This is a genomic window from Leptolyngbya sp. AN02str (assembly GCF_050565595.1).
Lineage (GTDB): Bacteria > Cyanobacteriota > Cyanobacteriia > Elainellales > Elainellaceae > Kaiparowitsia.
In genome coordinates this window covers 1-57495 of sequence record NZ_JBNXVR010000023.1, presented here as the reverse complement: position 1 = coordinate 57495, position 57495 = coordinate 1, and the positions used below count along the sequence as shown (strand labels likewise).

At 53.0% G+C, this 57495-nt stretch carries 50 protein-coding genes; 23 read left to right on the top strand and 27 right to left on the bottom strand.

Annotated features, from left to right (window positions below; all coding sequences use genetic code 11):
• Positions 1-43: 43 nt before the first annotated feature.
• The 3 genes from ACQ4M4_RS17375 to ACQ4M4_RS17365 form a co-directional block, all read right to left on the bottom strand.
• Positions 44-727: a hypothetical protein gene (locus tag ACQ4M4_RS17375; RefSeq protein ID WP_430685708.1), complete on the bottom strand. Its 684-nt coding sequence runs from the start codon at positions 725-727 to the stop codon at positions 44-46.
• A 52-nt stretch (positions 728-779) separates the two neighbouring features.
• Positions 780-1235, bottom strand: a complete 456-nt coding sequence (locus ACQ4M4_RS17370) for a hypothetical protein (RefSeq protein WP_430685707.1) — start codon at positions 1233-1235, stop codon at positions 780-782.
• Between the two features lie 450 nt (positions 1236-1685).
• Positions 1686-5027: an AAA family ATPase gene (locus ACQ4M4_RS17365; RefSeq protein ID WP_430685706.1), complete on the bottom strand. Its 3342-nt coding sequence runs from the start codon at positions 5025-5027 to the stop codon at positions 1686-1688.
• Positions 5028-5281: 254 nt separating this feature from the next.
• Here ACQ4M4_RS17365 and ACQ4M4_RS17360 point away from each other — a divergent pair, with 254 nt between their 5' ends.
• From ACQ4M4_RS17360 to aac(6'), 3 genes are all read left to right on the top strand, one after another.
• Positions 5282-5563, top strand: a complete 282-nt coding sequence (locus tag ACQ4M4_RS17360; protein ID WP_430685705.1) for a hypothetical protein — start codon at positions 5282-5284, stop codon at positions 5561-5563.
• 228 nt (positions 5564-5791) lie between these two features.
• A complete protein-coding gene (locus tag ACQ4M4_RS17355) occupies positions 5792-6301 on the top strand; it encodes an N-acetyltransferase family protein (protein WP_430685704.1) in 510 nt (169 codons plus the stop codon).
• A 43-nt stretch (positions 6302-6344) separates the two neighbouring features.
• Entirely contained in the window at positions 6345-6800 is a 456-nt protein-coding gene (aac(6'), locus tag ACQ4M4_RS17350; protein WP_430685703.1) for an aminoglycoside 6'-N-acetyltransferase, read from the top strand.
• Between the two features lie 236 nt (positions 6801-7036).
• Here aac(6') and ACQ4M4_RS17345 read toward each other — a convergent pair whose 3' ends face one another.
• From ACQ4M4_RS17345 to ACQ4M4_RS17315, 7 genes are all read right to left on the bottom strand, one after another.
• Entirely contained in the window at positions 7037-7246 is a 210-nt protein-coding gene (locus tag ACQ4M4_RS17345) for a chlorophyll a/b-binding protein (RefSeq protein WP_430685702.1), read from the bottom strand.
• Between the two features lie 773 nt (positions 7247-8019).
• The gene (locus ACQ4M4_RS17340; RefSeq protein WP_430685701.1) at positions 8020-10218 is read right to left on the bottom strand and encodes a molybdopterin oxidoreductase family protein; all 2199 of its coding nucleotides are present in this window, start codon (positions 10216-10218) and stop codon (positions 8020-8022) included.
• A gap of 320 nt (positions 10219-10538) precedes the next feature.
• On the bottom strand, positions 10539-11381 hold the full coding sequence (locus tag ACQ4M4_RS17335; RefSeq protein WP_430685700.1) for an ABC transporter ATP-binding protein: 843 nt from the start codon (positions 11379-11381) through the stop codon (positions 10539-10541).
• A 72-nt stretch (positions 11382-11453) separates the two neighbouring features.
• Positions 11454-13460 carry a nitrate ABC transporter ATP-binding protein gene (locus ACQ4M4_RS17330; protein ID WP_430685699.1) on the bottom strand — a complete coding sequence of 669 codons (2007 nt, stop codon included), beginning with the start codon at positions 13458-13460 and terminating at the stop codon, positions 11454-11456.
• 13 nt (positions 13461-13473) lie between these two features.
• On the bottom strand, positions 13474-14295 hold the full coding sequence (ntrB, locus tag ACQ4M4_RS17325) for a nitrate ABC transporter permease (protein ID WP_430685698.1): 822 nt from the start codon (positions 14293-14295) through the stop codon (positions 13474-13476).
• 267 nt (positions 14296-14562) lie between these two features.
• On the bottom strand, positions 14563-15879 hold the full coding sequence (locus ACQ4M4_RS17320) for a CmpA/NrtA family ABC transporter substrate-binding protein (protein WP_430685697.1): 1317 nt from the start codon (positions 15877-15879) through the stop codon (positions 14563-14565).
• 139 nt (positions 15880-16018) lie between these two features.
• A complete protein-coding gene (locus ACQ4M4_RS17315) occupies positions 16019-17569 on the bottom strand; it encodes a ferredoxin--nitrite reductase (RefSeq protein ID WP_430685696.1) in 1551 nt (516 codons plus the stop codon).
• Between the two features lie 273 nt (positions 17570-17842).
• Between ACQ4M4_RS17315 and ACQ4M4_RS17310 the strand changes: the two genes are divergently transcribed.
• The gene (locus tag ACQ4M4_RS17310; protein WP_430685695.1) at positions 17843-19219 is read left to right on the top strand and encodes a HEAT repeat domain-containing protein; all 1377 of its coding nucleotides are present in this window, start codon (positions 17843-17845) and stop codon (positions 19217-19219) included.
• Positions 19220-19227: 8 nt separating this feature from the next.
• Here the strand turns inward: ACQ4M4_RS17310 and ACQ4M4_RS17305 are convergent, their stop codons facing one another.
• Positions 19228-20778 carry a SagB/ThcOx family dehydrogenase gene (locus ACQ4M4_RS17305; protein WP_430685694.1) on the bottom strand — a complete coding sequence of 517 codons (1551 nt, stop codon included), beginning with the start codon at positions 20776-20778 and terminating at the stop codon, positions 19228-19230.
• Between the two features lie 114 nt (positions 20779-20892).
• Positions 20893-21732 carry a pentapeptide repeat-containing protein gene (locus ACQ4M4_RS17300; RefSeq protein ID WP_430685693.1) on the bottom strand — a complete coding sequence of 280 codons (840 nt, stop codon included), beginning with the start codon at positions 21730-21732 and terminating at the stop codon, positions 20893-20895.
• A 440-nt stretch (positions 21733-22172) separates the two neighbouring features.
• Between ACQ4M4_RS17300 and ilvD the strand changes: the two genes are divergently transcribed.
• Positions 22173-23858, top strand: coding sequence for a dihydroxy-acid dehydratase (gene ilvD / locus ACQ4M4_RS17295; protein WP_430685692.1), 1686 nt, complete (start codon positions 22173-22175; stop codon positions 23856-23858).
• 206 nt (positions 23859-24064) lie between these two features.
• Here ilvD and ACQ4M4_RS17290 read toward each other — a convergent pair whose 3' ends face one another.
• On the bottom strand, positions 24065-24601 hold the full coding sequence (locus ACQ4M4_RS17290; protein WP_430685691.1) for a pentapeptide repeat-containing protein: 537 nt from the start codon (positions 24599-24601) through the stop codon (positions 24065-24067).
• A 201-nt stretch (positions 24602-24802) separates the two neighbouring features.
• A complete protein-coding gene (locus tag ACQ4M4_RS17285) occupies positions 24803-26389 on the bottom strand; it encodes an FAD-dependent oxidoreductase (RefSeq protein WP_430685690.1) in 1587 nt (528 codons plus the stop codon).
• 363 nt (positions 26390-26752) lie between these two features.
• Between ACQ4M4_RS17285 and ndhC the strand changes: the two genes are divergently transcribed.
• Genes ndhC through ACQ4M4_RS17270 form a run of 3 tightly spaced genes read left to right on the top strand, consistent with a single transcriptional unit; the run spans position 26753 to position 28366 of the window.
• Positions 26753-27115: a photosynthetic/respiratory NAD(P)H-quinone oxidoreductase subunit C gene (ndhC, locus tag ACQ4M4_RS17280; protein ID WP_430685689.1), complete on the top strand. Its 363-nt coding sequence runs from the start codon at positions 26753-26755 to the stop codon at positions 27113-27115.
• Positions 27106-27840 carry an NADH dehydrogenase subunit K gene (locus ACQ4M4_RS17275; protein WP_430685688.1) on the top strand — a complete coding sequence of 245 codons (735 nt, stop codon included), beginning with the start codon at positions 27106-27108 and terminating at the stop codon, positions 27838-27840. The genes ndhC and ACQ4M4_RS17275 overlap by 10 nt, the downstream gene beginning before the upstream one ends.
• Complete coding sequence (locus ACQ4M4_RS17270) at positions 27833-28366, top strand: NAD(P)H-quinone oxidoreductase subunit J (protein WP_430685687.1); 534 nt, start codon at positions 27833-27835, stop codon at positions 28364-28366. The genes ACQ4M4_RS17275 and ACQ4M4_RS17270 overlap by 8 nt, the downstream gene beginning before the upstream one ends.
• Before the next feature lie 185 nt (positions 28367-28551).
• Here the strand turns inward: ACQ4M4_RS17270 and ACQ4M4_RS17265 are convergent, their stop codons facing one another.
• Entirely contained in the window at positions 28552-29502 is a 951-nt protein-coding gene (locus tag ACQ4M4_RS17265) for a DUF4349 domain-containing protein (protein ID WP_430685686.1), read from the bottom strand.
• A gap of 110 nt (positions 29503-29612) precedes the next feature.
• On the opposite strand from ACQ4M4_RS17265, the gene ACQ4M4_RS17260 reads away from it, so the two are divergent.
• Both ACQ4M4_RS17260 and ACQ4M4_RS17255 read left to right on the top strand, forming a co-directional pair.
• A complete protein-coding gene (locus ACQ4M4_RS17260; protein WP_430685685.1) occupies positions 29613-30131 on the top strand; it encodes a DUF1643 domain-containing protein in 519 nt (172 codons plus the stop codon).
• A 404-nt stretch (positions 30132-30535) separates the two neighbouring features.
• Positions 30536-32089, top strand: coding sequence for a sodium/glutamate symporter (locus tag ACQ4M4_RS17255; RefSeq protein ID WP_430685684.1), 1554 nt, complete (start codon positions 30536-30538; stop codon positions 32087-32089).
• 54 nt (positions 32090-32143) lie between these two features.
• Here the strand turns inward: ACQ4M4_RS17255 and ACQ4M4_RS17250 are convergent, their stop codons facing one another.
• Together ACQ4M4_RS17250 and pheT are read right to left on the bottom strand one after the other, a co-directional pair.
• Complete coding sequence (locus ACQ4M4_RS17250) at positions 32144-33085, bottom strand: alpha/beta fold hydrolase (RefSeq protein WP_430685683.1); 942 nt, start codon at positions 33083-33085, stop codon at positions 32144-32146.
• 187 nt (positions 33086-33272) lie between these two features.
• Positions 33273-35720: a phenylalanine--tRNA ligase subunit beta gene (pheT, locus tag ACQ4M4_RS17245; protein WP_430685682.1), complete on the bottom strand. Its 2448-nt coding sequence runs from the start codon at positions 35718-35720 to the stop codon at positions 33273-33275.
• A 781-nt stretch (positions 35721-36501) separates the two neighbouring features.
• Between pheT and ACQ4M4_RS17240 the strand changes: the two genes are divergently transcribed.
• From ACQ4M4_RS17240 to ACQ4M4_RS17230, 3 genes are all read left to right on the top strand, one after another.
• Positions 36502-38121 carry a protein kinase domain-containing protein gene (locus ACQ4M4_RS17240; protein ID WP_430685681.1) on the top strand — a complete coding sequence of 540 codons (1620 nt, stop codon included), beginning with the start codon at positions 36502-36504 and terminating at the stop codon, positions 38119-38121.
• 36 nt (positions 38122-38157) lie between these two features.
• Complete coding sequence (locus ACQ4M4_RS17235; protein WP_430685680.1) at positions 38158-38454, top strand: DUF3493 domain-containing protein; 297 nt, start codon at positions 38158-38160, stop codon at positions 38452-38454.
• A gap of 371 nt (positions 38455-38825) precedes the next feature.
• Complete coding sequence (locus ACQ4M4_RS17230) at positions 38826-39365, top strand: alpha/beta hydrolase (RefSeq protein WP_430685679.1); 540 nt, start codon at positions 38826-38828, stop codon at positions 39363-39365.
• 367 nt (positions 39366-39732) lie between these two features.
• Here ACQ4M4_RS17230 and ACQ4M4_RS17225 read toward each other — a convergent pair whose 3' ends face one another.
• Both ACQ4M4_RS17225 and ACQ4M4_RS17220 read right to left on the bottom strand, forming a co-directional pair.
• Complete coding sequence (locus tag ACQ4M4_RS17225; protein ID WP_430685678.1) at positions 39733-39951, bottom strand: hypothetical protein; 219 nt, start codon at positions 39949-39951, stop codon at positions 39733-39735.
• A 280-nt stretch (positions 39952-40231) separates the two neighbouring features.
• Entirely contained in the window at positions 40232-41509 is a 1278-nt protein-coding gene (locus tag ACQ4M4_RS17220) for a low-complexity tail membrane protein (protein ID WP_430685677.1), read from the bottom strand.
• 498 nt (positions 41510-42007) lie between these two features.
• Between ACQ4M4_RS17220 and moaA the strand changes: the two genes are divergently transcribed.
• Complete coding sequence (gene moaA, locus ACQ4M4_RS17215) at positions 42008-42991, top strand: GTP 3',8-cyclase MoaA (RefSeq protein ID WP_430685676.1); 984 nt, start codon at positions 42008-42010, stop codon at positions 42989-42991.
• Between the two features lie 22 nt (positions 42992-43013).
• Here moaA and ACQ4M4_RS17210 read toward each other — a convergent pair whose 3' ends face one another.
• Positions 43014-44315, bottom strand: a complete 1302-nt coding sequence (locus ACQ4M4_RS17210) for a peptidoglycan-binding protein (protein ID WP_430685675.1) — start codon at positions 44313-44315, stop codon at positions 43014-43016.
• 267 nt (positions 44316-44582) lie between these two features.
• Positions 44583-45659: a DMT family transporter gene (locus ACQ4M4_RS17205; RefSeq protein ID WP_430685674.1), complete on the bottom strand. Its 1077-nt coding sequence runs from the start codon at positions 45657-45659 to the stop codon at positions 44583-44585.
• A 519-nt stretch (positions 45660-46178) separates the two neighbouring features.
• On the opposite strand from ACQ4M4_RS17205, the gene sppA reads away from it, so the two are divergent.
• Positions 46179-47000 (top strand): signal peptide peptidase SppA, encoded by an 822-nt coding sequence (gene sppA / locus ACQ4M4_RS17200; RefSeq protein WP_430685673.1) that lies wholly within the window; start codon positions 46179-46181, stop codon positions 46998-47000.
• Positions 47001-47407: 407 nt separating this feature from the next.
• Positions 47408-47797 carry a chorismate mutase gene (gene aroH, locus ACQ4M4_RS17195; RefSeq protein WP_430685672.1) on the top strand — a complete coding sequence of 130 codons (390 nt, stop codon included), beginning with the start codon at positions 47408-47410 and terminating at the stop codon, positions 47795-47797.
• A 77-nt stretch (positions 47798-47874) separates the two neighbouring features.
• On the opposite strand, the gene ACQ4M4_RS17190 is transcribed toward aroH, so the two are convergent.
• The gene (locus ACQ4M4_RS17190; protein ID WP_430685671.1) at positions 47875-48627 is read right to left on the bottom strand and encodes an amino acid ABC transporter ATP-binding protein; all 753 of its coding nucleotides are present in this window, start codon (positions 48625-48627) and stop codon (positions 47875-47877) included.
• Positions 48628-49051: 424 nt separating this feature from the next.
• Here ACQ4M4_RS17190 and ACQ4M4_RS17185 point away from each other — a divergent pair, with 424 nt between their 5' ends.
• Positions 49052-50005, top strand: a complete 954-nt coding sequence (locus ACQ4M4_RS17185; RefSeq protein ID WP_430685670.1) for a basic amino acid ABC transporter substrate-binding protein — start codon at positions 49052-49054, stop codon at positions 50003-50005.
• A gap of 109 nt (positions 50006-50114) precedes the next feature.
• Positions 50115-50945, top strand: coding sequence for an amino acid ABC transporter permease (locus tag ACQ4M4_RS17180; protein WP_430685669.1), 831 nt, complete (start codon positions 50115-50117; stop codon positions 50943-50945).
• Between the two features lie 232 nt (positions 50946-51177).
• On the opposite strand, the gene ACQ4M4_RS17175 is transcribed toward ACQ4M4_RS17180, so the two are convergent.
• Positions 51178-51303, bottom strand: coding sequence for a hypothetical protein (locus tag ACQ4M4_RS17175; RefSeq protein WP_430685668.1), 126 nt, complete (start codon positions 51301-51303; stop codon positions 51178-51180).
• A 22-nt stretch (positions 51304-51325) separates the two neighbouring features.
• Between ACQ4M4_RS17175 and ACQ4M4_RS17170 the strand changes: the two genes are divergently transcribed.
• The 3 genes from ACQ4M4_RS17170 to ACQ4M4_RS17160 all read left to right on the top strand — a co-directional run bounded on the left by ACQ4M4_RS17170 (position 51326) and on the right by ACQ4M4_RS17160 (position 53328).
• Positions 51326-52138, top strand: a complete 813-nt coding sequence (locus ACQ4M4_RS17170) for a basic amino acid ABC transporter substrate-binding protein (RefSeq protein WP_430685667.1) — start codon at positions 51326-51328, stop codon at positions 52136-52138.
• A gap of 96 nt (positions 52139-52234) precedes the next feature.
• On the top strand, positions 52235-52672 hold the full coding sequence (locus tag ACQ4M4_RS17165) for a DUF4079 domain-containing protein (protein WP_430685666.1): 438 nt from the start codon (positions 52235-52237) through the stop codon (positions 52670-52672).
• 62 nt (positions 52673-52734) lie between these two features.
• Positions 52735-53328 (top strand): hypothetical protein, encoded by a 594-nt coding sequence (locus ACQ4M4_RS17160; RefSeq protein WP_430685665.1) that lies wholly within the window; start codon positions 52735-52737, stop codon positions 53326-53328.
• 169 nt (positions 53329-53497) lie between these two features.
• Here the strand turns inward: ACQ4M4_RS17160 and ACQ4M4_RS17155 are convergent, their stop codons facing one another.
• The 3 genes from ACQ4M4_RS17155 to ACQ4M4_RS17145 form a co-directional block, all read right to left on the bottom strand.
• On the bottom strand, positions 53498-53794 hold the full coding sequence (locus ACQ4M4_RS17155) for a hypothetical protein (RefSeq protein ID WP_430685664.1): 297 nt from the start codon (positions 53792-53794) through the stop codon (positions 53498-53500).
• Positions 53770-54741, bottom strand: a complete 972-nt coding sequence (locus ACQ4M4_RS17150; RefSeq protein WP_430685663.1) for an AEC family transporter — start codon at positions 54739-54741, stop codon at positions 53770-53772. Before ACQ4M4_RS17150 ends, ACQ4M4_RS17155 begins: the two co-directional genes overlap by 25 nt.
• Positions 54742-54947: 206 nt before the next feature.
• On the bottom strand, positions 54948-55256 hold the full coding sequence (locus ACQ4M4_RS17145) for a TIGR02450 family Trp-rich protein (RefSeq protein WP_430685662.1): 309 nt from the start codon (positions 55254-55256) through the stop codon (positions 54948-54950).
• A gap of 120 nt (positions 55257-55376) precedes the next feature.
• Between ACQ4M4_RS17145 and upp the strand changes: the two genes are divergently transcribed.
• Both upp and ACQ4M4_RS17135 read left to right on the top strand, forming a co-directional pair.
• Positions 55377-56030: a uracil phosphoribosyltransferase gene (gene upp / locus ACQ4M4_RS17140; protein WP_430685661.1), complete on the top strand. Its 654-nt coding sequence runs from the start codon at positions 55377-55379 to the stop codon at positions 56028-56030.
• 193 nt (positions 56031-56223) lie between these two features.
• Positions 56224-56556 carry a hypothetical protein gene (locus ACQ4M4_RS17135; RefSeq protein ID WP_430685660.1) on the top strand — a complete coding sequence of 111 codons (333 nt, stop codon included), beginning with the start codon at positions 56224-56226 and terminating at the stop codon, positions 56554-56556.
• 168 nt (positions 56557-56724) lie between these two features.
• Here ACQ4M4_RS17135 and ACQ4M4_RS17130 read toward each other — a convergent pair whose 3' ends face one another.
• Complete coding sequence (locus ACQ4M4_RS17130; protein ID WP_430685659.1) at positions 56725-57267, bottom strand: DUF2062 domain-containing protein; 543 nt, start codon at positions 57265-57267, stop codon at positions 56725-56727.
• Between the last annotated feature and the right edge of the window lie 228 nt (positions 57268-57495).

Genomic DNA, 57495 nt, shown 5'->3' with positions numbered 1-57495 from the left:
GCGCGGGGAACTGCGCTTTTTTTTTGCCCAGATTTCCCTCGACTTATCTGGGATGTGAAGCCCACTCTCGCACAAGCGCGATCGCCTTTACCAAACCCATGGCCTCGCTATGTTGCAAAAAATCTTGAATGCGCTGCACCGTGAGGCTGGGGAGCAATTGGCTGACGCGGTGTTCCGTGTAGGTATCGTTTTGGCAATTAAAAATTTTTAGTTCGCCTTTGAGAGCATCGTCGCCCAAAAAGGTTTGGTAACACCACACTTCACTCACGCCCAGGCTGGCGTAGATTGGCAACGGCTTGAGCTGCCGCTTATTAATGGCAATATCAATGGCGAGCTGAGGTGGTGCCGCTTGGTTAACATCTAGGGTCACAACAGCCTCTCCATCCTCATCTTGGACTTGAGTGATGCCATCAAGGGTGGGGTTGTGGCCCATGTAGTAGATGGCACTGGGGGCAATGGCAATTCGCCAGTCTGAGTGCAGCAGCTGAACTGGGGCGATCGCCGTGATGGGTTGAGCTTGAGCCTCTGCTACGAGCTGAATCAAAGAATCTATCAGCTTGCGGCAGCGCGTTTGTTCTGGTAGTGGAGACATCATCTCTAGCTTGCGGCCACTATAGGTGAGGCGGGTCGTGCGGTTAGGGCCAAGCTCATGCAGCAACGCTTCAAACTGTTGCCAACTCACATCGGATAAAACAACGCGTTGTTCGGTTGGGTCGGGCTGTTTCATAACTGGGCAAAACGACGGGACGAAGCAAAGAAATAGAGCGATGGTCGCTCGGTTATGGCTGCTCGGTGGAAGTCGGAGCACCACAGTAGGTGTTGACCTGCTCCACCAGTTCGGCTTCTTTGCTGGTGGCTGTTTGAAAGGTCTCACGGGCGGGTCGTGCTGCTTCAAAATCTTGATTTTCTAGCGCACTAGCCAACTCGCGAGCCGAGCTGCTCACCTCAGCATACATGCTGGCAAACTGTTGTCGATAGGTGTTGAGCTGGGGGTCGTTAATCTGTAGAGTTTCGATGTCGGTTTTGCCCTGATCAAACCGTTCGGCAACTTGCAGCAGCGCTTCGGGATTCGGTGTGGCGTTGGCCTGCACAATGCCCTGCACCGCCTCAACGGTTTGGTTGGTTTGCTCGGTGAGTTGATTGCACTGGGTTACTTTGCTTTGGCTGCATCCTGCCAAACCCAAGACTACAACTAACCCTACCGCTCCATATTTTTGCCAATGACGAAGAACCATGAAGAACTCCCAGTGCTCGATCGATTGCAGGCTGAAAGGCAATTAAGTGAAAAACTTTGCGACCTGTATGGCCTTAGCTTAACGTCAGTTTCGGTTAAGGGCTTTTCTGAGGTTTTCGCGGCGCGAAAACCTCAGAAAAGCCCATTTTTGCGTGCGCGTTGCGCACGCAAAAATGGGCACTTCAGCTTATCCATAACTCACGTTAGCTTAGTTTTTTCTGGACAATTGCTGCACAGGGCGATCGCCCCAAAATTGCCGATTCAACAGCGCAAATGTCGTTGATGATCTTACTCTTTCTACCAAATTTGGTTGGACTGCAGTATCAACCATTTCTCAGATCTGTGGGCCTCGCCAGCCTGTTTTGCGGGTTGGCAACCTCTTGAAATCCCTGAAAAATGCTTGTTTTAGATTTGACAGAGCCGTCAAATCTATTCTGTTGGACAACTTGCTCTACACAACCAGCTGAACTTGAGACCCCTCCGCTGTTTTGGTGACTTCAATCCGGTGCTGAAAGGCTTCTTTGAGGCGGGGCATGTGAGTGACGGTCAGAATACAGGAAAAGTCGTTGGCGATCGCTTGAATTGCGGCAATGAGGCGATCGCATCCAGCCTCATCCTGGGTGCCAAAGCCTTCATCAACTACCAGCATTTGCAGGGCCGCCCCCGATCGCTGAGCCAACAAGCGTGCCAGGGCTAGCCGAATGGCAAAATTAATCCGAAAGGCCTCGCCTCCAGAATAGGTCTCATAAGGCCGTGTGCCCTGAGCATCGGCAATCAAAATATCTAACGTTTCAATCAATTTGCTATTGACTCCACCTTTGCGACGGCTACGCTGCGTGACGAATTGTATATGCAGTTGGTGGTTGCTCAAGCGGCTCAGAATGTGGTTGGTTTCTGCCTCTAAATGGGGCAGGACGTTTTCGATCATCAATGCCTGGATCCCATTTTTGCCAAAGGCTTGCGATAGCTCGGTGTAGACTCGTAGCTGCCGACGAAGGGAATTGAGCTGGGTGTTCAGCTCGCGCTGCTGCACGCTTAGGAGCTCTAGCTGCTGCTGCTGCTGCTGGGCGCGGCCAACATGGGCGAGCTGTTCGTCGAGGTGAGTTCGTCGAGCTTGAATGTGAGTCTCCAGGTTGGCGATCGCCGTTTCGGGATTGGGAGTTTGCTCAATTTGCTCAACCATGCGCTCCATTTGTTCAGTCAGCGATTTCAGTGCTTGGGTGCGGGTCTCCAGCAGCTTGGTTAGGTCTTGTTGCCGCTGTTGCAATTGGGGATAGGTTTGTTGAGCTTGCTGTAGTTCTTGCTGCCGGAGCTGCCATGCTTGAGCTTTACGTAGCTTGTTGCGCAGGGTGGTGTGCTCCTCCAGGTTGTAGGCGATCGCCTCGATATGCTGCTCCAGTTGGCGAATGTGTTGCTGGGCTTCCGATTGGTGCAACCCATCAAGCTGAGTTTCAACGATAGCCAGCCGTTGTTCGAGGGTAGGTACTTGCTCTTGCACCCGCGCCAACCGCCGTTGAGCCTGTTTCATTTCGGCTTGCTTAATTTCGGCCCAGCGCCAGCGATCTACCTCGCCTCTTGCCAGGGCGTGGTTCTTGTCGTCGTAGTTGAGCGTTTGCAGGGTTTGGTCGAGCAGTCTCAGTTCTTCGTGAACTTCGAGGGCGTAACTACCCGTTTGCAGCGATCGCTCAATATCTTCTTGCTCTTGGCGAATTTGTGCGAGTTGGTGTTGGCCGTGGGTTGCGCCGTGCAATTGCTCTTGCAGCTTACCGTGCCGCTCCAAAATGGAGTTGTAGTGACCCAACTCTTCTTCGAGGTCGCGATACTCTTGCCGCAAGAGTTGAATTTCGCGATCGGAGGTGGCCAATTGTTCGCGAATCACCCAAATCTGATCCTGAAGTTCCTGCTTTTGAGCCAGGTGCCGCTCCATCACAATTTGAAGATGGTGCTCATCCAGGGGGCGATCGCACACCGGGCACGGTGGAAACGGCATTGCATCCAGTGCGATCGCTACTGTTTCCGTCATGGACGAGTCGAGGGTTGGCTGGGACGAGTCGGGTTCAACGCTGCGCTGGGCTTTGCCAGATTTGCGTTTAGCCTTGCCCTGCCCGTTGGGCACGTCTTCTGCTCCGTAGCTGGCTGCTGCTTCTGCGAGATGGTGACCGTTGTTCGTGCTGCTGTTCTTACCGTTGTTGTTCTTACCGTTGTTGCCATGACTAGGCTCGGCATGACCAGGATTGGCATGACTGCGGTGCCCGGTTTGGTCGTGGGCCTTATCCTGCTTGAATTCGGGATGGCTGTGAGAAAACTGGGCTCCCTGTTTGAGTTGCACGATCTTGTGGTCAAGTTCCACAATTTGCGCCTCAATGTGCCGCTGCCTATCCTGCAAGCGCTCCAAAAAGCTGCGTCGCTCCAACCCCTTGTCTAAGACTTGTTGTTGATAGAGCCGTCGTTTTTCCAGATATTGAATCGCGGTCGCCACCTCAATGACCGCTTGCTGCAGTTGAGGCTGACGTTGATTGTGTTGCTGAAGCTGCTGGGCTGTGGTTTGCAGCGCTTCGCTACGAGCAATCAGCCGAGCTTGGTGGTGCTCTAGTTGAGAAAGGAGCTGTTGCCGTCGTTGTAGCAAAGGAGCTGCCTGCACTTGCAGCTGATCGAGCTTGGCCAGGCGATCGCGTGCTTCGTGCAGTTTGGTCAACGCTCCCTCAATCTCGGTAGCTTTGCTCAAGGTTTGCTGCAATTCTTCGGCTTGCTGATGCAGGGCTTCGAGCTGGGTGTACAGTCGATTTTGTTCTTGACTGAGGGCTGTGTGCTGAGTTTGGTATTGCTGCTGTAGAGTTTGCAGTTGAGCCTGGGCTGCCTGATGAGCATGAAATTTTGTACTCAGTAGGTCTTCTTCGGTTTGTAGGCTGTGGTATTCCGCACATCCAGCGGCGATCGCCTCGGCCTGATGCAACACCCCTTCTAGCGATACCTTCTGCTTAATGAGTTGGTGTTGTTCCTGCTTGAGTCGCTGGCAGTCTTGCAACAGGTGTTGCTGCTGCTGCTGTTGCAAGTTCAATTGCTGTACCCACGATTGGCGTAGCTGCTTGGCTGCCCGCAACTGTCGCAGAGTTTCGGTATCGGCATCGTGCTGTTGCTGCAGGTTGGCTAGGTTGGCCATCAAGTTTTCCAGCTCAAGCGTAAGGGTTTCTCGCTGCTGCAACTGGTGATCAGTTTGCTCTAGGTTGCGTTCTAATACTGTGAGTTCGGCCTTGAGCTGGCGCGATCGCTCTTTTGCTTTGTCTCCCAAATCGTCGTATTGCTGAAGCTGGAGCAAATCAGCCAAGACCTGTTTGCGATCGCTAGGCCGCTTCAGCATAAATTCGTCGGCATGGCCCTGGCGCAAATAGGCCGAGTGCACGAACGTTTCATAATCCAGCCGAATGTGCTGCACAATCAGCTGTTGGGTGGCGCGGAGTCCCTTGGCGGTTAAGCTGCGAAATCCATCGGATGTTTGCACCTGAAACTCTAAACTGCTGCTTTGGCCACGATAGCGAGCGCGAATCACGCGATACACCCGCTCAAAACATTGAAACGTAAACGAAACCTGAGCTTCGGTTTCGCCCATGTGAATGGCATCATCTTCGATGGCGGCGCGGCTTTCGCCCCACAACGCCCAGGCGATCGCTTCTAACAGAGACGACTTGCCCGCCCCGTTGACACCACAAATACAGGCCACATGTAACCCTCGAAAATCGATGGTGGCGTCGCGATAGCTTAAAAAATTCTTCAGCGTAAGTTGTAGCGGAATCATGCCCTAACCCAGCAAGCAGCCTATGGGACACAGCTAAAAGATCGACGAACGCTTACATGCAGCGTCGAGGGTGAAGTTGGCTCAGGTTGGCAATACACTTGCACTTTAATACAAGTGTACAAGGGAAAGCAATGCCTTGTAATGGCCTTGTGTTGTATCGAAGCTGTTCATAAAACGATGCAGGCTAGTTTTTGTAGCTTTTGCTACTGTTTTCTATTCTGGAGATGTAGCAAAAACCAAAGGAGTAATCACCTATGAACCGCTGGCAGCTGACATCCAAACTGGAAGGATATGTGCAGCCCTCGCTGCGCCCATCTCGCAAACCTGTGTTAAGCCAGGGATTGGCCGATTTGTGGTACGGCTTGATGGATCGGTTGGCTGTATCGAATGAGCCTCACATTTGGTCAACTCGCGACAGCGCGGGCAATCTGCGATGGAAGGCTCACGATCCACTCACAAACGAAACAACTGATGCCATGACCGATGCTGAGATGCGGCAATGGCTGGAAGAGCGTCATTATCGGTTGGCGGTATAGGTTGATTTAGGTCTAGAGGCGTCAGTCTGGACTGCTCAGTTCAGCAGATACGTCGCAGGATTGTTTGGAATTGGCATTGGCTCGAAACGGCTGGTTTTAAGCGCTTTGCATAAGGGATAGATGAATCATGGTAACGACGTGTTGTGGTAAATGAGCGGGCGATCGCAACAAATGCGAAATTCTCCTGGTAGGCTCACACCATGACACGCTTTGCCCTATCCACCCAACATGAATCCGTTCATCGCAAATGGCCACCTGCGCGACGCAGCGCTTGCCGATTTACCGCACATTGTCGAAATTTACAATGCTTCCATTCCAGGACGCATGGCAACGGCCGATACCGACCCAGTCTCGGTTGAAAGTCGGTTAATTTGGTTTCAGGAGCATCATCCCCAGACTCGCCCGATTTGGGTACTAGAGCGCCAAGGCCGCATCATTGCTTGGATTAGCCTCAGCACGTTTTATGGTCGTCCGGCTTATCAGGGTACTGCCGAGTTTAGCCTATACATTGCGCCCGAGTGCCAGGGCCAAGGCATTGGCACTCAGTTACTGCAATGTCTGATTGAGCGCTGTCCTGAGTTTGGCGTGACAACGGTGCTGGGTTTTATTTTTGGCCACAATACACCTAGCCTGCGACTGAGCGAAAAGGCTGGATTTGAACGCTGGGGCTTTTTGCCGGGGGTGGCGGTGCTGGATGGCAAATTGTGTGATTTGGTGATTATGGGCCGCCGAGTTTGAGAACCGTACGAGGACAGGACGAGGACAGGACGAGGACAGGATAATGCACATTCGCTTGGTTGCGGTGGGCGATCGCCCTGAATGGTTGAGGATGCGATCGCAACTGTGGCCCTCTTCAGGAGTGGATGAGTTGGCTACCGAAATTGACAAATTTTTGGCACAGCCGTTGCATCCAGCGACAACTCTCATGGCTGCCTTTGTGGTTGATCGGGGCGATGGTCGCTTGGGTGGATTTGTGGAGGTGAGTGTGCGCAACTATGCGGAAGGCTGCACGAGCGATCGCGTTGGCTACATTGAGGGGTGGTATGTGGATGCCGATCTGCGGCGACAGGGGTGGGGCGCTGCGTTAATTCAGGCCGCAGAAACCTGGGCAAAACAACTTGGCCTAACCGAAATGGCCAGCGACTGCGAGCTAGATAATACTGTCAGTTTAGAAGCCCATCAAGCCTTGGGTTATTGCGAAGTGGAGCGCGTGATTTGCTTTCGGAAGGCGCTATAGCAAAACCTGGATTGCCGTATGAGTTTATATCAGATATTCGCACTCGATAAATAACACAAATACACTTAATTTGACAACCTTGTGTGAGTGTTGAAATAACAAATTTCTTTTAGTTCGCAGGCATTCAAGCGTCTGCAAAACTGCAAAAAAATGCTGCACCTTTTTCATCAAGAAATAGGTGCAACAACTACATCTTCGTTCAACTGTGGAGAAGAGTCGGGAGTACTGTTCGAGAGTTACAGAAGACCCCAAAAATGTAAGAAACCTTGATCAGTAGAAACCTCGATCAAAACAGCAACCAAAAATCCAATCATCGCCAATCGGCCATTCCAAATTTCGGCGCTAGGAACAAAACCCCATCGCCAGGTGGTCCCAGCAAAGGCGTAAGGTTGACGAATTTCTTGTTCCTGCTGAACATTTTTTTGAATATCTTGAACTTCAGCCATGGTGTTGAATCTCCTAATGCGGCATGTCCTTAAGTTACTGAATCCAAGCCTTGTAGCCTTCTGTCAATGGGTACAGATATGATTCTTAACAAATGGGTAATTGGATAGAGCCAAAGCTTTGTTTTGCTTAAGGTTGAGCCTGCTTGATTCTCCCCGCTAGAAGCCCAATAGAAGACTGGTATCGGCTTCTCAATGTTTAGAGATGGGGGTTTCGTCCCTCACCTGTTTTCTCTAGTCAAAAGCTTGTTGAACGTGATTGATAAATACGGCTGAGCAATCCGGTTGAGTGTGAGCAGTATAAGATACCAATCAGATATCAAGCTGTTGCGATTATGTGCCCATATTGGATTTAGGCTACTTTCGCTTTTGCCTGATATTCTGGAGTTGAAAAGATCAGAATTTGGCCTTGATTTGAATCAGGCCAAGGGTAATAAGCAATCAGCCATCATTAACTATAAAACCCTAAAATTCTGTACCGTCCGCACAGAGTTTTAGGGTTTGGTTTTTTCATGGTGTCGATGTCGTTCAACATGTGGATGGTTGTTGTAGGCTGTCTTCTTTAAAACGTCAGTTTTGGTTAAGAGCTTTTCTGAGGGTTGCGCGTCGCGCAACCCTCAGAAAAGCCCAATTTTGCGTACGCGACGCGCACGCAAAATTGGGCTTTTCAGCTTATCCAAAACTCAGGTTCTTTCAACAACCACCCACAGCACCAATGCGTAAGTCCAGTGTGAAAGACAACCCCGGAGCTGACGGTCAGTTACGACTTAGCGGAATTAACTGTTGGAAGCTGTCATGGCTTTGGGCGATTCAATGCATTCTAACGATGGCAACTGGGCAACCGGAATGAGCTGAACGGCGCAGGCTTTTAGCTCGGGTTGGCGCGAGTCGGGGCAACTGGTGGGGTGGGTGAGCACATTAATTTCAGCGTGGTCTGCCCACAGGAAGCCCCAATGCATTGGGGCGAATACGGTGCCGGGGGCAATGCCACGGGTAATCTTTGCTGGGAACTGGGCCGAGCCTCGGCGCGATCGCACCTCCACGATATCTCCCTGCTCCACCCCCAAAGTTGCAGCATCTCGCGGGTGAATTTCTAGAAAAGGCTGTGGGTGCATTTGCCGAATTTTTTCAATATGGCCGGTGCGCGTTTGAGTGTGCCAGTGACCATACAGGCGACCGTTAGTAAAGACAAAGGGATAGTCGGGATTGGGTGGCTCGGCCAAGCCACGAGAGTGAAATGCCCCAAAGTTGGCGCGACCATCGGCTGTGGCAAAATGATGATTGGTATAGAGCCGAGCTGAGCCAGATGCTGGTGTGGCGCCAGAGGGGGATGAAGCTTGAATTTCTGGCTTGCCCCATTGCTGTGGCCCTACGGCCTGAAGCCGCGCGTGGTTGATGTGGGCCATATCGCAGGGGCGATCGCGCGTGAGCTGGACAAATTCGGCAAACACGTCTGCGCTAGTTTCAAAGGCAAACTGGTGCCCAAATCCGAGGCGGCGACCCACCTCCGCAAAAATGCTCCAATCGGATCTGGCCTCACCCATCGGTTCTTGAAAAGCTTGGCTGAGCGTCACCACGCGCTCGCTATTGGTCATGCATCCAGTTTTTTCGCTCCATTGGGCGGCGGGCAGCAGCAAATGGGCAAATTGGCTGGTTTCGGTTGGGTAGTAGGCATCTTGGTAGACCGTAAAGGGCGATCGCTCTAGCGCTGCTTTGACTCGGTCTAAGTCGGGCAGACTGACAACGGGATTGGTCGCCGCAATCCACAAAAAACGAATGTCGCCAGTTTCCAAGCCTTCAATGGTATCGCAAATGGTGCGACCGACCTGGGCTGACAAATGACCCGCAGGCAAATTCCAAAATTGCTCAAGCTCCCGGCGATGGTTGGCGTTTTTGACAGAGCGATAGCCCGGTAGCAGATGAGCCAAGCCCCCTGCTTCACGGCCACCCATAGCGTTGGGCTGGCCGGTCAGGGAGAATGGCCCCGCGCCGGGTTTGCCAATCATGCCTGTGAGGAGATGCAGATCAATCAGCGATCGCACCTTGGCTGTTCCTTCACTGGACTGATTCATGCCCATCGACCAAAGCGACAGCACCGCATGCGATGCGGCCCAATATTGAGCCGCTAGCCTGAGATCTGCCTCGTCAATGCCGCAACGCTGAGCCACTGCGGTGGGCGTATAGTGGCGCAAGACCTCGATGTAGTTTTCAAATCCATTCGTGTGCTGTTGAACAAATGAGATATCGACAGCCTCTTGCTGCAACAGCAGACAGCCAATGCCATTGAGCAGGTCAATATCGGTACCGGGGCGAATGGCAAGGTGCAGATCGGCGGCTTCGGCGGTGGGTGTCCGCCGAGGATCAACCACAATCAATTTGACGTGGGGATTGGCTTTGTGGTGCTTGCGCAGCCGATTAAAGATGATGGGATGACACTCGGCGGTGTTGGTGCCAATTAAGAAGGCGCAGTCTGTTTGTTCTAAGTCGTCATAGCAACACGGTGGCCCATCGGAGCCAAAGCTCTGAATGTAACCAGATACCGCAGATGACATGCACAGCCGCGAGTTGGCATCAAAATTATTGGTGCCCAAGCAGCCTTTGATTAACTTTTGCGCAACGTAGTAGTCCTCGGTTTGAAATTGGCCTGAGCCATACATGGCGATCGCATCGCGGTCATAGTTCTGTTGGGTGGTGTGAATGCGCTCGGCAATTAGGTTTAGGGCTGCATCCCAGCTAATCGGCTGCAACGGCTGATCGAGCGTTGCGCGGTAGAGGGGCTGGAGCAACCGATTGGTATGGATGGCATCCATGACGGTTGCCCCTTTGACGCACACCATCCCCTGGCTAGAGGGATGGGCGCGATCGCCCCGAATTTTCCAGCCGGAGGTGCCGTCTTTTTGGGTGGTAGGTACGGCTTCAAGCCCGCAACCAACTCCGCAGTAGGGGCAAACAGTTTTAACGCAATCCAAGGTCATACGGGTTTGAGGTTAGATAGAGCCATCCCCCGTTGGGGCATAGGTTCTAGCCAGGTTATGGGGTAAAGATGGATGCAGGGTTATGGCGTATGTTGAATAACCCCGCACCCCTGCTCTTGCTTTCATTCATTGGTCTCGTCCATTAGTGCAAGGCCTGCTGGCATCTGCGCTGCTGGCGGGATGACGGCTTGAGTGAAGCGAAATGCTGTCAGGTTGGAGGTCGCTTAAGCCAGCGACCCCCTAACCCGAGATCGCGCGAATTTCAGTCATTTCACCAAACCGAGCTACCAAAACAGAGCACCAAAATGGACGAGTTGGCCTTAGTCTTCGTCGTGGGCAAAGCGATGGAAGAGGAAATCAAGCACGTAGTTGCGCAGCTCGTAGAATTTGGGATCTTCCATAATGCGGGTGCGATCGCGCGGCCGCTCAAAGGGAATCTCCAACACTTCGCCAATCGTGGCAGAAGGGCCGTTGGTCATCATCACCAGGCGATCGGCCAGAAATAGGGCTTCGTCAATATCGTGGGTGATCATAAGAACGGTCACTTTGTGATCTGTCCAAATTTTGAGCAGCTCTTCCTGCAACTCTTCCTTGGTGATGGCATCGAGCGCCCCAAACGGTTCATCCAAAATCAGCACCTTGGGGCAAATGGCCAACGCACGAGCGATCGCCACCCGCTGCTTCATCCCGCCCGAAAGCTGTTTGGGCAACTTGTGAGCGGCTTCGGTCAGCCCCACCATGGCCAGACTCTCGTTCACGATCTCCATCTTTTCGGCTTTGGTTTTGCCGGTGTAGACCGAGTTCACCGCCAAGTAAACGTTGTCAAACGCACTCTTCCAGGGCAGCAGCGAATAGTTTTGAAACACCATCATGCGATCGGGGCCGGGTTCGGCGATCCGCTGCGACTGCAACAGCACCTCCCCTTCGGTCGGGGTCAAAAAGCCAGCCACCATATTTAGCAGCGTCGATTTGCCACAGCCCGAGTGGCCAATAACGCACATGAAGTCACCTTCTTTGACCGAGAGGTTGACCCCGTCCAATACGGGAAATTCACCTTTTGGGGTGACAAACGTTTTGGAAACATCCCGAATTTCCAGAAAATTCGGTTGGGTAATGGGTTGGGTCTCACTGGTAGCAAGTTGGGTGGAGTTGAGCGTTTGCATGGGTTTTAAGAATGAGGACAACGGATAAGGACGCGGGCTCAAGGTCAGTATTACCTTGAGCGACAACGGTTCCTACGCAGCAACGGATGGCCGATCGAGCACAATTTCTTGAATGCGAATATCGCGCTTGATTGCCAAATTGTTGAGATATTGGATGGGATCGTCGGGATTGAACACGGTGCCATCGGCTAGGGTGACGGGGGTGCGATCGCGCAATAGGTGAGGCACACCCAAGTCTCGAGCTGCTGTGCTAAACACATCCACCCGACGAACCCGAGTCAAAATTTCTTGCCAGTTTTTGGGAAAGGGCACCACACCCCAGCGAGCGAGCTGGGTGAGCATCCACAACCCCTCAACCGGATCGGGACAGTTGGCCTTGTTGACAAAGAATTGGTTGAAATGGAGCAATTGCTGCGGTTCAATCTCGGTGCCCATATCGTAGGCATCGATAAAGCCGGGGCGAATGTAATCGGCGCTCATGCCCAAATACTGTGGCTGGCACAGCAGGTCAAGAATTTCTTCTCGATGGCGGCGATCGTCGCAATATTCGCAGGCTTCGAGTAAAGCTTTGACCATGGCTAGATGGGTTTCGGGATGTTGGTTGGCCCACTCATCTTGAACGCCCAGCACCTTCTCACAATGGCCATCCCAAATATCCAGATCGGTAGCGATGACAAAGCCCAGACCCTCTTGGATGGCGCGACTGTTCCATGGTTCGCCTGCACAGTAGCCGTCGATGCTCTCGGCTTTGAGGTTGGCGACCATTTGTGCTGGTGGAATGGTGGTCAGCAGAACATCGCGGTCGGGGTCGATACCGCCCGAAGCCAGCCAGTGCCGCAGCATGAGGTTGTGCATGGATGAGGGATGCACGACGCCCAGGTTGTGAACGGTGTCGGGCGTTTGATCTAGGTAGGCTTTGAAATCTTCGAGCGATCGCACGCCTTGGTCGTAGAACTTGCGATGTAGAGTAATGGCATTGCCATTGCGGGATAGGGTGAGAGCGGTGGTAATGGCGGTGGGGGAGCGATCGCCCATTCCCAACGTGAGGGCCAGAGGCATGCCTGCCACCATGGCGGCACCATCCAGCCGACCGGAGCAAACACCATCGGCGATCGCCTTCCAGCTTGGTTCGCGGCTCAGGGTCACCTGCTCCAGACCATACTTTTCGAAAAAGCCCTTTTCTTTGGCCACAATCAGCGGCGCACAGTCGGTGAGGGGCACAAAGCCCAACTCCAGGTTAACCTTCTCCAATCCGTTGCGGGCGATCGCCACACTAGGCGCTGCTTTTTTACGGCGAGACAGGCGTTTCTGCTGGTTGAGGAAGTAAATGATTTCGTTACGCAAGCCGTAATAGCTGGGATGGTTCACCACCTCCATTCGGTTACGCGGACGCGGAATCGGTACTTCCAGAATCTGGCCGATTTGGGCGGCGGGACCGTTGGTGAGCATGACGATGCGATCGCTCAGCAGCAGAGCCTCGTCCACATCATGGGTCACCATCAAACAGGTAACGCCGCTTTCCTGACAAATTTGCATCAGGCGCTCTTGCAGGTTGCCGCGGGTCAACGCATCCAACGCACCAAAGGGTTCATCTAGCAGCAGCAGCTTGGGGCGCAGGGCCAGAGCCCGGGCGATCGCCACGCGTTGCTTCATACCACCCGATAGTTCTGCAGGCCGTTTATCGGCCGCATGAGTCAGACCCACTAACTTAATGTGCTCTTCCACCACAGCTGCCCGCTCTGTCTTGGAGAGCTTTTTCATCGCCGCATCCACGGCTAGGGCAATGTTTTGGCGAACGGTTTTCCAGGGGAGCAGCGAATAGTTTTGAAAGACCACCATGCGATCGGGGCCGGGTTCCTTAACCTCGCGACCCTCCAGCACAATGCCGCCAGAACTGGCGTGGTCTAGCCCCGCCACAATGTTGAGCAGGGTGGACTTACCACACCCCGAATGCCCAATCAGCGAGATAAATTCGCCAGGCTGAATGTCGAGGTTGATGTTGCTTAAGGCGACGTAGCGATCGCCCCCCGGCAGCGAGAATTCCTTGTCAACGTGGTCAATTTCCACAAAAGCTCTCATGTCGTTCTCCCAATTATTCAGCCGAAGGGTCTACGAGCGATCCCAGCCACAGCATTACCTTGTCTAGCAGCAAGCCCACAATTCCGACATACACCAGAGCCAGGATGATTTCGCTAATTAGAGAACTGTTCCACGCATCCCAAATAAAGAAGCCAATGCCAACACCGCCAATCAGCATTTCTGCTGCAACAATCGCGAGCCAAGACAAACCAATGCCAATGCGCAATCCGGTAAAGACATAGGGCACGGTAGAAGGCAACAGCACATTCAGACAGTAGTCAATTTTGCTAAGCCGCAGCACCTTTGACACGTTCTTGTAGTCTTGAGGGACTTGCTGCACGCCTACCGCAGTATTGATGAGAATGGGCCAAATTGCCGTAATGAAAATGACGAAAATTGCAGAGGGTTCACTATCCCGAAAGGCTGCTAGCGAAATGGGTAGCCAAGCCAGGGGTGGCACGGTGCGCAATACCTGAAAAATGGGATCTAGCGCATCGTAAATGACCCGATTGCTGCCAATGATAATTCCAATTGCAATGCCAGCGATCGCCGACAGGCAAAAGCCGATCGCCACCCGCTTAAGACTGGCTAAAATTTGCCAGAACAGGCCAACATCTGTTCCTCCGTTGTCAAAGAATGGGTCAATGATCAAATCCCAGGTATCGGTGAGAACTCGATAAGGAGAAGGCAGCGGTTCGTTGTTCCAACACAGCAGTTGCCAGATCAACAACACAACGGCGATCGCGACGGCAGAGGTCAATATCTTGCGAAGATTAATTCGCGACAGCAAGTAAAGAACGGGATTTGGCCTGGAACGAGAAGAGCTAATCGTCATATTCAGCAACCAGAAAAACAACAAGGGGGACAGCGGAACATTCGCAACTGGTGGGTGATACGAAGATGGAAATCGGAACACAAGCGTGAATCACCTGCGTTAACCAATCCCCATTCTGTGCAGACGTATTTACACAACAAGAGATAGGAAAGGGATCAGGCGATCGTAAAGGAAACGGTACGAATTACAACATGTATTGGCGATCGCATATGTGATTCCACGATGTTGCTTCGTTACCAATTACGAAAGCCTGATTTGCCTCATGTGTTACACCCGCTTAATGGCCAAACTGTCGAGATAAGCTTGGGGATTTTCTGGATCAAAGGTGGTGCCATCAAAGAAAGTTTCTACTCCACGCGACGTGCTGGTGGGAATTTCGGATTCGGGGACTCCTAGAGCCTGAGCGGCCTCACGCCACAAGTCTTCGCGGTTGACCTGATCAATCAGAGCTGTCGTATCGAGATCGGGCTCGAAGTAGCCCCAGCGAATATCCTCCGTCAGGAACCACAAATCATGGCTCTTGTAGGGATAGGATGCATTATCACGCCAGTATTTCTGCATCAATTCCTTACTTTCAAACTGACGAACACCCATGTCGTAGATTCCCTGCGAGCGATCAATGATGTCTTCGTAAGGCACTTTGAACCATTCCCGCTTCGATACGATCTGGCACATTTCCTCTTTGTTTTCGTCCTTGTCGCACCATTGCTGAGCTTCCAGCACGGCCATCAATAGAGCCTTTGCCGCTTTGGGATGCTGATCAACCCAGTCTGAGCGCATGGCAAACGCCTTCTCGGGGTGGTTCATCCACAGTTCGCCTGTGGTTAGGGCGTTGTAGCCAACATCCTGGTTCACGGTTTGCAGTGGCCACGGTTCGCCCACGCAAAATGCTTCCATCGTGTTGGTTTTTACGTTGGCAACCATTTGCGGTGGCGGAACCACAATCGTAGACACATCCTTGTCAGGATCGATGCCGCCAGCAGCCAACCAGTAACGAATCCAAAGGTCGTGGGTGCCGCCAGGGAATGTCATTGCAACCTTGACCTCTTTGCCGTCAGCCTTTGTTTTGGCAAATGCCGCTTTGAGCGGTGAGCTGTCTGCTTCTACCGCTAAGTCAGCATAGGTGTTGGCTAGCTGAATCCCCTGTCCGTTCACGTTCAAACGCGCCAGGATGTACATTGGCACTTTGTTGCCGTTCGTGACTTTGCCCGTTGAAATGAGGTAGGGCATGGGAGTCAGGATGTGGGCTCCATCAATACCACCACCACCTGAGCCCAGCACAATGTTGTCGCGAGTTGCACCCCAAGATGCCTGCTTCTGCACTTCGACATCGGGCATACCGTATTTCGCAAAAATGCCTTTCTCTTTGGCAATGATGAGCGGTGCTGCATCCGTTAGGGCAATAAAGCCAAGCTTGGCGGTGGTGACTTCGGGAGGATCGGTAGCGGCAACAGGGCTGGGCGAAGCGGTATCGCTGGATGCGGTGGTGTTGCTGGATTGAGAGCTACATCCGTGCATGAGCAGGGTTGCAGCGGTTGTTGCACCAGCGGTGACCAAAAACTTGCGTCGGGAAAGGTTGGACATGGTGGTAATCCTTGCGTTTGTGTCTGGTATGAGTGGGCTTTGACCCAAAGGGGAATTAAGGGCAATCGAAGCAGGACAACTCTGACAATAGGTGTGAATAGGCGCGTCCTTGGCAACCTGTTGGCTTGGTGGTGCGCATTTAGGAAATCGGAGATGGCTGACGAGGAGTGGCGTGAAAGTGCTCAATCAGGAGCGATCGCAACACATCCTTCAACTCATCGCACGCAACAGCCTTCATGACACAGGAACCAAGTTCGGCCTCCTTGCCCACTTTGCCGCCCATGTAAATATCAACCGCATCAATGGTTTTGCCATCGCGTCGGCTTTTGGTTCCCATCAGGCCAATGTCGGCGACCTGGGGTTGGCCACACGAGTTGGGGCAGCCTGTCCAGTGAATGCGAACCGCTTGGGAAGTTTCCAATTCGGCTTCCAGTTCTCGAATCATCTCCTTAGCCCGATTTTTGGTTTCAATCAGGGCAAAGTTGCAGAACTGGGCACCCGTGCAGGACACCAACCCCCGTGTCAAATTGCCCGGAGTCACCGAGAAATCTGCCAACAACGGTTCTTTTAACAATGCGCCAAGGCGAGAGTCGGGCACATTAGGCAGGATGATGTTTTGCTCGACGGTGAGCCGTAGTTCGCCGCTGCCGTAGACTTCGGCAATGCGAGCCAAGTCAAACATACCAGGTGCATACAGCCGACCCACAGGCACATGCAACCCTACATAGTTCAGCCCAGGTTGCTTTTGAGCATGAATACCAATGTGATCTCGCTTATCCCACAGAATTTCATCTTTGGGGGCGGCGGGTTGCAGCGCGTGGCCCAACTGCTGTTCCACTTCAGCACGGAATTTATCCATGCCCCATTCATCAATCAGCCACATGAGCCGTGCCTTTTGCCGATTGGCCCGCAACCCATGATTGCGATACACGATCAAAATGGCTTCGCACAGCGCAACGACATCACGGGGATCAACCCAGGCGTTGAGTGGTACGGCCGCAGCACAGCGCTTGGCAGAGAAGAAGCCACCCACGAGTACGTTAAACCCAAGGCGATCGCCCTTGTAGGCTGGCACAAAGGCAATATCGTTAATTTCGGCGTGAACCGAGTTATCGCGACAACCCGCGATCGCAATATTGAACTTTCGAGGCAGGTTGGTAAATGATGGGTTGCCCTCGCCATTGTTGGTAATCATATCCTGCACTTTGCGCACAATGCCGCGCGTGTCGATCAGCTCATCTGCGTCAATGCCCGCCACAGGCGACCCTGTAATGTTGCGAACATTGTCCATGCCCGATTGCACACTGGTCATGCCCGCTTCTTTCAACCGCTGAAAGATATCGGGAATGTCCTCAAGGCGAATACCGCGCAATTGCAAATTTTGTCGCGTGGTGATGTCGGCGCTGCCGTCTTCACCGTATCGCTGCACAATTTCTGCCAACACGCGCATTTGCCCACTGGTGAGAATGCCGCTGGGCATCCGCAACCGCAGCATGAATTTGCCTGGGGTGACTGGACGAAAAAACACCCCCATCCACTTCAGCCGATGGTCGCGATCGGTGGTATCCATCGCTTCCCAGCCGAGGCGGGCAAATTGCTCTAGCTCATCTTTGACCGCGAGCCCATCCTTTTCCGCTTTTAACTTTTCAAATTTATTGAGGGTGACCTCAGAGGGGACGGTGCTAGTCATATACTTGACGTAATTGCATGTCGAAGCAAGGGTTCAGAGCCAACAAACCGCAGTGCAGGCCGCTTGCCTGCTGGGTTTGTTGTTCTGCAACCCTTATTTCTTGGATTGAGAACTACGGTAGGCGGATGCAACAGGGGAATTCGTATCTGCGATTACAAATTATTGCAATGTGTGAATTTATCGCATGAGGTTGATGCAAAAATTGCATATATCTGCTTTGGAACATCCCGAAAGGTGTGACACAATCCAGGAGCACGCAACAGATGGGCAGATATGAATCAGCATTCAGACGTGACGGTATCAGCAACGCAGCTTGCTGAGCTTATTAGTCAGGCGATCGCATCTGCTCGAATGGAGGACTGGTATTCCGTGGTGCAGAGCCTCCATCAAATCGTGGGTTCGTTCAATGTGACGGATGCCAAGGCGGAATCTTCAAACGTCTTGGCTGATCAAGATTGGGTGATTTTAGACTTGGCGCTGCGTGTTTTAGACGACGGCGATTTTCAAGAACGGTGGGAGGTAAGCCGCATCTTTGCCGCGCTCGGCGAAGCGTTCGCAGAGCAAATGCCGTGCCTCACCGAACCGTTGATTGCACGCTTGCAAAATGCCGATGCCGATCCAGAACTACGATGGTTTGCGGCTCGCATTCTGGGTGAACTTCGGCATCCCACCGTGCTGGCAGCCCTGCTACAGGTGATTCGAGAATCTCCTCGCGATGAGCTGATTGAAGCAGCTGTGACGGCCCTGTCAAACTACGGGGCGATCGCCATTGCTGAACTGGCTCAGCTGTTGCATCACCCGTCCACCCGCCTGCTCGCCACCAAAACGTTGGCGCAAATCCGCAGTGGAGATGTAGTTGATCCCCTGCTCTCCGTCGTGTCTGATGCCGATCCCTCGGTGCGGGCTGCCGCATTATCTGCCCTCAGCAATTTTGAAGATCCGCGGGTGGTGCCGTTGCTAATGGATGCACTGCATGATCCCTCCAGTCGGGTGCGGTGTACGGCTGTGACCGATCTCAGCTTTTGGCCAGATGCGGTATCCCATGCCGATCTGGCGGGCCTGATTCAGCCTTTGTTGAATGATCCCGATACAACGGTGTGTCAGCAGGCGGCGATCGCCCTAGGCCGAGTCGGCACCACCCATGCGGTCAAGGCGTTGCAGCGGGCTCTGTCTTTGCCTTATCTTGCATTGTCGGTGCATGTGACCGTGATTCGAGCATTGGGGTGGATCGATACTGCCGCAGCGCTTCAAGCCTTGAGTGAGTATGCGGCCCAACCCGACACGTTACCTGTTGAAGTGTTGCTAGAGCTGATTGCAGCGCTGGGACGAGTGCGCAAACCCTCGCTGACTCCGGATGCAGCTCACTGCCTGATCAATTTGCTGCCCAAAGCGGCAACGCTGCCGCAACCGATCCTCATTCAGCAAACCATTGCCCAAGAACTTGGCCAATTAGGAGAGCCTGTGGCCCTAGAGGCTCTATTAACGCTGGCGGCCCATCCCAGCATGACCCTAAAACTGCATGCCTTGGCGGCGCTCAAAAAGTTGGATGCTGCGAGTGCTTACGAACGCCTACAGTCGCTAGTGTCCGATCCAGCTCAGCCGATTACGGTGCAGCAAGAGTTGGCGATCGCAATTCAGGAGTGGGGTTAGTAGAAACGCTATTCGGGCTTGGGCTGACCCAGCGTGGTAATGTACAGCACGGCCTCATCCGGTGGAATTCCCAACACTTCATTCACCTGATCATCAAAGAAACCGCCAATGCCGCTAACCCCCAAGCCCAGGTATATAGCTGCTAAGTTAAGCCGCTGCGCCAAATGTCCTGCATCCAAATGGAGATAGCGATAAGCGCGATCGCCATGTTTGGCTACTGCCTGCGTTAAGTCTGCTGTGTGAAACAACACTGCGGCTGCATCGCGCCCCAAATCCTGCCCCAGACACAAGCCATGCAGCTCCTTCCGAAAATTTTTGAAGCGAATCTGCCGTAGCTCTTGCGCCCGGGGAGCGTAATAGTAACAGCCTTCCTCCATGCCATCCACACCAGAAATGGCCACAAACGTCTCAATCAAACTCAAATCGAAATAGTCTGGTGCGCGATCGAGCCCCTGTTCCAAATAATGCTGCGGTTGATAGGTGAAATCTAAGAGCTGTTTGAGCTGATCTAGGGTTAAATTCTTGCCGCTGTAAGCCCGAGTCGATCGTCGTTTTAGGATGGTGCGCTCTAAGCCACCTAGGTTGTCTTGCCAGTCGATCGGCGGACTCAACGTTGCGACCTTCAGACAAAACGGAAAGTTATATTTATCGTCACGCTCTGGTGAGTCGGCCTCTCGCGGTTTGGCTGCCAAACTCTGGGTTTTGTAATCGACAGCTTGATCTTTGGTAATGGCAGTCGCGTCGTGCAGGTAGGCCCACAAATCTCCATCCGCCAATGTTGGGTAACTAGTCTGCACCTGCGACGGTAGCGTGGTGGGGGAGGCCGGCAAGTTTTGGCTGACCTCTAGTAAATCGGCCAATGCCACAACGGCGATCGCCCCTTCTTGCTCAGGATCGAGATACAGCAACCGATTGAGTAGCTCATCAATAAATCCGCCAATCAAATGGGGCCGCATATCATTAATGGCGCAAGCAAGCTCAATATTGCCCAGCAAATGCCCCGTATCCAGCAAAATGCGACGGTAGGCCCGGTCGAGATAGCGCCATGCCGATCGGTAAAAAACGGTCGTGGTTACCAGAGCCAGTTGAGTGTGCTCCAAAATGGGATGCCATAGGCACGCATCTTGCAGCATCGTCCAGATATTGTCTTCCCAAAAGTGCACCAGGGAATGGGATTGAGGCTGGTAGTGATAGAGCCCCGCTGGCAACATGGGAGTCCCCCGCGAGAGTAGGTATACCTCAGCGGGATACAGGCCGCCCGCCGATGGTGCCGCTCGTAAATACACCGGGTCGCCATTGAGCATCACCATTTTGAGCGTGAGACCATAGCTACAAAACAGGAGCCGCGACAGCCTCCGCCACTGCCAATCGGGATCATTGGCATCGTCTTGGTGGGAGAGATACGGCTTTAGGTCGTAGCTTGCCCCAATTTTGTACTCCTTAAACGGAATGGGTTGCTTATTCCAATCGGGAGTATAAGCCTTACTCGACAACGACTTTGGATCGTACTTGGTACGTTCGTGAAAGTGCTGTGAAATGGAGCTGGGATGATCTGACATAGCTATAGAAACAACCGCATTTCACTCTCATCTTGACACTCCCAACTCGAAATCGGGGAAGGAGCATGACCCAGGGAAAAAGGAACCCATCATTCCAGAGGCGACTGGGTTGAATTAAGCGTTGGGAATACCATCGGGCATGAGGGTGCCAGCTAGGGTGGCATTGTGAAAATTCACACAGTAGATTTTGGCGCTAATCAGCACGGTTTCGGTGAGATTGGCCTCGCTCAGGTTGGCCCAGTTGAGATTGGCCCGATACAGGTTGGCTTTGCACAGGTTGGCACCCCGCAACGATGTCCAGCTAAGGTTGGCTCCGCGCAGGCTGGCATTGACGAGGTTGACGTTGATGAGGTTGGCGCTGCCCATGCGAGCCCGGCTCAGGTCGGCATCGCGCAGGTCGGCTTCTTCCAAACTGGCGCCTTGCAAAATAGCGCTAACGAGGCAGGCCCCTTCTAGCAAGGCTTCATTCAGGTTGGCGTTGGACAGGTTAGCATTTTCCAAGTTGGCACGAGATAGATTGGCCTTAACTAGCTTGGCGCGATTCAAGCTTGATTCGCTCAGGTCCACTTCGGTGAGGTCGGCTCCATCCAAAATCGCTTCGGCAATACTCGCTCCGGTAAGGGTCGCTCCATAAATGGTGGCGTTGGTGAGTTTTGCACCCCGAAGACCTGCTTCGGTGAGATCGGCTTTGGAAAGGATGGCATTGTGAAGATTTGCCCCGATGAGGTTGGTTCGAGAGAGGTTGGCCCCGGTGAGGTTGGCCCCGGTGAGGTTAACTTCTCGCAGGTTGGCAAGGCTCAGATCGGCGTCTTGAAGATTGGCACCGCTGAGATTGACGCGGCGCAGGTTGACTTCTCGTAAGTCTTGACCTTCTAAATTGGCACCGACAAAGTTTACTTCTCGAAAATCTCGAATGCCGGATATGTAGTGATTCAGCAATTCGTCTACATCCATATAACTCTCGAACCTGAGGCCTTTTCGCTCATGGTTTAGGGTGCCCAGTTTCGGGATGCGATCGCACGTTTTGCGGTGCAACCTGTGAACAGGAGTCAGGAGAGCTATGATCAAGAGATCGGCATTTGCCCAGCCTGCTTGCGGTTTTGCACGACTGTTGACCCTCCTGCGGTTTTCAGCAGTGGGATGAGGTTGGCAGACGTGGATACTACTGAGATCGGCACCCTAACGGCGATCGCAACCTGAATCCTGGTTGAGGTTGACAATCTCGCAAGGAAACTAGGGGAATTGTGTCTTACGAGTGGGTAATTGTTTTGGGAGAATAGACCTTTGAACGGTTGAATAGCCGTTTGCTGATTCGGAAATTGCTCTCACCGTTGCGGACATGCAGAGCTCCGAACCAGCGCAGGAGAAACCAGCATTTGAGAGGAATGTTCAGCATGGCGGAGAATTTGAGAAGCCAAGTCGTGACGCAGGGTGTGCAACGTAGCCCCAACCGGGCGATGCTGCGGGCGGTTGGCTTTACGGATGAGGACTTTAATAAGCCCATTGTGGGTGTGGCCAGTGCCTATAGCACCATCACCCCTTGCAATATGGGCATTGCGCCGCTGGCCGAAAAGGCACAGGTGGGGATTCGAGCGGGTGGCGGGATGCCGCAGCTGTTTGGCACGATTACCATCAGCGATGGCATTTCCATGGGTACCGAGGGGATGAAATATTCCCTCGTGTCGCGAGATGTCATTGCCGACTCGATTGAAACCGCGTGTAACGGTCAGAGCATGGACGGCGTGCTGGCGATTGGTGGCTGCGACAAAAATATGCCCGGTGCCATGATTGCGATCGCCCGTATGAATATTCCCGCTGTGTTTGTGTACGGCGGCACCATCAAGCCTGGGCACTACAACGATCAAGACCTCACGGTGGTCAGCTCGTTTGAGGCGGTGGGTCAGTACAGCGCTGGCAAAATCGATGAAGTCATGCTGATGGCGATCGAGCGCAACGCCTGTCCTGGTGCTGGCTCCTGCGGTGGAATGTATACCGCCAACACCATGTCTTCAGCGTTTGAGGCTATGGGCATGAGCCTGATGTACTCCTCCACCATGGCAGCAGAAGATCCCGAAAAAGCTGAGAATACGGAACTGGCTGGTAAGGTGCTGGTCGATGCGATTCGCAACAATATTCGTCCTCACGACATTATTACCCGCAAATCGATTGAGAATGCGCTCTCCGTGATTATGGCGGTGGGCGGCTCAACCAACGCAGTGCTGCACTTTTTGGCGATCGCCCACTCTGCTGGAGTCCCCCTCACGCTGGATGACTTTGAGACCATTCGTGCCCGCGTCCCTGTGTTGTGCGATCTCAAACCCTCAGGTCGCTACGTCGCAACGGACTTGCATCGCGCAGGCGGCATTCCCCAGGTGATGAAGATGCTGCTGGCCCATGGCTTGCTGCATGGCGACTGCCTCACCGTGACCGGGCAAACCATTGCCGAAGTGCTGCGCGATATCCCGGAAGAACCCCGTGCCGATCAAGATGTGATTCGTCCTTGGGATAATCCAATGTATCCCCAAGGCCACCTCGGCATTTTGAAAGGAAACTTGGCGACCGAAGGTTCTGTTGCCAAGCTGACCGGCATCAAGAACCGCAGCATCACCGGGCCGGCTCGTGTGTTTGAGTCAGAGGAAGACTGCTTAGCCGCAATTTTGGCCAAAACGATCAATCCTGGCGATGTACTGGTGATTCGCTACGAAGGTCCCAAGGGTGGTCCCGGTATGCGAGAGATGCTGGCTCCCACCTCGGCCATTATTGGCGCAGGGTTAGGTGATTCTGTGGGTTTGATCACCGATGGCCGCTTCTCAGGGGGAACCTATGGTATGGTGGTGGGTCATGTTGCGCCCGAAGCCTTTGTGGGTGGCACGATCGCCCTGGTGCAAGAGGGCGATAGCATTACCATTGATGCCGATGCCCGGTTGCTGCAAGTCAATGTATCGGATGAAGAGTTGGCAGCCCGCCGCGCGAACTGGAAGCCTCGTCCCCCCCGCTACACAAGCGGTGTGTTGGCAAAATATGCCAAGCTCGTGGCCTCGAGCAGCCTGGGGGCTGTTACCGATTTAAATCTGTTCTAAGGCTCTTTACGCACTTGTTCTCAGGGCTTAGGATTCGGCTTAACGTCAGTTTCGGTTAAGGGCTTTTCTGAGGTTTTCGCACCGCGAAAACCTCAGAAAAGCCCGTTTTTGCGTGCACGTTGCGCACGCAAAAACGGGCACTTCAGATTATCCATAACTCACGTCGGTTTAGTATCGATTTCCCAAGCCTTTTGCGCTTCTCCCCGTTATTGCCCGCCTTCGCGGTAGCCACTGGGGAAAATGGTGCGATCGTCATAAATGGCTGAGCTAAGGTCTACCCCCTGAGCGCGAAATAGACAACTGCCACACAGATTGGTGCCGTTGAGCTGCGATCGCTCCAAATTGGCCTGGGTGAGATTTGCCATGGAAAGGTTGGCGTGACTCAAGTCAGCGTAGCGAAAATCGGTAGTTTGGCAGGTTGCGCTGGTCAAGTCGGCATGGTGCAACTTGGAGTAGGAAAGCGTTGCTCTGGATAAGTTGGCCAAATGGAGAATTGCTCGTGTCAGGTTTGCCGATTGGATGCGGGAGTTGCTGAGCTCGATACCTTGTAACACTGCATGTTGCAAATTGGCGCGGCTTAGATTTGCATAGGCTAAATAAGCGCCGCTCAAGTCACTGCCTTGAAGGTCAATGTCCTGTAAGTTGCACTCAAAGAGATCTGCTTGCCGCAAATCGACACCTCGAAACTCTCGTTGGCCGTTTGCATAGGCACGAAGAAGCTCTGCTGCGCTAATTTTTTGCATATCGAATCAAAACGGGCATCACAAAATCCGCCTCTATCCAAGACGGCGGCTATAGGTAAGTATTTATGCTTAAAGTCCATATAAGTTTACAAAACCAGGCCTAAGTTGGGCCTGGTTTTTAAGCTTCTCTTTAAGTTTGCTTAGCGCAAGCTTCTGTGCTGGCTATTCCGTTGGGTGCTCTTTCGTGAGCGATTGCCCCGGCTATATCACCTGGCTCCCCAATCGTTGCAAAACTTTTTGGGCGGCGACCTCAGCCGTTTCTACAGCGCCATTCATATAACCTTGCGATGCTAACGAACAGTGTTCGCCTGCAAACCATAGGTTGCCAACCGATTCGCCTTCTATGCCGCCAAAGGTGGTCCACTGGCCTGGTAGGTAGCACGAGTACGAGCCTAGGGCATAGGGCTCGGCAGCCCAAAATGCTCGCAAAGCCTCGACCCGCTTGACCTGATCGATGCCTGGAAACAGGGCATTGAGCGACTGAGTTAGGCGATCGGCATGAACCGAAATGTCGCCTCCACCCAGCTTTAAACCCTCCGTTCCCCCGCGCAAATCGGTGACCCACCCAACTGAACCTTGCCGATAGCGGGCACTTTCCCAGGTATTTTGAAACGGTTGATCTGTGTAGATGCTGATGGTCGAGCGATAGCGATCGCGCCAAATGCGCTCGTAGAAGGGAACGGCCAGTTTGCTACAGGTGCCGTATCCCAACTGCTGAATGGCTTGTCGTTTCAAGGGTGGCAGGTCGATTGCCAAATTAACGTGCCGCAGGAGTGAAAACGGAACCGCGAGCACCACCGCATCATATGTGCGATCGCGGCTGGTGCTGCCTTGTCGCAGCGTAACGCGATAGCGGTTGGTTCCCCCGTTGTGAATTGCTTCTAGCCGAGTATCAGTTTCGACATCCTGCTTGAGTCGTTGCCGGAGCGCTTGGGGAATTTGCTCGTTGCCACCGCGCACGTGCCAGCGCTCATCGCTCACGCCGTAGGTGCTCCACTTGCCTACTTCTGCCCCAATCAAAAACAGCATGTTTAAACAGGTTTGGTCGTCTGCATCGCGTCCGTACTCGGTTATGTAGGCCACTTCCACCAGCTTTTTGATCAGGGGATCAACATCTGCACTGTCTAAATATTGGCTGAGTGACAGGCGATCGAGCTGTTTGGCGATGCGGCTAGGGTTGCGATACGACAGGTCACGCTTTGTGAGCTGAGCCAAATCGTGACTAATGCGCTCGGCCAATGGAGCAAATGCGTCAATTACCCAATCTTGGGAAATGGTTTTTCCGCCAAAGTACAACACTTCTGCGGCCAGTCCTTCGTCGGCGAGCCGCAGATCGACCATTTCTAGCCCAAGCTCATTGGCGAGCGATCGCACGGCTGTATGCTGCGTATCAATAAATTCGCCGCCTAGCTCCACCACATCATCCGAGCCAACCAGTTGGCTCAGGCTCCGCAGACGACCACCCACCCGAGGACTGGCCTCCACCACATCCGCAAAAATTCCGGCTTGCTGTAAGCGGTAAGCAACGGTGAGTCCGGCAACACCCGCCCCAACCACCAGCACCTTGGCTGCTTCTGCACTGGGCAGTCTCCACCGGGCCACGCCTCCAGGTTTTAGACCCAACGCCCCGACAGTGAGCAATCCTCCTTGCAGCACGCGCCGCCGCGACATTGGTTGATTGAGGATTGCCTCTGGCGAGGGTGGTGAATGCAACGCCGCCCATTGCGGAAGAGTGCGCGATCGCGCATAGGCTTGGCGTAACACCTGAATTAAGTGACTTCTAGCCATACAAAAAATGTGCAGTTTTGAAATAATCCGTCTAGAGAAAGACCTCTATCGGCTACGCTAGCGCGTTTTTTTGCCAACTGCCGGATCCAGATGCTAGCCAAGTCAACCTAGAAAGATGCCTTGCGATCGCCAGCCCAGGCTTGAAGAAATTCACGGCAGCGATCGGGCAAAACCAGCTCAATTTCATCCTCCAGGCCGATCCTGCTTGATCCCTATCGCGATACTAACCCTCGCTCCTATAGGTTTCACTTAGATCTCACTTCGAGAAACTTGAATCGTTCGTAGCCCCAGTATCCAGAAACAAATTGAAAAAAAGAGTAACATTGTTAGAGACTCAACCAGTAGATAGCGGCAAGTTGGATTGTGTTTGTTCTTAGCGGCTACGAGTACTTCCTGGGATTCCTAATTGTCTGCAGTTTGGTTCCCGTCATTGCAATTGTCAGTTCGCAAGTGCTACGCCCAAAACGGCAGGGCGTCGAGCGTCGTACAACCTATGAGTCTGGGATGGAACCCATTGGCGGTGCCTGGATTCAGTTTAATATTCGCTATTACATGTTTTCGTTGGTGTTCGTCGTCTTCGACGTTGAAACCGTCTTCCTCTATCCTTGGGCAGTCGCGTTCAATCAGTTGGGACTTCTCGCCTTCGTAGAAGCGCTGATCTTTATTGCCATCCTTGTTATTGGTCTAGTCTACGCCTGGCGGAAAGGAGCATTGGAATGGTCATGAATCCCGGAACCTCTACGGATTTCGATCCAGCCGCAAAGCTTTTGAGCCCGGTTGGCAAGCCGCAAGTCACCCAAGATCTATCAGAAAATGTCATTTTGACGACGGTAGATGATCTCTACAACTGGGCACGACTATCGAGCTTGTGGCCATTGCTCTATGGAACGGCCTGCTGCTTTATTGAATTTGCAGCTCTGATTGGCTCGCGGTTCGACTTCGACCGATTTGGATTGTTGCCTCGGTCTAGCCCGCGTCAGGCCGATCTCATCATCACGGCTGGAACCATCACCATGAAGATGGCCCCTGCTTTGGTTCGCCTTTACGAACAAATGCCCGATCCAAAGTATGTGATTGCGATGGGTGCTTGCACGATTACGGGCGGCATGTTCAGCATGGATTCCACAACGGCCGTGCGCGGAGTGGACAAACTTATTCCTGTAGATGTCTACATCCCCGGATGTCCTCCTCGGCCCGAGGCCATTATGGATGCCATCATTAAGCTGCGGAAAAAGATTTCCAGCGAAGCAGGGGCAGAGCGTGGAGTCATCGCCCCGTCGCATCGGTACCACACGATTCCTCACAAGCTGAAGGAAGTGTCTCCCATCCTAACTGGACAATATCTGGAGCTGGATACGCGCAAGGCTCCGCCAAAAGAGTTAATGCAGGCGATGGGAATGCCTATGCCTGAAGCATTGCAGGCCGATAAAGAGGAGGTTGAGCGTGGCTGAAGAACCAAAAGCATCTGCAGGGAATGAAGCAGAAGCCGCTCCTATCGTAGAAGCAGGTAAGGTCTCTCGATGGCTGACTGAGCAAGGGTTTGAGCATGAGATCATGGAACCCGATCAGGCAAAGGTGGAAGTCATCAAGGTCGATCGGGAATTCTTGGTGCCGTTTGCGACAGCGATGTATGCCTACGGCTTTAACTGTTTGCAGTGTCAGGCTGGCTATGACACTGGCCCCGGCGGTGAACTGGTGAGTATGTATCACCTGATCAAGGTGGCGGACAATGTGACCGAGCCTGAAGAAGTTCGCATTAAGGTGTTTGTGCCTCGGGAAGATCCGCGGGTGCCCTCGGTGTATTGGATTTGGAAAGGCGCCGACTGGCAAGAGCGAGAAACCTACGATATGTACGGCATTGTGTACGAAGGTCACCCAAACCTCAAACGCATTTTGATGCCTGAGGATTGGGTGGGTTACCCGCTGCGTAAGGACTACATCTCGCCTGACTTTTTTGAGCTGCAAGATGCTTACTAGAAGGTAATTCGAGACTAAGGGCGATCGCGCTTCTTGTCGTATTTGTAAATTAACCGCTGCTCTGGCAACTGCTGGTGCAGCGGTTTTAGTGTGTGGGACTGTGGTTATGGGACGTGAGTTATGGATAAGCTGAAGTGCCCATTTTTACGTGCATGTTGCGCACGCAAAAATGAGCTTTTCTGAGGCTAATTTGCAGTTGCGGGTGGCTCCGTTGGTTCATCACTGAGAGGGGATGGGCGGCGAGTGCGCAGGTAGATTGCGGCGGCTCCAACGGATAGCACAATCCAGTAAGGGCTAAAGGCCACCAGCCACAAGCCTAGCTTGAGCAAACCTGTGGTCAGTTCTCCAACGGCATGGGTTGCTTGTTCCCAGGAGTCTTGGAGCTGGGTGTTGAGTGGCGTTTGGGGAGGAATGGAGGCGATCGCCTGCTCAATTTGAAGATTGACTGTGGAATAGGCCACTTGAGTTTTGAGTGAGTTCAGCTGTGCGGCGGTTTGCTCAATCGAGTTGCGAATGGTGCTGAGTTCTCTCGCAACCTGGAGCACATCTGTCATACCGCCTGAGCGCCGCATAATGCCCAGCAGCATTTCCTCGGTTTGGCGCAGATTGCGCAGCCGAGCTTCAAAATCTACCAGTTGAGTAGATACATCACTGGCGCTGATGGACTGTTGCTGAACCGTTCCCACATCTGACAGGGCCTTGAGCGTTGCGTCGAGCTGGGCTTGCGGAATGCGGAGCTGAATGGTGGCAATGTGGCGAACGCTGGGATCGGCTGGGTTTTGATTTTGCAGCCCGATGATGTCTCCTTGTTGCTGTTGAGCGATCGCTCGAATACGCTCTAGGCTTTGCTCCACCGAGTCCACAGTGAGCGTCATATTGGCTGTTTTGATCAGCTGGGGTGCGGCTTTAGGAACTTCGGCCACAGCTTCGCTGACGGATTGGGCCACATCGGCGGCGGGCGCAGCCGCCATATCCATAGGCGCACGTCCACTCATTTCCATCTGGTTTGAGGCGGTTCCTCCCGATGCTTCCATCGTTGATTCCGTCGTTGCCGGAGCGCAACCCGCCAGCGTTCCACTCAACAACATTCCCAACACCAGCATGGACTGTAGGCGATCGCGAACTGAGCGGTTCATCTTGCAACTCCTTGAGCGACTTGAGCGACACAATTGTGGATACTCGTTAGTATGCTGGGAGCCATTTCCAAATTTTGTCTGGTTGCAGTTTAAGAAACAAACGCCAAGCCATGGTCGAACTGCGAGATAGTAACGCTGTGTTTGACGCCACAGGAACCTATCGCTACACCCTTTGGCGCGAGTGGGATGCTGCCTTGCCACGGTTGGCCTTTGTGATGCTGAATCCCAGCACAGCAACTGCAATCGCCAATGACCCCACCATTCGTCGATGCATAGGGTTTGCTCAGGCTTGGGGCTTTGGAGCGGTCGAGGTGGTGAATCTGTTTGCCTATCGGTCGACCCATCCACAACAGCTGCGGCTAGCTGCCGATCCGGTTGGCACAGAAAATGATTGGTACGTGCAGCAGGCTGCCGAGAAAGCCGAAATTGTGGTGCTGGCCTGGGGAAATTGGGGATATTTGCAGGCGCGCGATCGCACGATGTATCAACTCTTGGCAAGCTATAACCCGCAATGCCTGGGTTTAACTAAGACTGGGCAACCTCGCCACCCGCTTTACTTGCGGCGGGATGTCGTTTTACGCCCAATGCCCAATGGTGCCCACTCGGCTGATGAACGGTTGGAGTGTTGAAAGCCTTGACTGAACCGGGACTTTCAACCCGACTCGTTTGCCCCAACTGAGCAGTCGCGATCGCAAGCATGGCAATCCCACTCGCAAATGTTTAGGCAAATCCCTGCCTCTTCCAAAAGGTTGACCTCTGTAACAGTTAGTGTCACATGGTTAACTTCGCTACGGCAGTCTGGCTTAATAGGGAGCTAAATAGGATCTGTTAGGGGTTTGGTGGTTTAGCAGGCAGGACTGACGCAGTTGAATGATATTTGGAGTGCTTAGCGCTCTAACTATTATTCAACTCCTGATTTTTTAGATGAAGTGCGGCAGTCCTAGCAGTATTTGATCAAACTCAACAGACCCTTTTTGATAAGACCCTTTGCACCAGTCAATTTTTGAACGATACATGCAGGGGGACAAATGATGTGCATGGTGTTCCTAGTCGGGTTGCGATCGCGCTGATGTGCCTGACAGATCGCCATTTGTATGACCAACCACGCTCCTGGTGGGTTTGGTTGATAGCTGCCATTCATCTGAGGAAACCTGTGTTTAATTTAAGAGACGCTTTATTTGCTTACGTTTTGCTGGCACTACTGTTGCTGCTAGGCCGCGCTATCAAGCATCGTGTGCGGTGGTTTCAGCGGTTATATCTACCAGCGTCAATTATTGCTGGGGCACTGGCGCTGCTGCTAGGGCCACAAGTGTTGGGGGCGATCGCAACCTCTGTAGCCGGTTCAGAATCACCCCTGGCGAACGGGCTGTTTACCGAGCCTATTCGCACCGTATGGTCTCAATCCCCCGGTGTCTTTATCAATATTGTGTTTGCGGCGCTGTTTCTGGGAGAGACAATTCCCCGACCGCGCGATATTTGGGAGAAGGCTGCGCCTCAGGTAATCTTTGGTCAAACCCTGGCCTGGGGGCAGTATGTGGTGGGTGGTCTGGTGACCTTGCTCATTTTAGGCCCCTTATTTGGCATCAATCCCATTGCAGCTTGCCTGATCGAAATTGGGTTTGAAGGTGGACACGGTACCGCTGGCGGCATGGTTGATACGCTCAACGAGCTAGGCTTTGCAGAAGGTGCGGATCTGGCCTTGGGCTTAGCCACAGTGGGCATTGTATCGGGTATTATTTGCGGTACGGCCCTGGCCGACTGGGGACGGCGTAAGGGGCATGTTGAAGAGTTGGCGCGCAACGTTGTGGAACCCGAAGAAATTCCCGATCTCAACGTATTGGCCGAAACTCCCGACATTCGTCGCCAACGGGCAAGGCTAATGAGCAACTTGTTGGTTGACCCACTCTCTATCAACTTTGCGATTGTGGGAATGGCGATCGCCCTGGGTTGGCTCATTTTGGAAGGGTTACAACTGCTGGAAGCGCTCACCTGGGGCCCCAGTTTTGAAGTGATGACGTATGTGCCGTTGTTTCCGATGGCCCTGATTGGCGGCATCATCACTCAATCCGTGCTAAACCGACTTGGGCTTGGCTCCCTGGTCATTCGGCCCATGATGCAAAACATCGCTGGAGTGGCACTGGATGTTGTGGTGATTGCCGCGCTCGCGTCGATTTCCCTTCAAGTGATTGGCAATAATTTGGGCAGCTTCCTCATTCTCAGCATTGTTGGCATTTTGTGGAACGTGCTGATGTTTCTCTGGTTCGCCCCTCGTATTTTCTCTCAATATTGGTTTGAGAAGGGAATTGGCGATATGGGCCAGTCGATGGGGGTGACCGCCACCGGAATCTTGCTGTTGCGCATGGTGGACCCCAGCGGTCGCTCGGGCGCATTCGAAAGCTTTGCCTACAAGCAGCTCTTTTTTGAACCAATTGTAGGCGGCGGATTATTCACTGCTGCGGCTCCAGCGCTGGTCGTGCGATTTGGTCTGATTCCGGTTTTGCTGCTAACCACAGGGCTGTTAATCTTTTGGCTTGTGGCGGGCTTTCTGTTGATTCGGCAGCGGGGCCAGCGATCGCTCATGGCCTAGTTTCATCTTCCGCTTGGTGCCCAGCCCGGCCTGCCATGTACAGCAGGCCGGGCTTTATGCATCACTCAGACTTGCAGGGCTATCGGCAACAGCTGTGATAGAGCGATCGCCCGACTCCAGGGACAGCACCCACTCGCGCATCAGCGCATTTACCTGACCCGGCACTTCATCATGGGGACAGTGCCCCGCGTGCAGGTAATGTTCGGTGAGAGAAGGATACGCCTGCCGAAAGCGGGCTCCACGCACTCGCGAGTTCATCCAGGGGTCACCCTCGCCCCATAGCATCAGCAACGGGCACGACATCTGCGCCAAAAGTGCATCATTTTTTTCACCCCGAGGTGACTTAAACACCGACGCAAATACTTGAGCTGCACCCGCATCGCAGGAAGGACGGTAGATGTCTTCTACCAGTTGATCGGTAATGGCCGTTTTGTCGAGATACACCTTTTCCAGGGTTTTGCGGATGATGGACTTTTGCCGCACGTACTGGAATAGCAACAGGCTGGGCAACGGCTGCAACAGCAGCGATCGCATCAAGTTTCCTACCACTTGCTGTACGGGATTCGGCGGAGGCGTTGGCTCGGTTTCGGTAAAGGAGCCAGCGCAGTTCAGCAAAACCAATCCGGCCGCTGATTGGGGACGTTGTGCGGCCACACATAGTGCTGCATAGCCACCCAATGAGTTTCCTACTAATACCACAGGACGACCAATGACCTCGGTAATGAAGTCGTGCAACTGATCGCGCCACAGGTCGCCGCTAAACGCTAGATTTGGCTTGGCCGATCGCCCAAATCCCAGTAAATCGATCGCCCACACTTGAAAGTTGTGCTGGAGTTCGGCGATGTTTTTGCGCCAATGATCGGTCGATGCGCCAAAGCCATGAACCAGTAGCAGCGGCGGACGATCGGCCCGGTGCTCTCCGGCACATACGTAGTGGATGGAGTGGCCTCGCCATTGCCAGCGAGTTTCGGGTGGGGGGGCGATCGCAGTCTGCATGAACCTAGGATGTAACGAAATATGAACTATGCTAACGCAGATGAGCCTAATGCAGTTGTCTAGTCCAGTCGGATAACGGTTTTGGCCATCAGAACAATGAGCACTCCGCAGTGCCCAAATCCTCAGTGAGGTCATCTCAATTGAGTCAACATGAGGGTTCCGTTAGCCCCCCAATGTGGTACGTGGACTAGCTTCGTAAGCTCACCTGGAATTTTTCTTCTAGTGCTTCGCGCACCTTTTGATGCACGGGTTCCACGTCTTCGTCGGTGAGGGTGCGATCGCCCGCTCGATACACCAATCGGAAGGCCAAACTGCGCTTACCTTCGGGAACTCCTTGGCCACGGTATTCATCAAACAGCTCCACCGAGTCCAGCAAGTTACCTGCCGACTTGCGCACTACCCGCTCAATTTCGGCGACAGAATATTGCAGAGGGGCAAAGAACGCGATGTCGCGATCGGTTGCTGGATACGAGGAATAGGGCTGGAAGATGGGAGTCAAAATCTCTTCGCGATCGATTTGGGCCAAAAGTAGCTCTAGTTCCAGCTCAAACACGTAAACTTCGTCGGGTAGCCCTTTTTCTTGACGAAGTTGAGGATGCAGTTGGCCAAAGGTTCCGAGGCGATCGCCCCGAATCCACAGCGAGGCCGTCCGTCCGGGATGCAGCAGCTCGTTCCGGCGATCAGGTTGGAACTCCACTTCCACACCCAGCTTTTGGAATACGCTTTCCAGCATGCCTTTGGCCTCGTACCAGGTCATTGGCTGTTCCCGACCGCTGCGTACCCATCGGCCAGCGTAGGAATCGCCACCCATAATGCCTGCCACTTGGTCGGTTTCAAACAGACCATCTTCATCTCGCCAAAAAACGCGGCCAATTTCGTAAGCATTCAAAGGCCCGTTGCCCTGCTCCATGTTGTACACAAAGGCTTGGATAAGGTCGGGGAGTAGAGCCGTCCGTAGGGCAGAGTACTCGGCAAAGAGCGGGTTGGCTAGGGTAACCTGCTCAACACTGACAGGTTTACCGACGGAATAGTGAGCCACTTCGGTGAGCCCAACCGCACGCATGGCAGCGTGAACTCGACGCGCCAAATCGTATTCCACCGATAGGTATCCGGCTTCGCTTTCCTTGGGGAGGGAATCGATAAAACGGTTGTAGCCAAACAACCGAGCAACCTCTTCGATCAGGTCAATTTCCCGTTCTATATCTCTCAAGCGATAGGGCGGAACAGACACCGTCCACACTTCGCGATCGGGGGTGGCTGGAGTGAGTTCGCAGCCCAGGGCGGTTAATGTGCGCTCTACATCGGCGGCGGTGAGTTCGCCAATGACAGAATCTTCGGGGTCGCCCAGTTCCACTGGCCCCAAAACGGCATTCACTCGCTGAAGCCGCAGTTCAATGGTGCGGGTGGTGCTGGTTTGCCGATTGTCGGCGATCGCCTGACTTCCCACGGTTCCGCCTGCGAGGTCGGTAATTAGCTGAATCGCCCGCTGGTTGACCAGTGCCAATTCTGCTGGATTCACTCCCCGCTCATAGCGAGCTGATGCCTCGGTACGTAGACCCTGCGATCGCGCTGACCGACGAATGGCTACCGAGTCAAACAGGGCCGCCTCCAACATGAGATTGGTGGTCCCTTCAAACACTTCACTGTTTTCGCCACCCATCACGCCAGCCAGGGCCACCGGGCGATCGTTGGCGGTAATCAGCAGCGTTTGCTCTTGCAGGGTCCGCTTTTGGCTATCGAGCGTGATCAGGGTTTCGGTCTGCTCGGCAAAGCGAACGCCAATCTTGAGTTCGGGGCTTCCGGCAATTTCAACTAAGCGATCGCGGTCAAAGGCGTGGAGCGGTTGCCCCCACTCCAGCAGCACATAGTTGGTCACGTCTACCACATTGTTAATGGGGCGCGTGCCAGCAGCCTGAAGCCGTCGTTGTAGCCACATGGGCGAGGGGCCAATCTTGACATTCTCAATCACCGTGCCCAGATAAATAGGACATGCTGTGATTTCACGAATGTTGAGGGTTAGATCGCTGCCAACTTTCGGAGACGTGGGTTCGGCGATCGCCGGTAGTTTCAGCTTGGCGCCAGTAATAGCGGCAACTTCCCGTGCGATGCCAACCATGCTGAGTGCATCGGCCCGGTTTGCCGTCGAGGTCAAATCTAAAATCACATCATCCAACCCCAGCAAGGGCCGTGCATCGATGCCCACCTTGAGGTCTGCTTGGGAAAAAATGTGAATGCCGTCCGACTCCTTCGTCAGCCCGACTTCTGCCAGTGAGCAAATCATGCCTTCGGATGGCACATCCCGCAGCTTTCGGGGGCGAATTTTGATATCAATTTTGGGCAAATAGGTGCCAACGGTTGCCACAGGAACGAAAATATCAGCGCTTACGTTTGCCGCACCACACACAATGGTGGAGGGTTGTTGAGCGCCAATATCGACGGTACATACGCTCAACTTGTCGGCATTGGGATGGCGATCGCAGGTCAGCACCCGGCCCACCACTACGCCATCTGCCCAGGTACGGCGGTCTTCAATATCCTCGACCTCAAAGCCCGCCATGGTTAGCGCATCGGCCAATTCGTCTGGTGTGAGTGCAATATCGACGAGTTCTCGCAACCAATTCAAAGAAATTCGCATTGCCGTTAAGTGTCAGGGTTAAGAATTCGGTGTTATTGCAGGGGTCTACTGCAAGGTTGGCTTATACAGCACAAAATGCCGTTTGCCCAGCCCGCCATGCACTGGCCAAAATTGCCGAAGGAGCTAGTCGAGGCCGTAGGACCATTTTTGCCTCATTTATTCTATCGCCCTACTGTCCACCGTTTGGCGACAGAACCCTAACTCAGTGGGAATTTGGATCTGCTGGGTTTCAGCGGAGAGACCAATTTCCCCTATCGTTTTGTTGCTGTTGCCGGGTCGCTAGAAAAAATGGTGAATTCTTATAGATAGGGACCGACCTCATCATGAACGACCAATGAACGCTCTAGCGTCATGAATTTGGCAATACGAACAAGCGCCCCCTGGGATCGCACCCTGGCCATCATTGGAATCGGGATGAAACTCCTGAGATAAATGTTGAATTCTGCTACAGCAGAACGCAGCAGAGTGTGATAACAATTTGAAGAAATCTCTAGTAATATCGGCCTCCTTATTAGAGTTCTATAAGGATGGGACACGCCCCCTGCTAACCCTCCCCCGTAAACGGGTACGATAGACACACAAAATCACTGAGCAACCCCGTGGTTTTTGGGTTATTTATCACTCCTTCAACGCAAATCAGCATATTCTTCAGCAACTCTTTAAGAGATTTCCCGCAAGAACAGGGCTTTATCTTCAAAAGGTTCGAAGGATAATGATGTGTATAGGTGTTGCATCTTTCCCGATCGACACGTGCGGCGGTCAACTACTTGAGTGATGCCGAATGAGTTACTGCTTGAATCCTGCCTGTCCTAATCCCGAAAATCTGTTGGATACCGAGCATTGCCAAGCATGCGGTTCCGTATTGCTGCTGCGCGATCGCTACCGGATCATGCAAAATCTCGGGCATGGAGGCTTTGGCGCTACATTCTTGGCCAAAGATGAACAGCTTCCCGGAAGCCCTCCCTGTGTGATTAAGCAACTGCGTCCTGTTGCATCATCCCCTCACGTGTTGCAAATGGCACGTGAACTATTCAAGCGTGAAGCCAAGACGCTGGGCAAAATTGGTAACCACCCCCAAGTTCCACGCCTGTTGGACTATTTTGAAGCCAATCAAGAATTTTATTTAGTTCAGGAATACATCAGCGGCTTAACGCTTCAACAAGAGGTCAAGCAGAATGGCCCCTTCTCTGAGGCGGGTGCCAAGCAGTTTTTGAGCGAAGTGCTGCCGATGTTGCAGTACATTCACTCCAATCAGGTGATTCATCGCGATATTAAGCCCGCCAACCTAATTCGCAGAACTCAAGATAAAAAGCTGGTTCTGATCGATTTTGGTGCAGTAAAAGATCAGGTGAACCCGACTCGAGCGGGAGCCTCGGAGCAGACGGCTCTGACGGCTTATGCCATTGGTACACCTGGCTATGCCCCTCCTGAGCAAATGGCGATGCGCCCGGTGTATGCCAGTGATATTTATGCCCTGGGCGTAACCAGTATTTACCTGTTGACTGGTAAATCCCCGAAAGATTTGGACTATGACCCCACAACGGGTGAAATGATGTGGGGAAAATACGTTCAAATTAGCGAACATTTCGGTACCGTTTTGAAACGGATGCTGGATGTCTCTGTACGGCATCGCTATCAAACAGCGGGCGAAGTTCTGCGAGCGCTGGATTTGGAGCCGTATCTCGACAGTTTGGCCCAAAGCATGGCAAAGCCGACTAAGGCTGCGCCTATCAAACCCGCCCTGCCAGACTATTCTTTGCCATCGGGTGAACTCAGCTCAGGCTTGTTCCCCTCGTCGCCTACGGCACGTATGGCTGCGGCAATTCGGGCTCGCCAAGCCAAAGCTGCGATGGATTCGTCGTCGGGGTTGTCTGGTGGAACCCGCACTCGGGGCACCGGTGGCCCACGCATATCGACAATGACGAGTGGCGATCGCACCTCCTCAAGTAGTGAACCGCCTAGTCTGCCGCCCAAGCTCAATGCCAACGAGCTGCTGCATGCTTACAGCAAGGGCAAGCGCGACTTTACGTACCACGACCTCAGCTTGCTCAATTTATCCAAGATCACCCTGGCAAATGCCAACTTCCATCAGTCCAAGCTGCACAAAGTCAATTTTCAAGGGGCAAACCTGTTCAATGCTGACTTTGGTCGGGCAAGCCTGAGTCAGTCTGTGTTGAAGAATGCAAATTTGGCCCGGGCCTACCTGAGTCATGCCGATTTGCAAGGGGCTGACTTGCGGGGAGCTGACCTAAGCTACGCCTACTTGAGTAATGCCAACTTGCGGGGAGCGAATCTTTGTGGTGCCGATTTGACGGGAGCCAAGGTGACCGATGAGCAGCTTGCTCTCGCGAAAACCAACTGGGCAACGGTTCATCCCAACGGTAAGCGTGGTCTGTGGTAGGGTGATGACATAGTGCCTGTATTTACAGGTACGCACGTGTCTTTGAACTACACCAGCATGAGTCGTAATCCAGATAAGCCCCAGATTGACCCAGAAAGATACGCTCGCCTCATGGCTGAGGCTAAAGCTCCTTACCGAGGGTTGAGAATGTTTATTTACCTCGTGTTTGGTTCTTCTGGATTTATTGGCGGACTCGTGTTTCTCGCTCAAGTGATTGCTGGACGGGATGTAGCCCAGGCCTTGCCCAATCTGGCCTTACAGGCTGGGGTAGTTGCACTCATGATATGGCTGTATCGCTTGGACAAAGCTGCAGGCGATCGCGCATCCCGCTGATGTGGGCAATTTGGAAGAAAACCTTACGAAAGCTCAATGTTGGGAAACAGGCTGCAACAATTTAAATATTGAAATGGGGTCGGCTCCTTAAAGGCTCTAAATATAAAAACCTTGATAAAAGGTAGAAGCGCTGCTTTCAGACGGAAGCAGCGCTTCTGCTATGGGCGATCGCATTGTTGAGCCGCTCGCGATAATTTGGCTCGGCCCTTTACCTTGGGGAACATTATGGGCTATTGAAACATCTAAAGACTTGGTGGATCCTGCGGTGAACTCAGTTCACTGCACTGACGATGCGCGGGGATTGTCCGTAAGTGAAGCGATACGCTGCATAACGAACGATCCCCGTATCTTTTGCATTGAAGCTGGAGAAAATGATGGGATTAGCAAAATGGGGATTTGGATTTGCTGCTGCCAGCAGTATCTTGCTCTGGGCAAGTGGTGCGATCGCTGCAGAGCGCATCATCCTAAAATACGGCCCCTTTGAGCAGACGGTGACGGTCGAGGAGCTGATAACCCTGGCCGAAACGGGAGAAGCATCGCCTCGGGTAGAACGCTACCTGCGCCGAGCCAACCAAAGCCCAGAAACATTCCAGAATGCATTGTCGCGCTCGATTCCTTTAGACGTGGTGGCAGCCGATCGCATTCTCAACTCTCCCATTGGAGAAGCGGCGTTGAACGAGGTTGGCGAGGTCATTTATCCGCGTACACGGCGTACCGCAGGGCAGTCGCTACGGGCGGCGATTGTGGTGTCAGCGAGTCGGGGCGATCGCATGACCGCGCTTGATATTATGAGAAACTATCCTACTCGGGATATTTACGTAGATGGCAACCGCCTGTTGTCTTTGTACGAAGAGCTAAGCCCGATTCAGCAACGCATCGAAGACTTCTTAGGTGTGTTGCGGCGATTTTAAGGGGACTGATCAGGAGCCTGATGGAGTTGCACCATCAGGAAAGTTTTAGCAAATACATCTGTACTGAGTCCCTCAAGGTGCAAATACGATACGGCTGCGTAAAAGCCAACGGGCGTGTTTCAAATGTGTGGTTATTGGTTGTGGAAGGGGTGCATCGCACCCCGTACACCACCAAAAAACACACCCCCCCCTCCCCACAACAAATAACCACACGTCTAGAACATCATCAAGCCAACCTGTAAGCAACCTGTTTGATGCCTACTGAAAAGCATAAAGTGGGCATCAAACATCGCATAAACCAAACATCGAAAGTAAAAAGCACCAGCCTTTTTTGATGAAAGGCTGGTGCTTTTTGAAAAAATTATTTTTAGTAAGCGAGGGTTTCTAGCGTTTCTCGTAGGTAACGCCGAACACGCTGATCGAGGCTAAGTCCATCAACTGACGTAACACTTTCAACTGAAGCATCGCCTTGTTGCTCAATTAACCAACGCTGGAAGCCTGAACTGGCGGCGATCGCCTGCTTCAAGCTGTCCCAAATCGCCTGATCAGTCGGATACATGTTGTGGGATGCAGAAGAGGACGGCATAGAACCTCGTGTACTTACAACAGCAAAGGGCCGTCTAACGGCCTTCTATAACCAAGATAGCGTATGGGGAAAATTCTGTTGTGTTGTGATACACCAAGTCGTTTTGAATCATTCTCCAAAACATTGAAAGCTTACTGGCTAACCCATCAAAAAATTGGACGGGTTGAACCTTTATTTCGGCGGCTTTACTACAGGACTTGCTCAGTTGAATGATGTTGGGCACCTAGCGCCCAACATCATTCAACCCCTGGTTTTTCGGATGACGTGCGTCAGTCCTAAACTAGTTGGAGCTTGGCTCTGGTGGAGAAGATTGAACCTCAGGTTTCAACTGAGGTGTGTCGTCGTCGGTCGATATCTCTGAGGGGTTTGCAGGCTCTGTTGTTTCCTGGAGAGCTGGCACAGATTCTTCCGTGGCTGCGGTAGCCTCACCTGCGGCAGCCTCACCTGCGACAGTCTCACCTGCGACAGTCTCACCTGCGACAGTCTCAACGGGCGAACCGATGTGATCTGGAGCTGCGGCCCATGGCTCAGTTGCTGTTTCGGTGGGTGCAGTTTTGGATGAAGTATTCGTGGATTGCTCAAGGGTTTGAGGATCAGGGACTAGCGTTTCCGTGGATGTTGGCTCTACGGTTGTAGCTTCAGTAGACGAATCGGTTGTGGTTTCAGCATTTGCTTCCCCTTCAGCCTGGGGCTCAACCGAGGGAGGCTCGGAGTCTGGTGCCGCAACTGCGGCCTCGGCACCTGAGGATGGACCTGAGCTTGCAGAGGATGAGGATGGGGTGTCTAGCTCCTCGTCCCACAGAGAACCATCAAGTGAGATGTCTTCATTCCAGGGAGATGTCTCAAGACGGCCTGAGCTAGCGCTAGGGGTTGTGGGCGCTACGGATGATTTAGCCATGGTTGCGGCGGTTGCGGTGGCGACGGCTGGTTTAGGCGGCGCTGCTTCAAGCCTGGGTAAAAGGTGACTAACCCGCCAGCCCAACACGGTGAAATCGCGCGAAATTTGATCGGTTGGATAAGGGGTGAGCTGTTGAAAGGTGGCGTCGCGGATGAGCAAAACCCGCAAAACACTGGCTGAAATTTGTAGCAGGATATTGCTGAGCAAAAAAGCGATCGCGGCCACAACGAGCCCTGCCAATCGGGCCTTGGTCGAAAATGGCGAAACCGCTGCTGCTAAGGGGGCAAAGCGATAAATTTGCCAGAGAACAACAAACAGGGTGACTGCAACTGCGATCGCCAACAGTTGGTTTTCTAACGACTTGAGTGGACGTAGCACACGACGCTGATCTTCGGTTAACTCAGCGGGTTTGAGCGCAACGGTATATAGGCTAAAGGGACTAAATGGCCGCTGCCACTGCATCCACAGGGCGGGAGCCATGCCCACTGTCCCAAGCAGCAGTACCTCCATCCATACGGGCAGGAGCGGGTCGCCAGCCGCCAACCCCAAGGCACACAGCTCTAGCAAAAGCGGCACTACCCCCGCCGCCGCAAGATGAACCCAAAGGTACGGATTGAACCAAGAAGAGCGCATTTTCGTCACCGTGGCTACCATTGTCATCCTAATGCAACGTTAGTTCGATAACCTAAATTTTCGGTGATGTTCTAGACGTGTGGTTATTGGTTGTGGAAGGGGTGTATCGCACCCCTTCCACAACCAATAACCACACATTTGAAACACGACCAAATTTCCCTTGGGGGTGGTGAGGGGCAAGGCGCGGCGGTGTGGACTGTTTTGCCGAGCCAAGCAATGCGATGCCGCTGTGGTCAGAATTGATGCCTGTGAGTGCCAAGCGAGTCTTGGCGGGTTGTCTGCGTTGCAAGCCCTACGTGTCCCAAAGGCGTGCTCCAGCAACTTGCCACGGCTCTGTAAAAAATCCACTACCATGACCAGTAGGTGAGAAGCACGGGCTGGATGGGGGTTCCAAATCCGCTGTGATTGAAATAATGACAACGGATGCAGAACGTCAGGCACGGGCTGAATGGGGGATAAGCCAGAAAGGCTTTACCCTATTGTGTTTTTCCAATTGCACTTGAGTTTGAGTGAGTTGAAGCATCTATGGCGCGCGATCGCTTTGGTCGAATGATCAACTATTTGCGGATTTCGCTAACCGATCGCTGTAACTTGCGCTGCGTGTACTGCATGCCGGTTGATATGGTGTTTCGTCCCAAGGCCGAGCTGCTCCAAGATGATGAGCTTGATCGGCTCATGCCTCTGTTTGCTCAACAGCTAGGTTTTTATAAGTTTCGGCTGACGGGTGGTGAACCAACTCTGCGCGAAAACATTGTTTCAATTGTGGAGCGAATGGCGCATACGCCGGGTGTCGAAGAAATTGCCATGACGACGAATGGCATTTTGCTGGGTCGCTTGGCAGAACCATTGGCGATTGCTGGATTGCGCCGAGTCAATGTCAGTATTGATTCCCTTGATCCAGATAAATTTCGGCGAATGACGCGTTGGGGCGATGTGGCCGATGTGTGGGATGGGCTGAAAGCTTCGACTGCTGCTGGATTGGAGATTAAGCTGAATGCCGTTGTCGCCCGAGGGTTTAACGATCAGTCTGATGTGGTGGATTTAGCGCGACTTACCTACGAATTTCCCTGGCAAGTGCGTTTTATTGAAATGATGCCGTTTGGCGAGGTGGCGGAGTTTCAACAGGCCAACACAGTGGGCGAAGCAGAGCTTTTGGAAACCATTGGGCGATCGCTTGATCAGCCTATTTTGCTTCATCAGGGAGCATTAGACGGAGAGGCGCGGCTGTATCAGTTGCCTGACGCTGTGGGTACGTTGGGGTTCATTAGCTCGGTCACTCAGCCCTTTTGTGCTGCATGCAATCGTGCTCGGCTAACGGCCGATGGGCGGCTGCGCTTGTGTTTATTGCGGGATAATGAAGTGGATCTGCTGACGCCACTGCGACAAGGAGCCAGCGATGCCGATTTGGTGGCGCTATTGGAAGCGGCAATTTGGGAAAAACCCTGGGGCCATGGTTTGGCAGAGCAAGAGGTTCCCATGCGGCGGGTGATGTCTGAAATTGGTGGATAACTGCAATGAGGTGGGCGATCGCTCAAGAGTTTGTAAAATCTCCACTAGGTGGCTGAGCAAGGCTAGAAGCATCGCGGCTGGGGCGTAAGCGGTCGAGTTGGCCCATGGCCCATCGAGCCGTTTCCTGCACGTCGCTATCGGGATCATCAACTGCATGGCTGAGCAACTGGCTGACTTGGCCCATCAGTTCGTACACCCGGGTAACATCCCGAATGGCGTTTTTGCGTACATCGGGGTTGGCATCTTGCAAAGATGCAATCAACGCTCGCTTCATGGGAGCGAGCGATCGCACGTTAATTTCTGAAATAGCCGCCAAAATTAAGCTGTGCTGATGCGAGTCAGAATCCATGAGCAGCTCGACCAATGGCTGCACAGCGCGCGAGTCTCCTATTTGGCCCAGTTCCCAAATGGCGCTGTAGCGCTGGGCTGGGTCAGAGTCTTGCAGCTGACGAATGAGCTCATTCACAACATCCACTTTGGGCAAACGTGAGGTGGGCGCGATCGCCTCAATGACCTGAGCATTGGCCTGATCATGTGCGGCGGCCCCGTGGGGCAGGGCTGAAGTGGGGTTATGGATCGTTGGCAGCGGTGGACTATGGAACGTGTCAGAGTCGGCTGATGCGTCAAACTCAGAGGCAAACGCTGGAGGTGGCAAAACCTTGGCTTGGGTGAGCACAGCGCCCAGCGCGTGAGGGGGCTCAACCATGTCTTGCGAGGTTGTTAAAAATAAGCGGCGAGATGGTTTTTCGGGACGATTCCACAGCGATCGTAACTGCTGGCGATACAGCAAACCCGACAGCGCTGATAGTGAAAATAAACCAATACTGAGCCAAATCAGAGAACGATTGGGGGTAGGCGACTGTGGTGGCATGGCGATCGCCGTTGCTGCTGGCGATGCATACAGTTCGGGCAGGTCTACCGTTGGGGTAGGAGATACCGAGGGACGGGGTAAGGTTGCCGAGGGCGGCAAGGCCCGATGGGCATGAATGAGCCGGAACCATGTTTCGGAAGTGACCTCTCCATCAGGGGGTAACCCTTCGGCTAGCTGAAACTGAAGAACGGCCTCCTCGGTCCGCCGTCCGTAGCGTCCATCCAAGTTGCCCTTGTAATACCCCAAATCCAAAAGCATCTGCTGAAGTTCGGCAACGCGATCGCTCTGATCGCCAGAGCCTAAATCGAGCGAGGAGGATGGGCTAGGTGCCGGAGCCGTTTGGGCCAAAGGTGGGAGCGGCGATCGCGCCTGAGCTTGCCCAAAAACCGCGTTTAGGCCAAGCTCCCAACAAGCAGCAATCGCGATCGCAAAAAGTACAGAATGGCGGGGCATATGTCGTTTGATTGAATTGCAGCGCCAACACAAAGCCTGTCACCAGAGACCGATATCCAAGCCCAACAGAACTGACACACTCATTCAGAATTCTCAGAGGTTTGGATCGATTTTCTGCGAGCCAGCCGACAAAAAATATCCAACTGCGTCAGCCCTACCTAAGTTAGCTACATCTTAGCTACATTTTTTGCACCCTACCTGTGTGCTCGTGCAGCTTGCCCTACTGGGCAAGACTCCAGGCCCCTCGCGGCAAATCGATGAAGAAACTTATGCTTTCGGCTCTGTGTTGGGATTGGAGGCCGCCCCAACTCCATCTCGCTCACTAGCGGTGACCGCAGAAGCTACAGGGGCGATCGCCCGCTCTGTCTGCAACTTGCCCTTGTGCCACCTTAACCGTTCCCCCAACACATCGCGCTGGTTAATGAAGTAAATGCTTACCAGGGTTAGCCCGACTCCAAGCCATTGAATCGAGTTCAGCACTTCGGATAAGAAAAGATTGCCAAACAGCAGCGCAAAAACAGGAGTGAGAAAGGTCAGCGAACTCAAACTTGTGAGATTGCCACTGGAAGCAAAGTAGAAAAATAATCCGTAGGCGATCGCACTTCCAAACACCGTTGCATATCCCAGCGCAGTCCAGTCGGCAACGCTCAACTGCTGCCACTGCTGCGTTTCGTTAGCAGCTGACAGCACAAACAGGGGAATGCCACCCAAAATCATATGCCAGCCCGTAGCACTCACCGGGTCGGCATAACGGCACACATAGCGAACCATCACCGTTCCCACCGCCATGGATAGCGCCGCCAGCAGCATCAGCCATTCCCCATTCTCAAACAGCTGATCAATCAAATCAGTGCCCACGCTGAACGAAATGCCCCCATGCAGCGCGGCCAGCACCACCCCCGTTGGCAAGCCCAACAGGCTAATCCCCGCCACGCCAAAGGCCAGCCCCAGCCAGCCCCATAGCCCTACCTGCTCGCCAAACAAAACTCGCGCCATCAGAGCAACAGCTAGCGGCTGCGAGTCAATCATCACAGAGCCCAACCCCGCGCTAGTCCGCACCAAACCCTCAGCCAAAAAGCCTTGGAACAAAGCGCCATCAATCAACGCAAATAGACTAATCCAAAGCCACGCCAGCCAGCCTTTTGGTTGGGGTTTTCCCATCCAGGCTGCCACCAACAAAATTAAAACCCCGGCTGGCAATAGTCGAACTCCAGCCATAAATAGCGGAGTCGTTTGAGGCACTACCCCTTTCATGGCAACCATGGCGGTTCCCCATAAAAAGAATGGCGCAATCAAGAGCAGCGAAATAAAAGGCCGTTGTGGCTGGGCTGGTTTAAGCGTCATGAAGAATGCAGCAGTGCTTTCATTTATCTTACCGATTATGTAGATATATGAAGGATGTGAGGGAGATTTGTGAGTCTGGTTCGATTGCTCAAGTCCCTCGATCGATCCAAGGACTTACGCACGTCATCCGAAAAACCAAGGGTCGATTGATGTTTGGGACGCTTAGCGTCCCAAACATCAATCAACTAAGTAAGTTAAGTAAGTTCTGTATCCGTGCTATTGGGCGGGACTGTTGGGCAATGCGACTGTACTAGAGCGGCATGGTGTTGATTGTGGGAAGGATGGTCGGATTCCTGCTTGATGTGCCTGTTGCTATTTAATGACATTGTTTTGTCATCTGTTGGGCGAGGTATTTGTGCGGCCAATTGGCCGTATGAGTGCAAAGCATGTGTGCCAGTGTGGAGCCAGCACAGGGATAGATCACGCGAAGCTTGGCCCTGGGTTCATCCCGAAAAAGGGAAACATAGGGCACACTAGAAATTGACTCTATTGTTGACTCAGTATTGGCTGTACACAAACATGGTTTGGTTTTTGAAGCGATCGTTCCGTAAACAAATTGCGCGCATTGAAATCACGGGGGCGATCGCGAGTGCAACCCGAAGTCGGGTTTTAGAAGCGTTAAAGACTATTGAAGAGCGGAAGTTTCCGGCGCTGTTGTTGCGAATTGATAGCCCTGGTGGCACCGTCGGCGATTCTCAAGAAATTTATTACGCTCTAAAGCGCTTGCGTGACAAAGTTAAAATCGTTGCAAGTTTTGGCAATATTTCGGCCTCTGGTGGGGTGTACATTGGCATGGGTGCCCACCATATCGTGGCGAATCCTGGTACCATTACCGGCAGCATTGGGGTAATCTTGCGAGGCAATAACCTGGAGCGTTTGCTCGATAAAGTGGGCGTCTCGTTTAAGGTGATTAAATCAGGCCCGTACAAAGATATTTTGGCCTTTGATCGGGAGCTAACCGCGCCAGAGCAGAACATCTTGCAAGAGCTGATTGATGTAAGCTACAGCCAGTTTGTTGCAACAGTGGCAGAAGGCCGTAACCTGCCTGTGGAGTCGGTGCGTAGCTTTGCCGATGGCCGCATCTTTACCGGACAGCAGGCACTAGAGCTGGGAGTGGTTGATCGGTTGGGCACTGAGGAAGATGCACGCTGCTGGGCGGCAGAGCTAGTTGGCCTCGATCCTGAAAAGACGCCCACCTTTACCTTGGAGGAGAAAAAGAGCTTGGTCAGCCGCATCAATCCTTTGGGTGGGCAAATGGCCGCTAGACTGACGACAACGGCTAGTTTGATTGATTTTGAGCTGTCAACAAATGGTTTGCCATTGTGGATGTATCGTCCGTAGAATAGCGGTTTGCTTGCTGGTTACAAACAATTCATGAAGATGACTTTATGTCTTGCAGGATGGTTGCGCCATATTGCCGGATATTAGGCATTGATGAATTTGATGAATGCGGGACGAAATTCTCAGGCTAGATTGGTAATTTACAGTCAAAGATGGGTAGTAGTAGAACAGAGGGAATGATGGCTGATGCGGGCGATTGCACGCTGACCCGCTCTCTATTGTCTGTGCTGTAACCTTTGGCGGGTTTACCGCTGAGGTGAGACGGTTTGAAACGGCATGAGAATGGTGACCGTGCGCGCACTCGCGCCATGTAAACACTGAAAGAGTGATGAAGAGTTGCAGAATCGGCCCAGCAAGCAGATGACAACTCTATGAGATGAATTTACGTTTCCGAGGAGGAATACCACGTGGGTTGGCGAGTTCGGGCGATTCGAGGAGCAATCACGGTTACGGAAAATTCGAAAGAAGCAATTCGAGATGCAGTGACCGAACTGTTGGATGCGGTGGAACTAAGAAATAAGTTCGATCCAGACGATATTGTGAGCGTCACGTTTTCTGTAACCCGCGACTTAGACGCGATGTTTCCTGCGGCGGTCGCCCGAGAACGTCCTAACTGGAGCAATGTTCCGCTTCTGGATGTGCAGCATATGCACGTAGAGGGTAGTTTGGAGCGCTGCATTCGCTTGTTGATTCAGATCAATACTCCACCGTTGACGCAGGTGCATCACGCCTACCTACGAGGCGCACAGGTACTCCGCCCTGACTTGAGCATGAAGCCAGTATCAGTTAACTCCTGATAAGCTAGCGGTTCGCTGTGGGGTTAGCGTTGACTGATGGCGAGTGCGCTAGAACTTGGTAAATCTGGGGTCGGGGGTTAGCTCGTTTTAGCAAAGCTCATGCGGCTGAGAAAGGCTCGCAGGCGATCGCTCTGAGGGGTATCAATCACATCGCGGGCGGGGCCTGCTTCCTCGACCTGGCCCTGGTTGAGAAATAGCACCCGATGGGCAACTTCTCGGGCAAACTGCATTTCGTGGGTGACAACCGCCATGGTCATCCCTTCCTCGGCGAGCTGCTGCATGACGGTCAGCACTTCACCCACTAGCTCTGGATCGAGGGCACTGGTTGGCTCATCGAACAGCATAACTTTGGGCCTCATGCACAAGGAGCGGGCGATCGCCACCCGTTGCTTTTGTCCGCCAGAGAGCTGTTCTGGATAGGCATTGGCCTTATCCAACAGACCAACTTTGTCTAAAAACGTGCGAGCTAATCGACCGCTCTCCTTCTCCGACAGCTTGAGAACTTTGCGTGGAGCCAGCGTTAGATTATCCAGCACGGTCATGTGGGGAAACAGGTTGAACTGCTGAAACACCATACCCACATCGGTGCGTAGTTGGCGCAGTTGGTTTAGCGATAAATTGGGCTGCGATAAATCGATGCCATTGACTATTAAGGTGCCGCCGCTGATCGTTTCTAGCCGATTAAAACAGCGGAGCAGGGTACTTTTGCCACAGCCTGAAGAGCCAATAATGGCGACCACCTCGCCATCATTGATGTGGCCGCTAATGCCTTTGAGGACTTGCAAGCTGCCAAAATTTTTCACAACCTGTTCAAAAACGATCGCTGCCATAAGGATTGAACATACCCACGCTGAATTGGCTCTGCTTATTATACGGAGCGGATTCGGAACGGTTCTGCTTCCGTTGCGAAGCTTCGTCAAGCTGAGTTGATCGCCGATTGTTGAAAGATGGCGATCGCACTCTTCGATCTCAAGTTGCGAAGCGTCGTTAAGCTTGGTTGAGTGCCGATTCAATCGACCAAGTTTGGGCGTTGTGGGAGATGCTGCGGGGATGCCTCAGGTGCTCCAATATGCTCTACGGTGCAAATTTGATTGTGCGAATTCGATGGCATCAGCCTAATGGCTGGTGCCTAATGGCTAGCGAACTAACGTTTGGTTAAGGGAAGTGTCTTCTGGTGAAAGGTTTTTGTGGAAGAGTCGCTACAATCGATTGCCATATCCCCAATTTTTATTGCCTGTGTGTATGGGCTCATGATTGTTTGCACGGTTTAGCCAGGGGCGATCGCCCTGTAGCCAGGCGCAATGGTTGTGTTTGGTTGCAAAACCGAGCTGTGCGATCGGAGCGATTCAAAAGGAGAATCATCATTACATGTTTAATCGGTCTCGATTTCGATTTATTCGCTATGTGCTGCTCAGCCTGATGGCGCTGGTGCTGACGATGGTGGTCGCGGCGTGCGATTCTGGCCCGACTACCACCGACACGGCCAGCCCTGGTGCGTCTCCTGCGGCAGAAACCACCCTCAAGGTCGCGCTTGACCCTACCTTTCCTCCGTTTCAAACCCAAACGGGAGAAGGACAGTTTGAGGGCTTTGACATCGATATTATGAATGCGATCGCTGACGCAGGTGGCTTTACGATGGAGCTGCAAGGGCTGCCCTTTGATGGCATTATTCCTGCACTTCAGTCTGGAACGATGGATGCAACCATGAGCACCATGACCATTACGGCAGAGCGAGCCCAGGTGGTTGATTTCTCGCGGCCCTACTTTCAATCAGGTTTGGCGATCGCTGTTCGAGAAGATAACACCGACATTACCTCGTTAGAGAGCTTGGCTGGCAAGAGTGTGGCTGTGCAAATTGGCACCACAGGTGAAATCGAAGCTCGTAGCGCCAATCCTGCCGAAGTGCGCACCTTTGACAGCACACCGCTAGCGCTGCAAGAACTGGCCAATGGCAATGTTGACGCCGCCCTGAGTGATGCGCCTGTCATTCTCTACGCGATTCAAACCGGAAGTGTGCCGGGATTGAAGGTGGCGGCAGAGCTGCTGGCAGATGAATTCTATGGGATTGCGACGCCCAAGGGGTCTCCCAACCTGGAACTCATCAATAGCGGTTTGTCTACGATTTTGGAGAATGGCACCTACACCGAAATCTACCAGAAATGGTTTGGTGAGGAACCGCCAACGTTGCCCGAGGCTGCGCCCATCTAGCGCGTTGCTACTTCCACGTGATTCAGGGTAAACCCTACGGGGTTTACCCCAAGCAGTTTGGGAACGATGCAGCTTGGCACCTTGGCATAGAAGCGACCTCGCGGGATCTTTGACTGTTTCGGGGGGGCTGCTCGAACGTCTTGAATATGGCGGCGAGTGCATATTTGGCGATCGCTCAGCCTCGCTGTTAACCTTATTTATCGAATTTACCGATGGCTCTATCGTGCTAGAAAATTTGACATTTTTGTGGGGGCAGTTGCCCAACTTTTTGTTAGGAGCGGGGGTGACACTGCGTTTGGCAGCCGTATCTGCCGTTTTAGGATTGGTGCTGGGCTCACTGCTGGGAATTTTGCGCCTGTCTCCATTTCCGCTGTTTCAAATTGCGACGCGAGCCTACGTCGATTTTTTTCGGGGCACACCACTGCTCGTTCAAATTTTCATGATCTACTTTGGCTTGCCGCCACTGGTCAATTCCTTGGGTCTTCAGTTTTCCTTTAACCAGTGGACTGCTGGGGTCATTGCCCTCAGTCTAAATAGTGCAGCCTATATTGCCGAAATTGTGCGGGCGGGCATTCAATCCATCGATTTTGGCCAGCGTGAGGCTTCTCAGTCGTTGGGATTGGGGCCAGTGGAAACGATGCGGTATGTCATTTTTCCCCAAGCGTTTCGTCGCATTATTCCACCGTTGGGCAACGAGTTCATCAGTTTGCTCAAGGATACCAGCCTGGTGGCGGTGATTGGCTTTGAGGAGCTGTTTCGCAAGGGCCAACTGGTTGTGGCATCTAGCTTTCGCTCGTTTCAGGTGTATACGGCGATCGCCATTATTTATTTGGTGATGACGCTGATTGCCTCATTTTTGTTAACCCGTCTAGAGCGGTGGATGAATCCGGTAGAGCGTGCTAAGCAGTTAACCCAGGTACAGCCAGCTCCGGTGGAGTAGCCACGCTTCTATCGATCTTTGATCACAAACGTCTGCGATCGCCCCAATTCTCTGCTTGTCGCCGTATGAGCTGGGGCGAATTGTGATGGGCTAACTTTAACGTGATGGCCAACTTTAACGAAGTATGGCGGTTTCTGGTTTGGCAAAAAATCTATTGCACAATAAAACAAATCCTGATGTTCTTCACGAACAGTTGAGTCTGGAAAAAACAGCCGTGGCGATCGCTCCCAGGTCAACTGAATGGCTTGCGGGGTTGAGCTTTGCCTTCTTCTTCGGTTCGCTTCATGGCTGAGTTCACGTCAAAGCCGCCGATAGCCGCAGTCATCTGACGGTTCGTGGTGTCTTCAGAAGCCCCCATCGCCAAACAAGGTCAAGCCTCTATGCTGTTCCTTCGTTGGAAATCATTACAACGCCTAGTCATGGGTGTGGTGACGTTTGTGTGCGTGCTGAGTTTTGTGGCCTGTAGCGCTCCCCAAGGGAATGTGAGTCTGTTGGGTGAAACGTCTCTACGGGTGGCAACAGCACCAACGTTTCCGCCCTTTTCAGATGTTGCGCCCGATGGCTCGATCGTTGGGTTTGATATCGACCTGATGAACGCGATCGCCGAGGTGGAAGGGTTTGATATTGAGCTAAAGTCTGAGCCCTTTTTTGATGATCTGATTCGCGATTTGTACGGTGGGGTGGTGGATGCTGCGGTTGTGGCTATTACCATTACGCCAGAACGCCAAAAGGCGGTTGATTTTTCCCAGCCCTACTTTCAGTCCAGTTTGGCGATCGCCGTTCAGTCTACCAACGACCAAATCAACTCTGTAAATGATCTGCAAGACAAGCGCATTGGCGTAGAAGCCGGAACCACCAGTGCTAGCGCCGCTCGCACCATTCGTCAGGCTCGTGTGGTGAGCTACGATACGGCTCCCATTGCCCTAGCTGAACTGGCCCAAGCCAATGTGGATGCTGTGATTAACGATGCTCCGGCGTTGACCTATGCGATGCAGTCAGGCGAGGTTACTGGTTTGAAAATGCTACCGGAACCGCTGATGGAACAGTACTACGGAATTGCGGTGGCAAAGGGCTCTCCCCACTTGGAACGTATTAATAGCGGGCTAGAGACCGTGGTGCGCAATGGCCGCTATGCCGAAATATATCGCAAGTGGTTCCAGACCGAGCCGCCTCGATTGCCGACTGAGTTTTGACCTAGTGTGATGCAGGTGGCAACGCTCACCTCACGGTAGGATGGGTGCAGCAGAGTCAACTGAAACACGACACTGCTTTTTAATCAGGTCAACGCTTTGGATTTACCTTCTTTCATTTGGTTGTGGCGAATTGCGGCATGGTCGATGGGCCTGTCGATGACGCTGTTTGCCGTATTGGGTGTGACGGGCCTATGGATGCGGATAGCGCGCAAACGAACTCAGCCTCGGCCCGCTTGGTTGCGGCCACTCCATTTGGGAATTGGGTCGCTGCTGGTCGTGCTTGTATTGCTGCTGCTCAGTATTGGCATTGTTGGCACGTTGGGTGAGTATGGCAGTTTGGGGCATTCGGCCCATTTGCCGGCAGGCTTATTGGTCGTGGCGCTCACGCTGGCCTCGGCCTGGAGTGCCACTCGTATTGATGTAACCCGTCCCTGGGCGCGATCGCTTCATGTTGGCATCAATACCACGCTATTGGTTGGCTTGCTGGCGGTGCTGTTTACAGGTTGGAGCGTCGTGCAAAAGTATTTACCATAAGAGTTGATCTCTCGTGTTTGCTTTCCCAACTCCATCGCTTGCCGTTTCCATACCGGATTGCCATGTCTGATCAGTCTTCCAATCCCCAGTTGGCTACGGCAAATGCGCCGTTAACCCAGCCACAACGGTTTAATCTATCTCCCTTAATTCGGATTACGCTGCTGCTGTTTTATGTTGCGCTAACGGTGCCGCTGCCGTTTTTGGCGGGAGTAACGCAGGCTCCGGTGCCGCCGTGGCTCCTGGCGATCGGCTTGGTGATTGGTGGGGTGCTGCTCTACGCTGCCCTAACCGAGCGGGTACTCGTGGACGATCGCACCATTCAGGTGACCTATCCCACATGGGTTCCTGCAATTTGGCGCAAGGGGTGGACGCTGTCCTGGGAAGACATTGCCGCGCTCAAGCCGCGCACCACAGGGCAGGGTGGCCTGGTGTACTACTTTGTGACTAAGGCTGGAGAAGCACGGTTGCTGCCCATGCGAATTGCCGGATTTGCGCAACTGGTGCGCATTGTAGAAGCTAAAACCGGAATTGATACGCGCGATGTACGGCCTTTGGCGCAGCCGTGGATGTACTTCATTCTGCTGGGAATTACGCTGCTGTTGCTGTTGGTGGATGGGTGGACTGTTTGGACAGCGGTGAATCTGCAGGCCCTGTAGCTTTCAAGCTTGGGGCAGAATGTGTAGATACACAATGCGTACACAGAAATAGGCTGCTCTGAGGGTCGCACAACGGGTACAAAGAACCTCCATTCACCGAAATTGATGTGAAGCAAAACCCGGACAGGGTTGTGTTTCACCTGTCTAGAACGGCACTCGCCAGGGTGAATTACTGAGACAGTCCCAGGAGTTCACGGCAATATTCGATGGTGGCGATTGGTGTACGGTTCATATTGCCGATCCAGGCTCCAAAGAAAATGAGGATCAGAATGATAAAAACGATAGGACTTGGATCGCCCCATCCATCTGGGTTGCCGGGGGGTTCAATTTTTGCCATGAGATGCCTGATGCTGCACGTTGCGATCGCCTGACGTGAAGGTCTGTAGCCCTCATGATAGCGTTTGAGGCCGCCTGTATTGATGGCCAGTGCCGAGACGAGCCTTATCGTTGAAACAGCAACAGCCAAATTGGTAGCGTGATGAAGATGGCGATGGTGGTTAGCACAATGCTGCTGGCAATTAAGTCGCGATCAAGCTCATACTCTTCTGCCAAAATTAGCCCTGCAAAAGCAGTGGGCATACCTGCCATCAGCACCATGGCTAGCTTTGGGTTGGGCGGTAGGTCAATGCACACGGCAACCGTGCCAATGATGAGCGGCAACGTTACCACCTTGATGAGTACGGGAATGATAGCCCGCTTGAGGCTTTGCCAGCCTTGCAATTGCCGCAGCCGAATGCCCATCAGCAGCAGCGCACAGGGAATGACGATCCACAGGGCAGAATGGAGTCCCGATTCCACGATGCTGGGTAAGCCCACATGACGGGTCGAAAACCCAAGCGTAAAGGCCCATAGCGATGGCACGGTGAGCATATCTCGCAGGGTGCCCAGCCAATGAGTTTGCTGCGATCGCCCAAAATAGCTCGATACAAATACCCCAATGCCATAGGTGCCCACTACATTTTGCGTGACGCTGTACAGCACCAACCAGCCCAAGTACGACTCATCCACAAAATTGGGCGCGATCGCCAAGCCCACAAACCCAGTGTTGCCGAGCATAGATGCTAAAACAAAGCTGCCTTTGCGGGCATTAGTCCACAATGGATCGTCTTCCGGTTTGGCAGCCTCGGCTGGTGGGGCCGCGCGCGTGGCAACCCATTGGGCGATCGCCCAGGCTACACTAGCCAGCCCCAACCCCAACAGCACCGACATCCCAGCAAAGTAGGGCACCAGCCCCACCTGCTCTGACGTGTTGATTCCCCGAGCTAGGGTAAAAATTTGAATCGGTACACCAACCCAATACAGAGCCCGTCCCAACCATCGGGGCAGTGACTCTGGCAACCAACGAAACGACAACACCCCTAGTCCTGTCCACAGGAGCAAGGGCAAATAAGCCTGGATCAGCGTATCCGTCATGCCATCTCAACTGCACTAATCCCTAAATTCTAGGGCATGAGGGCGATCGCATTTGGAGTTGTCGATCGCGCATGGCGCATGACTTTGTGTCAACCTTGGGCCTGTTGGATGCAAAGCGTGTGAAATTACTCCAGAAAATTGCGAAATCACCGCCCATCTTTACGGCTGCTCCAACGGCCTAGCCCAAACTCTACTCGATACCAGACTTAGCCAATTGCGCTGAAGTCAATCACCTCAACGTCATCGAAATTATCCTCAATGTCGATTTGGCGAATCCCTAAAGTTACCTGCTCATCGAGCGACTTCCAGCCGGGTTGCCACAAGGCGCGATCCTTGAGCTGGTGCGCATTGAGCCAAAAGCGGACGGTGGGGTCACACGACGAGACCATTTCTGCAAAGACCCACTGCCCTTCATTTTTGCGATTCACCACCTGAAAATGCCTCCAACCCCAGGTTTCGCGGCAAGAGGTCCACTTTGACCCGACAAGATGAGGAAATTTTTGCTTTTTAGCCATAATCGATTCACGAAAGCTTGACAACAGGGCTGATAAGGGAATCTTCCGAAATGTTCTATACCATTTCCGCTCACAACAGCGTATGATAATCGCGTTTGAGCGATCGCCGGTTAAACCTTCATGTCATTACAACTGCGTGTCTATGTTCCCAACCATCCTTTAGTCAAGCATTGGCTTGGGGTCGCGCGGGATGAGTCAACTCCTCCCGTTCTGTTTCGCAGCGCCATGACCGAACTGGGGCGATGGCTCACCTATGAGGCGATTCGCGACTGGCTGCCGACGATGGATACCACTGTAGCAACTCCCCTCGCGCCATGTCCGGCCAGCTTCATTAATCCTGAAGTACCCATTGCAATCATACCCATTTTGCGGGCTGGGTTGGCCTTAATGGAAGGGACTCAGGCTCTGTTGCCCTTGGCCAAGGTGTACCATGTGGGGCTGGCTCGCAACGAAGAAACGCTAGAACCTAGCTGGTATCTCAATCGGTTGCCCAGCCAGTTTGCGCCAGAAACGCGAGTACTGATTCCTGAACCCATGTTGGCAACGGGCGGCACCATCATGACCGTTATGGCTGAACTGTTGCAACGTGGCATTGATCCGTCACTCGTGCGCATTATTTCGGTTGTGGCGGCTCCAGCTGCGTTACAAAAGTTGGGCATGGCTCACCCGGCTCTCAATATCTTTTCGGCGGCGATTGATGAAGGGTTGAATGAGCACGGCTTTATTGTGCCGGGGCTTGGAGATGCGGGCGATCGCACGTTTGGCACGGACTAGTGAGAATGCCAGCAACGGTTTCTGTGGCCTTAACCGCAGGCGCGATCGCCCTAGAGTGCATGTTCAATTTCGTGAGCTGAGGCGTCTAGTCAGAATTGAACCCAGCCTCTAGCAACCCGTTGCACAAGCGAGTAAGCTGTGAATGTAGGCGGCAGAACCTACCCTGCTTCTTCATAGGCAAGCGAGTTTATATATGAGTCAACAAGATAATTTTTTGGGTGGTTTTTTGGTAGGCACGCTGGTTGGTGGCGTGGTTGGCGGTGTTTTGGGCGTGCTGGCTACCTCCAAGCTCAATAAACGCGACGCGGCAGAGCAACGGAAGCCGTTTGCTAAGCTAGAAGGCAAAGCTGCGCAAAAGCGCATGGCCGCCGCGTCTCCTCAAAACATTGAAATGGCACGTCGCGGGTTAGAAGACAAAATTGCTCAGCTCAATGATGCGATTGATGATGTGCGGCAAAAGCTCGGCACAACCAACGGTGTGGGAACTCCAGAAGCGGGAGAACCGACAGGCGATCGCCAACCTTAATTCAGTTCATTCACCGATTCAGAATTCCATCCCCTGCCGTTGTGGGGCTATGGGCTTGGTGTTCCGAAGCCGATGCAGGAATGGCGGCCTACCGAGGATGGAATCCCGATGCTTGATATGGAGCGGCGATTGCCAGGTGCGTGTCCGATCGTGTGAATCGGCGATCGGTTAATTGCGTCTTTGGGTGGGTGAGCTAGCGATCGCTAAATCTCGCTCTTTGGATTTGGCAGCGCGGCGTAAATTGCGGCGGCTTCTTGCCTTGCGAATGAGCCACAAGCCAGAGCCATACGTCATCAGCGATAAGACAACGCCCACCAGCGAACTGCCCACAAACAAAGGAACGATAAGCTCATTTCCAAGCTCAGTAACAGCCTGCCAAGAGGTAATATCATTGAGCTGCAAGCCGTTTAGGTTTGCCCCTAGCAGCCCCTGCCCAACCTGAAAGTTAAACGCAAAGATGGGAACGTAGGTGAATGGATTGCTGATCCAAGTGGCAGCAGCAGCCACAATGCGGTTACCCCGTAACAATGTCGCAAGTGCGATCGCCACAACAATTTGTATCCCAAACCAGGGAAAGCATCCCGAAAAGACCCCAACTGCTAGCCCTCGGGCGATCGCCTCGGGCGAACCTTGAATCCTCACCAGGCGATGGTAGACATAACGTAACTGACGCGGTAACTGAGAGTGCGGTTTTCGACGGAGCTGACGCATGGGTATAGAAGTGACAACAGGAGGATAACTAAAAGGCATGCAAACTTTATGCAAACTTTAAATTTCAGGTGAAGGCAATTCGAGGCACAGAGTACTATTTTTGATTATTGCGAATATTACGGACTTCATGAGGAAATGGTTCAATTCCACAGAGTCGGCTTAAAAATCTGTGCGATTGGCTGGTAATGTTCTAGACGTGTGGTTATTTGTTGTGGGTGTGGGGGGTGG

What these genes read in the sequence shown, in the direction of transcription:
- ACQ4M4_RS17220 (WP_430685677.1), bottom strand. Translation starts at nt 41,509, where the DNA reads ATGACAATGGTAGCCACGGTGACGAAAATGCGCTCTTCTTGGTTCAAT.
- ACQ4M4_RS17170 (WP_430685667.1), top strand. Translation starts at nt 51,326, where the DNA reads ATGCTGTTCCTTCGTTGGAAATCATTACAACGCCTAGTCATGGGTGTG.
- ACQ4M4_RS17240 (WP_430685681.1), top strand. Translation starts at nt 36,502, where the DNA reads ATGAGTTACTGCTTGAATCCTGCCTGTCCTAATCCCGAAAATCTGTTG.
- ACQ4M4_RS17260 (WP_430685685.1), top strand. Translation starts at nt 29,613, where the DNA reads ATGGTCGAACTGCGAGATAGTAACGCTGTGTTTGACGCCACAGGAACC.
- ACQ4M4_RS17175 (WP_430685668.1), bottom strand. Translation starts at nt 51,303, where the DNA reads ATGGGGGCTTCTGAAGACACCACGAACCGTCAGATGACTGCGGCTATC.
- ACQ4M4_RS17135 (WP_430685660.1), top strand. Translation starts at nt 56,224, where the DNA reads ATGAGTCAACAAGATAATTTTTTGGGTGGTTTTTTGGTAGGCACGCTG.
- moaA (WP_430685676.1), top strand. Translation starts at nt 42,008, where the DNA reads ATGGCGCGCGATCGCTTTGGTCGAATGATCAACTATTTGCGGATTTCG.
- ACQ4M4_RS17320 (WP_430685697.1), bottom strand. Translation starts at nt 15,879, where the DNA reads ATGTCCAACCTTTCCCGACGCAAGTTTTTGGTCACCGCTGGTGCAACA.
- ACQ4M4_RS17150 (WP_430685663.1), bottom strand. Translation starts at nt 54,741, where the DNA reads ATGACGGATACGCTGATCCAGGCTTATTTGCCCTTGCTCCTGTGGACA.
- ACQ4M4_RS17315 (WP_430685696.1), bottom strand. Translation starts at nt 17,569, where the DNA reads ATGACTAGCACCGTCCCCTCTGAGGTCACCCTCAATAAATTTGAAAAG.
- ACQ4M4_RS17345 (WP_430685702.1), bottom strand. Translation starts at nt 7,246, where the DNA reads ATGGCTGAAGTTCAAGATATTCAAAAAAATGTTCAGCAGGAACAAGAA.
- ACQ4M4_RS17205 (WP_430685674.1), bottom strand. Translation starts at nt 45,659, where the DNA reads ATGACGCTTAAACCAGCCCAGCCACAACGGCCTTTTATTTCGCTGCTC.
- ACQ4M4_RS17370 (WP_430685707.1), bottom strand. Translation starts at nt 1,235, where the DNA reads ATGGTTCTTCGTCATTGGCAAAAATATGGAGCGGTAGGGTTAGTTGTA.
- upp (WP_430685661.1), top strand. Translation starts at nt 55,377, where the DNA reads ATGTCATTACAACTGCGTGTCTATGTTCCCAACCATCCTTTAGTCAAG.
- ACQ4M4_RS17340 (WP_430685701.1), bottom strand. Translation starts at nt 10,218, where the DNA reads ATGACCTTGGATTGCGTTAAAACTGTTTGCCCCTACTGCGGAGTTGGT.
- ACQ4M4_RS17265 (WP_430685686.1), bottom strand. Translation starts at nt 29,502, where the DNA reads ATGAACCGCTCAGTTCGCGATCGCCTACAGTCCATGCTGGTGTTGGGA.
- ACQ4M4_RS17225 (WP_430685678.1), bottom strand. Translation starts at nt 39,951, where the DNA reads ATGCCGTCCTCTTCTGCATCCCACAACATGTATCCGACTGATCAGGCG.
- ACQ4M4_RS17365 (WP_430685706.1), bottom strand. Translation starts at nt 5,027, where the DNA reads ATGATTCCGCTACAACTTACGCTGAAGAATTTTTTAAGCTATCGCGAC.
- ACQ4M4_RS17360 (WP_430685705.1), top strand. Translation starts at nt 5,282, where the DNA reads ATGAACCGCTGGCAGCTGACATCCAAACTGGAAGGATATGTGCAGCCC.
- ACQ4M4_RS17190 (WP_430685671.1), bottom strand. Translation starts at nt 48,627, where the DNA reads ATGGCAGCGATCGTTTTTGAACAGGTTGTGAAAAATTTTGGCAGCTTG.
- ACQ4M4_RS17230 (WP_430685679.1), top strand. Translation starts at nt 38,826, where the DNA reads ATGATGGGATTAGCAAAATGGGGATTTGGATTTGCTGCTGCCAGCAGT.
- ACQ4M4_RS17375 (WP_430685708.1), bottom strand. Translation starts at nt 727, where the DNA reads ATGAAACAGCCCGACCCAACCGAACAACGCGTTGTTTTATCCGATGTG.
- ACQ4M4_RS17285 (WP_430685690.1), bottom strand. Translation starts at nt 26,389, where the DNA reads ATGGCTAGAAGTCACTTAATTCAGGTGTTACGCCAAGCCTATGCGCGA.
- ACQ4M4_RS17275 (WP_430685688.1), top strand. Translation starts at nt 27,106, where the DNA reads ATGGTCATGAATCCCGGAACCTCTACGGATTTCGATCCAGCCGCAAAG.
- ACQ4M4_RS17145 (WP_430685662.1), bottom strand. Translation starts at nt 55,256, where the DNA reads ATGGCTAAAAAGCAAAAATTTCCTCATCTTGTCGGGTCAAAGTGGACC.
- ACQ4M4_RS17250 (WP_430685683.1), bottom strand. Translation starts at nt 33,085, where the DNA reads ATGCAGACTGCGATCGCCCCCCCACCCGAAACTCGCTGGCAATGGCGA.
- ACQ4M4_RS17355 (WP_430685704.1), top strand. Translation starts at nt 5,792, where the DNA reads ATGAATCCGTTCATCGCAAATGGCCACCTGCGCGACGCAGCGCTTGCC.
- ACQ4M4_RS17210 (WP_430685675.1), bottom strand. Translation starts at nt 44,315, where the DNA reads ATGCCCCGCCATTCTGTACTTTTTGCGATCGCGATTGCTGCTTGTTGG.
- ACQ4M4_RS17130 (WP_430685659.1), bottom strand. Translation starts at nt 57,267, where the DNA reads ATGCGTCAGCTCCGTCGAAAACCGCACTCTCAGTTACCGCGTCAGTTA.
- ACQ4M4_RS17305 (WP_430685694.1), bottom strand. Translation starts at nt 20,778, where the DNA reads ATGTCAGATCATCCCAGCTCCATTTCACAGCACTTTCACGAACGTACC.
- ACQ4M4_RS17330 (WP_430685699.1), bottom strand. Translation starts at nt 13,460, where the DNA reads ATGAGAGCTTTTGTGGAAATTGACCACGTTGACAAGGAATTCTCGCTG.
- ACQ4M4_RS17310 (WP_430685695.1), top strand. Translation starts at nt 17,843, where the DNA reads ATGAATCAGCATTCAGACGTGACGGTATCAGCAACGCAGCTTGCTGAG.
- pheT (WP_430685682.1), bottom strand. Translation starts at nt 35,720, where the DNA reads ATGCGAATTTCTTTGAATTGGTTGCGAGAACTCGTCGATATTGCACTC.
- sppA (WP_430685673.1), top strand. Translation starts at nt 46,179, where the DNA reads ATGGTTTGGTTTTTGAAGCGATCGTTCCGTAAACAAATTGCGCGCATT.
- ACQ4M4_RS17335 (WP_430685700.1), bottom strand. Translation starts at nt 11,381, where the DNA reads ATGCAAACGCTCAACTCCACCCAACTTGCTACCAGTGAGACCCAACCC.
- ACQ4M4_RS17300 (WP_430685693.1), bottom strand. Translation starts at nt 21,732, where the DNA reads ATGGATGTAGACGAATTGCTGAATCACTACATATCCGGCATTCGAGAT.
- ACQ4M4_RS17160 (WP_430685665.1), top strand. Translation starts at nt 52,735, where the DNA reads ATGTCTGATCAGTCTTCCAATCCCCAGTTGGCTACGGCAAATGCGCCG.
- ACQ4M4_RS17290 (WP_430685691.1), bottom strand. Translation starts at nt 24,601, where the DNA reads ATGCAAAAAATTAGCGCAGCAGAGCTTCTTCGTGCCTATGCAAACGGC.
- ilvD (WP_430685692.1), top strand. Translation starts at nt 22,173, where the DNA reads ATGGCGGAGAATTTGAGAAGCCAAGTCGTGACGCAGGGTGTGCAACGT.
- ntrB (WP_430685698.1), bottom strand. Translation starts at nt 14,295, where the DNA reads ATGACGATTAGCTCTTCTCGTTCCAGGCCAAATCCCGTTCTTTACTTG.